At 74.0% G+C, this 55,888-nt stretch carries 54 protein-coding genes and 1 tRNA gene (1 of these 55 cut by a window edge); 30 read left to right on the top strand and 25 right to left on the bottom strand.

All coding sequences use genetic code 11. The annotated features are described in order from the left end of the window. The 4 genes in view from PKA89_RS04990 to PKA89_RS04975 are tightly spaced (at most 10 nt apart) and all read right to left on the bottom strand, a layout consistent with a single transcriptional unit that may run on beyond the window. On the bottom strand, positions 1–779 hold the 5' portion of the coding sequence (locus tag PKA89_RS04990; RefSeq protein WP_324417224.1) for an FtsW/RodA/SpoVE family cell cycle protein. Its footprint begins 604 nt before the window's first position; 779 of the gene's 1,383 nt are visible here — the first part of the coding sequence; its start codon is at positions 777–779; its stop codon lies off the left edge, out of view. Further along, positions 776–2,221, bottom strand: a complete 1,446-nt coding sequence (locus PKA89_RS04985) for a PP2C family serine/threonine-protein phosphatase (protein ID WP_324417175.1) — start codon at positions 2,219–2,221, stop codon at positions 776–778. The genes PKA89_RS04990 and PKA89_RS04985 overlap by 4 nt, the downstream gene beginning before the upstream one ends. Positions 2,222–2,224: 3 nt before the next feature. Beyond that, positions 2,225–2,719 carry an FHA domain-containing protein gene (locus tag PKA89_RS04980; RefSeq protein WP_324417173.1) on the bottom strand — a complete coding sequence of 165 codons (495 nt, stop codon included), beginning with the start codon at positions 2,717–2,719 and terminating at the stop codon, positions 2,225–2,227. A 10-nt stretch (positions 2,720–2,729) separates the two neighbouring features. Next, a complete protein-coding gene (locus PKA89_RS04975) occupies positions 2,730–3,563 on the bottom strand; it encodes a DUF3662 and FHA domain-containing protein (RefSeq protein WP_324417171.1) in 834 nt (277 codons plus the stop codon). A gap of 122 nt (positions 3,564–3,685) precedes the next feature. Here PKA89_RS04975 and PKA89_RS04970 point away from each other — a divergent pair, with 122 nt between their 5' ends. Further along, positions 3,686–4,675 carry a pirin family protein gene (locus PKA89_RS04970; RefSeq protein WP_324417169.1) on the top strand — a complete coding sequence of 330 codons (990 nt, stop codon included), beginning with the start codon at positions 3,686–3,688 and terminating at the stop codon, positions 4,673–4,675. A gap of 107 nt (positions 4,676–4,782) precedes the next feature. After that, positions 4,783–4,865 (top strand) — tRNA-Leu (locus tag PKA89_RS04965). Positions 4,866–5,001: 136 nt separating this feature from the next. On the opposite strand, the gene PKA89_RS04960 is transcribed toward PKA89_RS04965, so the two are convergent. From PKA89_RS04960 to PKA89_RS04950, 3 genes are all read right to left on the bottom strand, one after another. After that, positions 5,002–6,195, bottom strand: coding sequence for a sterol desaturase family protein (locus PKA89_RS04960; protein ID WP_324417167.1), 1,194 nt, complete (start codon positions 6,193–6,195; stop codon positions 5,002–5,004). A 67-nt stretch (positions 6,196–6,262) separates the two neighbouring features. Then, a complete protein-coding gene (locus PKA89_RS04955) occupies positions 6,263–8,008 on the bottom strand; it encodes a lipase family protein (RefSeq protein WP_324417165.1) in 1,746 nt (581 codons plus the stop codon). 9 nt (positions 8,009–8,017) lie between these two features. Then, positions 8,018–8,617 carry a hypothetical protein gene (locus PKA89_RS04950; RefSeq protein ID WP_324417163.1) on the bottom strand — a complete coding sequence of 200 codons (600 nt, stop codon included), beginning with the start codon at positions 8,615–8,617 and terminating at the stop codon, positions 8,018–8,020. Between the two features lie 784 nt (positions 8,618–9,401). On the opposite strand from PKA89_RS04950, the gene PKA89_RS04945 reads away from it, so the two are divergent. The 5 genes from PKA89_RS04945 (at position 9,402) to PKA89_RS04925 (ending at position 13,616) form a co-directional block, all read left to right on the top strand. Further along, complete coding sequence (locus PKA89_RS04945) at positions 9,402–9,665, top strand: hypothetical protein (protein WP_324417161.1); 264 nt, start codon at positions 9,402–9,404, stop codon at positions 9,663–9,665. A 2-nt stretch (positions 9,666–9,667) separates the two neighbouring features. After that, on the top strand, positions 9,668–10,624 hold the full coding sequence (locus PKA89_RS04940) for a hypothetical protein (RefSeq protein WP_324417159.1): 957 nt from the start codon (positions 9,668–9,670) through the stop codon (positions 10,622–10,624). Positions 10,625–10,627: 3 nt separating this feature from the next. Continuing rightward, positions 10,628–11,653, top strand: coding sequence for a hypothetical protein (locus PKA89_RS04935; protein ID WP_324417157.1), 1,026 nt, complete (start codon positions 10,628–10,630; stop codon positions 11,651–11,653). 21 nt (positions 11,654–11,674) lie between these two features. Then, on the top strand, positions 11,675–12,130 hold the full coding sequence (locus PKA89_RS04930) for a hypothetical protein (protein WP_324417155.1): 456 nt from the start codon (positions 11,675–11,677) through the stop codon (positions 12,128–12,130). 70 nt (positions 12,131–12,200) lie between these two features. Continuing rightward, entirely contained in the window at positions 12,201–13,616 is a 1,416-nt protein-coding gene (locus PKA89_RS04925) for a DNA polymerase IV (protein ID WP_324417154.1), read from the top strand. A gap of 8 nt (positions 13,617–13,624) precedes the next feature. Here the strand turns inward: PKA89_RS04925 and PKA89_RS04920 are convergent, their stop codons facing one another. Further along, the gene (locus tag PKA89_RS04920; protein ID WP_324417222.1) at positions 13,625–14,263 is read right to left on the bottom strand and encodes an N-acetyltransferase; all 639 of its coding nucleotides are present in this window, start codon (positions 14,261–14,263) and stop codon (positions 13,625–13,627) included. A 115-nt stretch (positions 14,264–14,378) separates the two neighbouring features. Between PKA89_RS04920 and PKA89_RS04915 the strand changes: the two genes are divergently transcribed. The 4 genes from PKA89_RS04915 (at position 14,379) to bfr (ending at position 16,857) form a co-directional block, all read left to right on the top strand. Then, entirely contained in the window at positions 14,379–14,897 is a 519-nt protein-coding gene (locus tag PKA89_RS04915) for a SigE family RNA polymerase sigma factor (RefSeq protein WP_324417152.1), read from the top strand. Further along, the gene (locus tag PKA89_RS04910; RefSeq protein ID WP_324417150.1) at positions 14,894–15,997 is read left to right on the top strand and encodes a hypothetical protein; all 1,104 of its coding nucleotides are present in this window, start codon (positions 14,894–14,896) and stop codon (positions 15,995–15,997) included. The genes PKA89_RS04915 and PKA89_RS04910 overlap by 4 nt, the downstream gene beginning before the upstream one ends. Before the next feature lie 154 nt (positions 15,998–16,151). Beyond that, positions 16,152–16,385: a (2Fe-2S)-binding protein gene (locus PKA89_RS04905; RefSeq protein ID WP_324417148.1), complete on the top strand. Its 234-nt coding sequence runs from the start codon at positions 16,152–16,154 to the stop codon at positions 16,383–16,385. Further along, the gene (bfr, locus tag PKA89_RS04900) at positions 16,372–16,857 is read left to right on the top strand and encodes a bacterioferritin (RefSeq protein ID WP_324417146.1); all 486 of its coding nucleotides are present in this window, start codon (positions 16,372–16,374) and stop codon (positions 16,855–16,857) included. The genes PKA89_RS04905 and bfr overlap by 14 nt, the downstream gene beginning before the upstream one ends. Positions 16,858–16,890: 33 nt before the next feature. On the opposite strand, the gene PKA89_RS04895 is transcribed toward bfr, so the two are convergent. Beyond that, a complete protein-coding gene (locus PKA89_RS04895) occupies positions 16,891–17,358 on the bottom strand; it encodes a MarR family transcriptional regulator (protein ID WP_324417144.1) in 468 nt (155 codons plus the stop codon). Between the two features lie 54 nt (positions 17,359–17,412). On the opposite strand from PKA89_RS04895, the gene PKA89_RS04890 reads away from it, so the two are divergent. Further along, on the top strand, positions 17,413–18,612 hold the full coding sequence (locus PKA89_RS04890) for an NAD(P)/FAD-dependent oxidoreductase (RefSeq protein ID WP_324417142.1): 1,200 nt from the start codon (positions 17,413–17,415) through the stop codon (positions 18,610–18,612). 61 nt (positions 18,613–18,673) lie between these two features. On the opposite strand, the gene egtD is transcribed toward PKA89_RS04890, so the two are convergent. From egtD to PKA89_RS04870, 4 genes are all read right to left on the bottom strand, one after another. Beyond that, positions 18,674–19,666 (bottom strand): L-histidine N(alpha)-methyltransferase, encoded by a 993-nt coding sequence (gene egtD, locus PKA89_RS04885; RefSeq protein WP_324417140.1) that lies wholly within the window; start codon positions 19,664–19,666, stop codon positions 18,674–18,676. Next, positions 19,663–20,988, bottom strand: coding sequence for an ergothioneine biosynthesis protein EgtB (egtB, locus tag PKA89_RS04880; RefSeq protein WP_324417138.1), 1,326 nt, complete (start codon positions 20,986–20,988; stop codon positions 19,663–19,665). Before egtB ends, egtD begins: the two co-directional genes overlap by 4 nt. A 99-nt stretch (positions 20,989–21,087) precedes the next feature. Next, the gene (gene map / locus PKA89_RS04875; RefSeq protein ID WP_324417136.1) at positions 21,088–21,870 is read right to left on the bottom strand and encodes a type I methionyl aminopeptidase; all 783 of its coding nucleotides are present in this window, start codon (positions 21,868–21,870) and stop codon (positions 21,088–21,090) included. Between the two features lie 93 nt (positions 21,871–21,963). After that, on the bottom strand, positions 21,964–24,744 hold the full coding sequence (locus tag PKA89_RS04870) for a DUF3516 domain-containing protein (protein ID WP_324417134.1): 2,781 nt from the start codon (positions 24,742–24,744) through the stop codon (positions 21,964–21,966). Between the two features lie 339 nt (positions 24,745–25,083). Between PKA89_RS04870 and PKA89_RS04865 the strand changes: the two genes are divergently transcribed. Together PKA89_RS04865 and PKA89_RS04860 are read left to right on the top strand one after the other, a co-directional pair. Next, complete coding sequence (locus PKA89_RS04865) at positions 25,084–25,500, top strand: DUF4440 domain-containing protein (protein WP_324417132.1); 417 nt, start codon at positions 25,084–25,086, stop codon at positions 25,498–25,500. Positions 25,501–25,601: 101 nt separating this feature from the next. Then, the gene (locus tag PKA89_RS04860) at positions 25,602–25,982 is read left to right on the top strand and encodes a nuclear transport factor 2 family protein (RefSeq protein WP_324417130.1); all 381 of its coding nucleotides are present in this window, start codon (positions 25,602–25,604) and stop codon (positions 25,980–25,982) included. Between the two features lie 6 nt (positions 25,983–25,988). Here the strand turns inward: PKA89_RS04860 and PKA89_RS04855 are convergent, their stop codons facing one another. Continuing rightward, entirely contained in the window at positions 25,989–27,647 is a 1,659-nt protein-coding gene (locus PKA89_RS04855) for an ABC-F family ATP-binding cassette domain-containing protein (protein WP_324417129.1), read from the bottom strand. A gap of 84 nt (positions 27,648–27,731) precedes the next feature. Between PKA89_RS04855 and PKA89_RS04850 the strand changes: the two genes are divergently transcribed. Then, the gene (locus PKA89_RS04850; RefSeq protein ID WP_324417127.1) at positions 27,732–28,781 is read left to right on the top strand and encodes an alcohol dehydrogenase catalytic domain-containing protein; all 1,050 of its coding nucleotides are present in this window, start codon (positions 27,732–27,734) and stop codon (positions 28,779–28,781) included. Positions 28,782–28,808: 27 nt separating this feature from the next. Here the strand turns inward: PKA89_RS04850 and PKA89_RS04845 are convergent, their stop codons facing one another. The 3 genes from PKA89_RS04845 to PKA89_RS04835 all read right to left on the bottom strand — a co-directional run bounded on the left by PKA89_RS04845 (position 28,809) and on the right by PKA89_RS04835 (position 31,185). Beyond that, on the bottom strand, positions 28,809–29,345 hold the full coding sequence (locus PKA89_RS04845; RefSeq protein ID WP_324417125.1) for a YdeI/OmpD-associated family protein: 537 nt from the start codon (positions 29,343–29,345) through the stop codon (positions 28,809–28,811). Between the two features lie 7 nt (positions 29,346–29,352). Further along, the gene (locus tag PKA89_RS04840) at positions 29,353–30,507 is read right to left on the bottom strand and encodes a sialidase family protein (protein WP_324417123.1); all 1,155 of its coding nucleotides are present in this window, start codon (positions 30,505–30,507) and stop codon (positions 29,353–29,355) included. A 183-nt stretch (positions 30,508–30,690) separates the two neighbouring features. Then, a complete protein-coding gene (locus PKA89_RS04835; protein ID WP_324417121.1) occupies positions 30,691–31,185 on the bottom strand; it encodes a pyridoxamine 5'-phosphate oxidase family protein in 495 nt (164 codons plus the stop codon). A 146-nt stretch (positions 31,186–31,331) separates the two neighbouring features. Here PKA89_RS04835 and PKA89_RS04830 point away from each other — a divergent pair, with 146 nt between their 5' ends. After that, complete coding sequence (locus PKA89_RS04830) at positions 31,332–32,567, top strand: acyl-CoA dehydrogenase family protein (RefSeq protein ID WP_324417119.1); 1,236 nt, start codon at positions 31,332–31,334, stop codon at positions 32,565–32,567. Positions 32,568–32,692: 125 nt separating this feature from the next. Here the strand turns inward: PKA89_RS04830 and PKA89_RS04825 are convergent, their stop codons facing one another. The 4 genes from PKA89_RS04825 to PKA89_RS04810 form a co-directional block, all read right to left on the bottom strand. Beyond that, positions 32,693–33,553, bottom strand: coding sequence for an aldo/keto reductase (locus PKA89_RS04825; RefSeq protein ID WP_324417117.1), 861 nt, complete (start codon positions 33,551–33,553; stop codon positions 32,693–32,695). A 253-nt stretch (positions 33,554–33,806) separates the two neighbouring features. Next, positions 33,807–34,631 (bottom strand): class II fructose-bisphosphate aldolase, encoded by an 825-nt coding sequence (locus PKA89_RS04820; protein WP_324417115.1) that lies wholly within the window; start codon positions 34,629–34,631, stop codon positions 33,807–33,809. Then, positions 34,628–35,506, bottom strand: coding sequence for a sugar isomerase (locus PKA89_RS04815; protein WP_324417113.1), 879 nt, complete (start codon positions 35,504–35,506; stop codon positions 34,628–34,630). The genes PKA89_RS04820 and PKA89_RS04815 overlap by 4 nt, the downstream gene beginning before the upstream one ends. Positions 35,507–35,605: 99 nt before the next feature. After that, positions 35,606–35,812, bottom strand: a complete 207-nt coding sequence (locus PKA89_RS04810; protein WP_324417111.1) for a DUF2945 domain-containing protein — start codon at positions 35,810–35,812, stop codon at positions 35,606–35,608. A 275-nt stretch (positions 35,813–36,087) separates the two neighbouring features. Between PKA89_RS04810 and PKA89_RS04805 the strand changes: the two genes are divergently transcribed. Next, positions 36,088–39,393 carry an ExeM/NucH family extracellular endonuclease gene (locus tag PKA89_RS04805; RefSeq protein ID WP_324417109.1) on the top strand — a complete coding sequence of 1,102 codons (3,306 nt, stop codon included), beginning with the start codon at positions 36,088–36,090 and terminating at the stop codon, positions 39,391–39,393. A 90-nt stretch (positions 39,394–39,483) separates the two neighbouring features. Here PKA89_RS04805 and PKA89_RS04800 read toward each other — a convergent pair whose 3' ends face one another. Both PKA89_RS04800 and PKA89_RS04795 read right to left on the bottom strand, forming a co-directional pair. Then, positions 39,484–41,082, bottom strand: a complete 1,599-nt coding sequence (locus tag PKA89_RS04800; protein WP_324417107.1) for a DEAD/DEAH box helicase — start codon at positions 41,080–41,082, stop codon at positions 39,484–39,486. 340 nt (positions 41,083–41,422) lie between these two features. After that, complete coding sequence (locus PKA89_RS04795; protein ID WP_324417105.1) at positions 41,423–42,370, bottom strand: ROK family protein; 948 nt, start codon at positions 42,368–42,370, stop codon at positions 41,423–41,425. A gap of 89 nt (positions 42,371–42,459) precedes the next feature. On the opposite strand from PKA89_RS04795, the gene PKA89_RS04790 reads away from it, so the two are divergent. The 4 genes from PKA89_RS04790 (at position 42,460) to PKA89_RS04775 (ending at position 46,554) form a co-directional block, all read left to right on the top strand. Further along, complete coding sequence (locus tag PKA89_RS04790) at positions 42,460–43,266, top strand: DeoR/GlpR family DNA-binding transcription regulator (protein WP_324417103.1); 807 nt, start codon at positions 42,460–42,462, stop codon at positions 43,264–43,266. A gap of 236 nt (positions 43,267–43,502) precedes the next feature. Continuing rightward, positions 43,503–44,759: an extracellular solute-binding protein gene (locus PKA89_RS04785; RefSeq protein WP_324417101.1), complete on the top strand. Its 1,257-nt coding sequence runs from the start codon at positions 43,503–43,505 to the stop codon at positions 44,757–44,759. 5 nt (positions 44,760–44,764) lie between these two features. Next, the gene (locus PKA89_RS04780; protein ID WP_324417099.1) at positions 44,765–45,733 is read left to right on the top strand and encodes a sugar ABC transporter permease; all 969 of its coding nucleotides are present in this window, start codon (positions 44,765–44,767) and stop codon (positions 45,731–45,733) included. Continuing rightward, positions 45,730–46,554, top strand: a complete 825-nt coding sequence (locus tag PKA89_RS04775; protein WP_324417097.1) for a carbohydrate ABC transporter permease — start codon at positions 45,730–45,732, stop codon at positions 46,552–46,554. Before PKA89_RS04780 ends, PKA89_RS04775 begins: the two co-directional genes overlap by 4 nt. Positions 46,555–46,655: 101 nt before the next feature. Here the strand turns inward: PKA89_RS04775 and PKA89_RS04770 are convergent, their stop codons facing one another. Beyond that, entirely contained in the window at positions 46,656–47,357 is a 702-nt protein-coding gene (locus tag PKA89_RS04770) for a M50 family metallopeptidase (protein ID WP_324417095.1), read from the bottom strand. Between the two features lie 136 nt (positions 47,358–47,493). Here PKA89_RS04770 and PKA89_RS04765 point away from each other — a divergent pair, with 136 nt between their 5' ends. From PKA89_RS04765 to PKA89_RS04735, 7 genes are read left to right on the top strand one after another with little or no spacing between them, the layout of a single operon-like run. Beyond that, positions 47,494–48,171 carry a hypothetical protein gene (locus tag PKA89_RS04765; RefSeq protein ID WP_324417093.1) on the top strand — a complete coding sequence of 226 codons (678 nt, stop codon included), beginning with the start codon at positions 47,494–47,496 and terminating at the stop codon, positions 48,169–48,171. After that, positions 48,168–49,091 (top strand): N-acetylglucosamine-6-phosphate deacetylase, encoded by a 924-nt coding sequence (locus PKA89_RS04760; RefSeq protein ID WP_324417091.1) that lies wholly within the window; start codon positions 48,168–48,170, stop codon positions 49,089–49,091. The genes PKA89_RS04765 and PKA89_RS04760 overlap by 4 nt, the downstream gene beginning before the upstream one ends. Positions 49,092–49,119: 28 nt before the next feature. Beyond that, complete coding sequence (locus PKA89_RS04755) at positions 49,120–49,671, top strand: CBS domain-containing protein (RefSeq protein ID WP_324417089.1); 552 nt, start codon at positions 49,120–49,122, stop codon at positions 49,669–49,671. Further along, positions 49,668–50,969, top strand: a complete 1,302-nt coding sequence (locus PKA89_RS04750) for an ArsB/NhaD family transporter (RefSeq protein WP_324417087.1) — start codon at positions 49,668–49,670, stop codon at positions 50,967–50,969. The genes PKA89_RS04755 and PKA89_RS04750 overlap by 4 nt, the downstream gene beginning before the upstream one ends. 6 nt (positions 50,970–50,975) lie before the next feature. Further along, positions 50,976–52,262 (top strand): sodium:proton antiporter, encoded by a 1,287-nt coding sequence (locus PKA89_RS04745; RefSeq protein ID WP_324417085.1) that lies wholly within the window; start codon positions 50,976–50,978, stop codon positions 52,260–52,262. 47 nt (positions 52,263–52,309) lie between these two features. Then, entirely contained in the window at positions 52,310–52,978 is a 669-nt protein-coding gene (locus PKA89_RS04740) for an LON peptidase substrate-binding domain-containing protein (protein ID WP_324417083.1), read from the top strand. Between the two features lie 27 nt (positions 52,979–53,005). Further along, positions 53,006–53,287, top strand: a complete 282-nt coding sequence (locus PKA89_RS04735) for a MazG nucleotide pyrophosphohydrolase domain-containing protein (RefSeq protein ID WP_324417081.1) — start codon at positions 53,006–53,008, stop codon at positions 53,285–53,287. 1 nt (position 53,288) lies between these two features. Here the strand turns inward: PKA89_RS04735 and PKA89_RS04730 are convergent, their stop codons facing one another. Then, on the bottom strand, positions 53,289–53,993 hold the full coding sequence (locus PKA89_RS04730; protein ID WP_324417080.1) for a dienelactone hydrolase family protein: 705 nt from the start codon (positions 53,991–53,993) through the stop codon (positions 53,289–53,291). Between the two features lie 554 nt (positions 53,994–54,547). Here PKA89_RS04730 and PKA89_RS04725 point away from each other — a divergent pair. Continuing rightward, complete coding sequence (locus PKA89_RS04725; protein WP_324417078.1) at positions 54,548–55,597, top strand: hypothetical protein; 1,050 nt, start codon at positions 54,548–54,550, stop codon at positions 55,595–55,597. Positions 55,598–55,694: 97 nt separating this feature from the next. Then, positions 55,695–55,888, top strand: a 194-nt coding sequence (locus PKA89_RS04720; protein WP_324417076.1) for a chaplin family protein, incomplete at its 3' end; no start/stop codon positions are given.

Below are 55,888 nucleotides of genomic sequence, written 5' to 3'. Positions count from 1 at the left end.
CACGAGACCCGCTCGGTGGCGACGTAGAGCATCGCGACGAAGAGGCCGAAGAAGAGCAGCGAGGAGCCGAGGTCGCGCTCGAAGACGAGGACGGCGAGGCTGGCCAGCCAGGCGATGAGGATCGGCCCGAGGTCGCGGGCGCGCGGCAGCGTCATCCCGAGGATCTTGCGGCCGGCGACCGAGAGGGCGTCACGGGTCTGCACGAGGTAGCCGGCGAAGAACACCGCGAGCGCGAGCTTGGCGACCTCACCGGGCTGGAACGAGAACGGGCCGATCCGGATCCAGATGCGCGAGCCGAACTCGGAGTTGCCGATGATCGGCAGCAGCGGCAGGAGCAGCAGCGAGAAGCCGATCGCGCCGGCGAGGAAGGTGTAGCGGCGCAGCAGCCGGTGGTCGCGCAGCACGACGAGGACGCCGGCGGCGATGGCGACCGCGAGCGCGCTCCACATCAGCTGCCGCAGGGCGACGCCGTCGGCGATGTCGCGGCCTCGGGCGATGTCGATGCGGTGGATCATCACGAGGCCGAGGCCGTTGAGCAGCGTGACGATCGGCAGGATCAGCGGGTCGGCGTACGAGGCCCGCCAGCGCAGCACGAGGTGGAAGGCGAGGGAGACCCCGAGGTAGCCAAGGCCGAGCGCGGCGAGCCCCGGGGGCACGGTGCCCGTCGTCGCGAGGCCGAGGTTGACGTACGCGAGCCCGACGATGCCGACCGCCCCGAGGGTCAGGACGAGCTCGGTGGTGCGGCCGGAGCGCGGGGCGACCGACGAGACGACGCTCATACCGGCGGGGGCACGGTCGGGGTGGACGTGGGGACGCCCACCGAGGGCAGCGACGGCGTCGAGGGCAGCGTCGGGAGGGAGGTCCCGGTCGTGCTCGGGGTGGCGCCGGGCGAGGGGCTCGCGGTCGAGGACCCGGACGGGGTCGGGCTCGGCGCCGTCCACGTGGGCGGGACGGTGCGGCACGCGTCGCCCTGGCTGCGCGCGTAGCGGCACGCCTCGGCCTGGACCCGCAGCTCGCTGACCCGGGAGTCGGCGTCGGCCCGGTTCGCGACCTCGATGCCGCGCTCGAGGCTCTGCTGGTAGGAGGCGGGCAGGTCGTCGACCGGGATGGTCGTCGAGTACTCGGGGCTGTGCAGCGAGATCGGGCCGAGGTCCTGGTCGACGCCGCGGAAGACGGTGACGATGCCGTCCTGCTCGCCGAGGTAGTACTGCCGCTGCGACCACGCGTACGCCGCGTAGGAGCCGCCGGCGAGGACGACCACGGCGACGACGAGGGCCGCGGCGAGCCGCAGGGCGACGCCGCGGCGGGTGCGCGGGCCCTCCTCGGCGAGGGTGACGCCCTCCTCGTCGTCCTCGTCGTCGTCTCCGGAGCGGGCCGCGGACTTGCTCAGCGCGGCGGCCTTCTCGGCGGGCGTGACCGGGATGGGGCGGGTGCCCCGCCGGCGCGCGGCGGCGGCGCCGACGACCTGCGGCTGGGTCGGCGGGGCATCGACCTTGGCGATGTCGACGAGGTCGCCGACGACGACGGTGACGTTGTCCGGGGCGCCGGCCCGCAGCGCGAGGGCGACGAGCCGGTCGGCGCACTCGCCGGGGTCCTTGGTGTCGCGCAGCACCTCGTCGACGGTCTCGCGGGCGACGTAGTCGGTCAGCCCGTCCGAGGCGATGACGTAGCGGTCGCCCGCCCGGCCCTGGCGCACGACGAGGTCGGGCTCGTCGCCGTCGGCGCCGGTGAGGACGCGGGTGACGAGCGAGCGCTGCGGGTGGGTCTTGGCCTCGTCGGCGGTGATCCGGCCCTCGTCGACGAGGTTCTGCACGAACGAGTGGTCCTTGGTCACCTGGGTGACCTCGCCGTCGCGGACCAGGAAGGCGCGCGAGTCCCCGATGTGCGCCAGGGCGATGCGGTCGCCGGTGCGGAGCATCGCGATGAGGGTCGTGCCCATCCCGTCGAGGCGGGGGTTCTCGTCGACGGCGCTGCCGATCTCGTGGTTCGCGGCGCGGATGCGGTCGAGGAGGGCCTGGCTGGCCTCGCGGCCGGACAGCGACTCGCCGTCGAGCTCGACCAGCGCGGCGACGACGGTGGAGCTGGCGACGTCGCCGCCCGCGTGCCCGCCCATCCCGTCGGCCATCGCGAGGAGGTGGGGACCGGCGTACCCGGAGTCCTCGTTGTTGGACCGGACCATGCCGACGTCGGAGCGGGCCGCGTAGTGGAAGGCGAACGGCATCGGCTACCTCTGCAGCTCGAGCGTCGTCTGCCCGATCCGCAGCACGCTCCCGGCCACGACCTCGCGCGGCTCGGTGAGCCGGGTCGACCCGAGGTAGGTGCCGTTCGTCGAGCGGAGGTCCTCGACCATCCACGTGCCGCGCTCGTCCTCGTAGATGCGGGCGTGCCGGCCCGAGGCGTAGTCGTCGTCGAGGACGAGGGCGCACTCGGGGCTGCGGCCGATGAGGGTGCCCGACGCGCGCAGCGGCAGGGCGGTGCCGGAGAGGGGGCCGGCGGTGACGACGAGCCGGGTCGGGCCCTTCTTCGACGGCTTCGGGGTGCGGGACGGGCGGGGGCGACCGGCGGCGGGAGCACCCTGGCGGGCCGGTGTGGCGGCCGCGCGCTTGTTGACGCGGGTGCCGTAGAGGTCGCCGCGGAGCACGCCGACGACGGCGAACACGAACGCCCAGAGCGCGACGAGCAGCCCGAGCCGGAGCACGGTGAGGGTGAGCTCGCTCATCATCGCCGGGTCACCGCCGCCCGGCGCGGAAGGTGATGGAGGTGCGGCCGACGGTGATCCGGTCGCCGTCCTCGAGGTGGGTGCTCGTGATGCGCTCGCCGTTGACGAAGGTGCCGTTGGTCGAGCCGAGGTCGCGGACGCTCGTCACGAAGTGCGGGCCGTCGGTGGTGACCCGCAGCTCGCTGTGCCGGCGCGAGATGCCCGGGTCGTCGAGGATGATGTCGGCGCTGTCGTCGCGGCCGAGGATGGTCATCGCGCCCATCAGCGGGTAGCGCTCGCCGTCGACGTCGAGCCACGGCCGGTCGGCGGGGTTGACGCGCCGCGGCCGGGCCGGCGGGGCCTGCTGCGCGTTGGGGCGGGTCGGCTGGTCGTCGTCCTCGTCGGGGGTCCCCGCGACGGGCGGGGCCTCGACCGGGACGGGTGCCGGGGCCGGGCGGGCGGCCCGCTGCTGGCCGGTCATCCCGGTGGCGCGCGGGCGCGAGGCCTTGCTCGGGCGGAGCCGGAAGACGCCGGTCTCGAGGTCGTCGTGCTCCTCGAAGACGATGTCGATGGGGCCGGCCGGCTGGTAGTGCTGGCCGTCGCAGTGCTCCTCCGCGGCGGCGACGAGGTCGTCCTCGACGCTGCGCAGGTCGGGCTGGAGACGGTCGAAGTCGCTGGGGCTCAGCTCGATGACGAAGACGTTCGGGACGATGGCCCGGCCGGAGGAGGTGACCGCGCGGTCGTCCATCGCGCGCCGGATGTTGCTCGCGATCTCGACGGGGTGCACGGCGGAGCGCAGGTGCCGGGCGAAGGTGCCCTGGACGGCGCGTTCGATCCCCGCCTCGAGGCGGTCGAGCAGACCCACGGTGCACCTCCTGGTCAGGTCTCGGGCCGGCAGACGTCGGTCCAGCGTATCCGCCGCGGCTGCATGCACCCTGAAGGGCGTGCGGGGGCGTCGTGCCGAGTCGGTGTGCGTACCGTGGAGGGATGGTGGAGTCGGTCCAGGTGCTCCGGCCGCGCGAGGTGCCGCTCGGTGGCCCACGGGCGATGACCGTGCGGCGCACGCTGCCCTCTCGCGAGCGGTCCTTCGTCGGGGCCTGGTGCTTCGCCGACCACTACGGCCCGGACGACGTCTCGGTCAGCGGGGGGATGGACGTCGCGCCGCACCCGCACTGCGGCCTGGCCACCGTGTCGTGGCTGTTCAGCGGGGAGGTCGAGCACCGCGACTCGCTGGGCACCGTGGCCGCGGTGCGTCCCGGCGAGGTCAACCTCATGACCGCCGGGCGGGGCATCTCCCACTCCGAGGTCTCGACCGACTCGACGACGGTGCTCCACGGGGCGCAGCTGTGGGTCGTCCTGCCGTCGGGGTCGGCCGGGGTGGAGCCGCGGTTCGAGCACCACGTCCCGTCGGCCCTGTCGCCGGCGCCCGGGGTGGAGGCGCGGGTGTTCGTCGGGTCGCTGTGGGGGTCGACGTCGCCGGTGCGCGTGGAGACGGCGCTGCTCGGGGCGGAGGTCGTGCTGGCGCCCGGGGCGACCGTCGAGGTGCCGGTGCCCGAGGGGTTCGAGCTGGGCGTGCTCGTCGACACGGGCGAGGTGACGGTCGAGGGGGTGGCCGTGTCGTCGGCGTCGCTGGCCGGGCTGGAGCGCCGCTCGGGTGCGGACGGTGGCGTGGCGCTCCCGGCCGGTGCGGGGGGGGCGCGGGTGCTGCTGCTCGGCGGCGAGCCGTTCCGCGAGGAGGTCGTCATGTGGTGGAACTTCGTCGGGCGCTCGCACGACGAGGTGGCCGCCGCCCGTGAGGAGTGGGAGTCGGGTGCGGCCGGTGGGCCGGCGGGCGCGTTCGGCCGGGTCGAGGGCTACGAGGGTGCCGTGGCGCGCATCCCGGCGCCGGCGCTGCCCGGCGTCCGGCTCAGGCCTCGGGGCAACCGGCCGTCTGCTCCCGATGCCGGGCCGGTAGTCGAGGCCCCGCCGCTGTCCTGAGCCCCGGAGCCGAGCCGGGCCTCGAAGCCTCTCCGGGTGGCGCCGGGGGACCACTTTGGCCGATCCGGGGGTCATCGGGCACACTGGGACGGCTCATCGAGCACCACGCGCAAGTGGCGGAACGGCAGACGCGCTGTCTTCAGGTGGCAGTGTCCTTACGGGCGTGGGGGTTCAAATCCCCCCTTGCGCACTGAACGAGAACGCCCCGACACGCTTTTCGTCGGGGCGTTCTCGGCTCCGCGCGAACGTGTGTGAGGTCGGCGCGCAGAAACCGACGTTCTTCACACACGTTCGCGGGAGGGGCGGGGGGCCGGGGGTCGACGGGGTCAGGCGGCGACGGGGGCGGTCGGCGCCGGCTCCATCGCGGGGTCGCCGGCGGCGGCGAGCATCCGGTGCCGGTCGTAGGCCCAGCCCGGCCCGCGCAGCAGGAAGGACCACCGGTCGCGCCAGGTCGAGGACCCGGCGACGTCCCGCGCGATGTCGAGCCACTCGTGCGTCGCGATGACCGCGGGGTTGTACGTCTCGATGTTCTTCGTCAGCCCGTAGACGACCGGCTCCTCCTCCTGCTCGAAGGTGCCGAACAGCTTGTCCCAGACGATGAGGATGCTGCCGTGGTTGCGGTCGAGGTAGCGCGAGTTCGATCCGTGGTGCACCCGGTGGTGCGACGGCGTGTTGAGCACCTTCTCGAGCCACCCGATCGAGCGGATCGCCTCGGTGTGGATCCAGAACTGGTAGATGAGGTTGAGCGCGCGGGCGTTCTCGATGACGCTGGGCCGCACCCCGACCAGCGCGAGCAGCCCGTACGGGACGCTCATCGTCAGGCCCTCGGCGACCGGTTGGCGCAGCGCCGTCGAGAGGTTGTAGCGCTCGCTGCTGTGGTGCACGACGTGCATCGCCCACAGCCAGCGGCTCTCGTGGTTGAAGCGGTGGTTCCAGTAGTAGATGGCGTCCCAGCCGAGGATCGCCACCGCGTTGGCGAGCAGGCCGGTGCCGAGGTCGCGGCGGCTGCGGGCGAAGAGGCGCTGTCCGCTCGTCTGCGCCGACCAGGTGGTGGCCACGGTGAGCGCGGTCGAGGCGACGGCCGCCACCGCCAGCCCGCCGGTGACCCGCCGCACGACCGGCGGCTCCGACCCGGGGCTCGCCGACGCCGTCGCGTCGCGCCGCACCGGACGGGCCTCCTCGGGGATGGATCTCGCGGCCGGGAGCCCGCCCTCGGCGCGGTGCCGGCGGACGACGTCGAGGACGGTCGTCGCCGCCGAGGCCGCGACCGCCGTCCCCATCAGCCAGCGCGCGCGCCTCCCGACGCCGGGCGTCACGGGGTCCAGCAGCTTCTTCGCGACGAAGGGTGCGAGCAGGCTGCCGACGCCCATCGTCAGGCTGGCCATCGTGTCGGCGAGCTCGTAGTCGCCGGCGCGGGTCGTCTCGGCCGGGGCCGGGTGCCGCTTCTGCCACCGGTACTCCGCCGCCATCGCACCGACGAAGGCCGGGATGGCGAGGACGGTGAGGTCGGGCCGCTTCATCCCGTCACGGTACCCACGGGTAACCACGGACGTCACCCGCTGTGACCGGTCCCGCACCGGCAGATGGTCAGCAGGTGTTCTTCGGCGGGTCGCCGGCCAGCCGGGCCTTCGTCCACGCGAGGAGCTCGGGGACCGCGGGCGAGTCCGGCTCGACGAGCGGGACGTGGTCGCGGCCGGGGTAGACGCGGTAGTCGACCTGCTGGCCTGCGGCACAGCGGTCCCGGACGTAGGCGTCCTGGGCCCTCGGGTCGACGAGCGAGTCGTCCGCGCCCTGGCCGATGAGCAGCGGTGCCTCGATGCGGCCGGTCGGGACGTTCTCGCGCAACCGCGCGGCGAGGGGGCCGCGGTTCGGGTCACCCCGCCAGACCGGGCTGTCGAGGGAGAGGACGGTGGCGACCGAGACGAGGGTGCTCGGCTCGGCGAGGCAGCGCTTGGCCATCTCGCGGACGACGGGCTCGGCCTGCGGCCGGACGTACTCGCGGTAGGTCACGTCCGGGTACCGCCGGGTGTAGGCGTCGACGACGTAGGACGCGAACAGCTCGCCGCCGGTGACCTCGGGGAGGTGGTCGACGAGCGCCGGGAGGTTGCTCGCCGGAGCCAGGGCGGCGACCCCGACGAGGTCGACGTCCGGCGCGTAGGTCGGGGCCAGGATGCCGGTCCACAGCGCCGCGTGGCCGCCCTGGCTGTGGCCCCAGACGACGGTCTGCTCGCCGAGCCCGGCCTCGCTCAGCTGGTGCGCGGCCCGCACCGCGTCGAGCACGGAGCGACCCTCGCCCTGCCCGATGAGGTACGGGTGCGGGCCGGCGGTGCCGAGCCCGACGTAGTCGGTGCCGACGAAGCCCCAGCCGTTGGACAGGACCCGGTCGAGGAGGAAGAAGGCGCCCGCCTCGAAGGGGTCGATGACGGTCGGGGCGCACCCCGGTGCGGCGCCCGTGGTGCCGTGCGCCCAGGCGATGACCGGCAGCGGACCCGAGCGCTGCTCCGGCACGACGACGAGGGCGCTCGCGACCGCGGGGACCCCCTCGTCGCGCGTGGTGGTGTAGAGGATGCGCCACGCCTGCGCGCCGGCCGGGATCTTCGTCGTGTACGCCTCGCTCCGCAGCAGCTGCCCCGGTTGCGCGGGCACGGACGAGGGCGCGGTGTAGAACGAGTCGGGCTGCGGGGCAGCCCGGTTCAGCGACAGGCTGACGAGCGCCAGCAGCCCCGCGACGAGCACCGCGGCGACGTTGCCGACCAGCCGCAACCAGGGCCGCCACCGCCCCGAGCCCGTGGCCGCGGGCCGGACCGCCCGCCAGAGCAGCCGTGCGCCGAGGACGACCAGCCGCACCCCCGTGAGCACGCCGACGGCGATGACGCTGATGTCCGGCCAGGCGAGGGCGAGCAGGCCGAACAGCGCCGACGAGGCCCCCCCGAGGACGGCGTTCCACCGCTCGACCCCCTGCTCGCGGCGGGCTCCGACGACCTCGAGCACGCCGCCGACGAGCAGGGTGACCCCGATGACGACGATCGCCACGCGCACGCCGAGACCGGTCCACAGGACGAGGGCCACCGCGCCGAGCACGTAGACACCTGCCCGGGCCAGGGCCAGGCGGCGCAGCAGCGGTGGTCCCGGCAGGTCGACGAGCTCGGACGCCGCGGCGACGAGCAGGCCGAGCAGCAGCAGGAGGAGCAGCAGGGCGAGGGACGCGAAGGGCAGCAGGGCGAGCCAGCCGCCGACGAGGACGGCGACCGCCCCCACGACGGCGACCAGCACCCGGCCTCCGCGGTGACGGGACGGCTGCCGCGAGGCCGAGGAGCGGGGCTCCGTGGTCATGGCCGGAGGCTAGGGTTCCGCGGCGTCGGGGGCGAGCGTTGTCGAAGGAGCGCCCACGGGGACGATCGGACCGGGCGTGCGGGGCATCTGGGCGAGGGCGTCGACGACGGCGAGCACGGCCCAGGCCCCACCCGCCCACGCGACGAGCTGCGGGTGCGCGAACCACCAGTGGTCGAGGCCGCCCGTCGTGGTGAGCCGGGTGGCGTAGTCGCTCGTGAACGGCTGCCAGAACACCGCGGCCGTCACGAGCGCGCGCCACGGCACCCACCAGCGCCGGCTCCCGAGGTCGGCGACGAGCGCGACGAGCACCGCTCCGGCCGCGTGGTAGCCGAGGTGCTGCGGGTCGACGAGGAACCGCAGGGCCAGCCCGGCGAGCAGTGCGCCGGCCCACCGGCCGCGCAGCACCGCGAGGAGCGCGAGCGCCGGGGCCCCGACGAGCTGGACCGGGCGCACCCAGGCGGGGACCACTCCGCCGTCGTGCAGCCCCAGCCACCACAGGACCGAGGTGTCGGACACCCGGACCGGAGGGGCGAGGGCGCCGGTCGTCCCGCGGGCGGCGAGCAGGAACGGCAGCCACACCGCCGCGACCCCGACGACGGCGAGCACCACGGCCCGCCACCGCGCGCGCGCGGCAGCGCGACAAGCAGCGGCACCCCGGCGACGGCCCACGGCTTGGCCGCGACGGCGAGGACGACGGCGAGCGCCGCCACCTCCACCGACCACCGACCCGGCCGGGCGACGGCGGCGACGAGCACGGCGAGGAGGGTGAGCGCGAGGACGTCGTCCGGATGCACCCAGCGGACGGCGAGCACCGCCCACGCCGGCGCCAGCACCAGCCATCCGGCGAGGGCGCCGGCGACGCGCGGTGCGGACGGCGCCGGCCCGAGCAGCCGCAGCAACGCCCATCCCACGACCGCGAGGCACACCGTCGAGAGGACCTGGAGCAGCCCGAGCGCGTGCGCGCCCGCGACCGCGCGCGCCCCGGCGACGACGAGCAGGGCGAGCGGCCCGACCTGGAGGTCCGAGTGTTGGGCGTACACGCTCGTGCCCTCCGCGAGCAGCTGCCGCGAGCCCTCCGCGAACCAGTGCCACGAGACCCCGCTCGGCGTCGCCGCGGCCCGCGCGCACCACAGCGCCCATCCGGCGGCGAGCGCGACGAGGGGGCCCCACCGGAGGGTGGTGGTCAGCGGACGGAGCAGTGAAGGGACGGCACGGACCGCCCGCCCGCCGGTGGGGGCGGCGCGTCCGTCGGTCGTGGCCCCCGTCGAGCCGGTCACGGGCCGAGGGTACCGATGCTCCCCCGACCGGGCCATGGACGTATCGGCGGGGGCGCGGGACGCTCCTCCCAGTGTCCGGTCCGCCCGGGCCGGACCCGGCCACCCTGGAGGTCCCCATGCCCGCGCCCACCACCGCCCCCCCCGCCCGCCGCGACCGCCGCCGGGCCGTCGCCCGCACGGTCCTCACCGTCCTCTTCGCCGTCCTCACCGTCGCGGCCCTCGTCGAGCCGGCCTGGGTCGAGTCGACGACCGGCGCCGACCCGGACGGCGGCAGCGGCGCCCTCGAGTGGGCGCTGGCCCTCACGGCCGGGCTGGCCACGGTCGTCGCGGGCTGGAGCGCCACGCTCGCCTGGCGACGCGTCGCCGCCTCCGGTGCCTGACGATGCGCCCGCTGCTCGACCTGGGGCGGGCGCTGCTCGCCGTCCCGGGGGCGTTCGTCGAGCTGTTCCGCCGGCTCCTGCGCCTCCTCGGGCGGCTGTTCCGTCGTGACGACCACCCGCTCGGTCGCCGGCACAAGGCGGCCCGCACCCGGTGCGTCCCGATCGAGGACCCCGCGATGCGCGTCCCCGACCCGCTCGTCTACTCCCAGCGCGACCTCATGGCCCGTGGGCTCCCGGTCACCTGGGACAACCCCGACTTCACCGTCCTCGACGGCGGTGTGCCCGTGCCGGCGCACGCCCTCCTGCCCGACCACGACTACACCGTCGACGTCCGGGTGTGGAACGCGGCGCCGGACTGCCCGGTCGTCATGATGCCCGTGCACCTGTCCTACCTCGACTTCGGGATGGGGACGGTCAACGTCCCGGTCGCGACGACGCTCGTCGACGTCGGCGTGCTGGGCGGCCCGAACAACCCGACCCACGCGACCTTCGCGTGGCACACGCCGCCGACGCCCGGGCACTACTGCCTCCAGGCCCTCCTCGACCCCGCGAGCGACCGGAACGTCCTCAACAACCTCGGCCAGCACAACACCGATGTCGTGCAGGCCCACTCGCCCGCCGTCGTGGGGTTCACCCTGCGCAACGACACCCAGCGCGAGCACCGCTACGAGTTCCTCGTCGACTCCTACGTGCTGCAGACCCCGGACTGCGAGGACCTGCCGACGTACCGGGAGGACCTGGCCCGGCACCTCGTCGCGACGCCACTGCCTCCCGGGTGGTCGGTCGACATCGCTCCCGACCACCCGGTGCTCGCCCCCGGCGCCCTGACCGCGGTCACGGCGACCGTCACCCCGCCGGCCGGCTTCACCGGGAGCCAGCGGGTCAACATCCACGCCCTGACCACCGACGCGGAGCGCCTGCTCACCGGTGGCATCAGCGTCGACGTCGAGAAGGTGTGAGCGATGGCCGGGTTCAAGCAGTACACGGCGTGCAGCCAGCCGTCGCAATGGATGTCGCCCGCCGCCTACGTGGCCACGGCGACCGCCGCCATCGCCGCCGTCTTCGCGGTGATGGGGATCGGCACCTTCCCCTGCGGCCTGCTGCTCATCGAGGCCTTCGCCATCGCCGGGACGATCGCGTTCTGCGACTGGTGGCTCAACGTCCGGCTGGTGTGCCTCGGCGGTGACGAGAGCGTCATCGGGATGGTGGTCAGCGTCGAACCGTCGACCGGCAAGTCGGGTTTCGGTGCGCTGGACACCGACTGGTCGATGAACCTGCTCGTCTACCCGACGATGCCGGGAGTGACCCAGCCCGAGCTCGAGGTCAGCGTCCCGTACGGGTTCCTCGCCGCGGAGACCGACGGCGTGCGCGACCACGTGAAGTTCTTCCGCGGCGAGTTCGCCGAGGGCAAGGACGGCAAGCCCGCCCGCAGCGCGATCCTCCACGCCGAGTTCGAGGGCGCCGGGATGCACGACTTCCGGATCGGGCTGCTCGTCGCCTACGGGCTCGCCCTCGCCGCCTGGTTCGTCTGCGCCGCCGTGCCGGTCATCGGCTGGATCGTCGGCATCGTCCTGGCCATCCTCGCGTTCCTCGCCGCCCTCATCGGCGGGCTCGTCGGGCTCGGCGACACCGCCGACCCCTCGGACGTCGAGGGCGCACCGACCGAGATCCACCAGCCCGACGACCAGGGGCTCGGCGCCGACCTCCTCTACGTGCGGGGGCGCTGGGTCTTCGACTCCCTCCACGAGGGCTGGAACGAGCTGCACCCCATCAAGGCCTGCACCCGGGTCGGCTCGTGGACCGGGGCCTGGCCCGCGGACACGGTCGCCGTCAAGGACCGGCTGGACGAGGCATTCGACGCCGCGGAACGGGACGACGTCGTCGGGCGCCAGCAGCAGCCGGAGCACCGGTGGACCGTCCACCCGGCGGTCGACGGCTGCCCGAGGAGCATGGAGCCACCGCCCGAGGAGGGGCCGGTCATCCACTGAGCCACCGGGCAGACTGGGGACATGACCCCGAACGACGACGACACCACGACCGGGCGCGGGCGGCGGGGCCGGCGGCTGCGCGCCCTGAGCAAGGTGGCCCTCGGCGCCGCCCTGGTCGCGGCCGGGACGGCCCACCTCACCGTGTCCCGCGAGGAGTTCCGCGCGCAGGTGCCGGAGTGGGTGCCCTTCGACGTCGACGACGTCGTCGTCTGGTCGGGGTGGGCCGAGATCGCGCTCGGGGCCACCACGCTCGTCACCTGGCGCCGGCCGACCCGCGCCCGGGTCGGCCGGCTCGGCGCCCTCTTCTTCCTCGGCGTGTTCCCGGGCAACGTCGCGCAGTGGCTCGAGCGCAAGGACGCCTTCGGTCTCGACACCGACGAGAAGCGGATGGCGCGGCTCGTCGCCCAACCGGTGCTCATGGCCTGGGCCCTCCACGCCGGCGACACCCGCCGGCAGAAGGCGCTCGCCCGCGGCTGACCGGCGGCGACGCGTCCCGGGGGTCCGGGGCGTCCGGGGCGGCGTCGGCGCCGCGGGGGAGACTGGGGGCGTGCGCTCGCGGCCGGTGATCCTCCACCTCGACCTCGACGCGTTCTTCACCGCCGTCGAGCAGCTGCACAAGCCGTCGCTGCGCGGCAAGCCGGTCGTCGTCGGCGGCGTCCGCGGCCGAGGCGTCGTCTCGACCGCGTCGTACGAGGCGCGCGCGTTCGGCATCCGGTCGGCGATGCCGACCGCCGAGGCCCGCCGGCGCTGCCCGAACGCCGCCTTCCTCAGCCCCCGGTTCGAGGCCTACCGGGACGCCTCGCACGCCGTGATGGCCCTCGTCCGCGAGCTGACGCCGCTCGTCGAGCAGGTGTCCATCGACGAGGCCTACCTCGACCTCACCCCCGAGCACCCGCAGGCCGACGTCGAGGCGGTCACCGCGCTCGCCGAGGGCCTGCGAGCGCGCATCCGGGACACCACCGGGCTCACCGCGTCCGTGGGCGCCGGCACGAGCAAGCTCGTCGCGAAGATCCACTCCGACCTCGCCAAGCCGGACGGGCTGCTCGTCGTGGCCCCCGGCACCGAGGCCGAGGTGCTCGCCCCGCTGTCGGTGCGGGCCATCCCGGGCGTCGGTCCGGCGACCGCGGCGCGGCTCGCCGCGCACGGCGTGGGCACGGTCGGCCGGCTCGCCGACCTCGGCCTCGACGACGTCGTCGCGCTGCTCGGCAAGGCGCACGGCACCCAGCTGCACGCGTTCGCCCACGGCGTCGACGACCGCGAGGTGGTCACCGAGCGCGCCGCGAAGTCGGTCTCCGCGGAGACCACCTTCGACACCGACGTCACCGACCGGGTACGCCTCGGGGAGCACGTCCGACGGCTCACCGAGCGGGTCGGCGAGCGGCTGCGGGCCGACGGCCTCTCCGGGCGCACGGTGGTCCTCAAGGCGCGCCGGCACGACTTCAGCACCCTGACCCGCTCCGTCACCCTCGACCAGCCGACCGACGACGACGCCGTCGTCGTCCGGCACGCCGAGCGGCTGCTCGCCGGGCTCGACGTGGCCGACGGGCTGCGGCTGCTCGGCGTCGGGGTGTCCGGCCTCTCGCTCTACACCCAGCCCGACCTCCTCGACGGCCTGCTCGACGACGCCCTCCCCCCGGTGCGCAGCTCGACGACCGACGACGACGAGGAGTTCGTCCGGCCGGATGCCGGGGGCGGCGACGCCTCGCCCGAGGCGGCCGAGGTCGTCGTGGCGCCGACGCCGGACCCGGGGGGTGTCGCGCGCACTTGGCGACCCGGGCAGGACGTCGAGCACACGGAGCACGGCCGGGGCTGGGTGCAGGGCAGCGGGGTCGGCCGGGTCACCGTGCGGTTCGAGGGTCCGAACACGCCGGTCGGGCGGATCCGCACCTTCGCCGAGGACGACCCGGAGCTGTCCCCTGCCGACCCGCCGGTCTGGGAGCCGGAAGCGGGCGACGAGCCCTGAGTCGCGCGTCAGCTCTCCGGGTTCTCGGTGCCCGGGGCGGGCGCACCACCCGGGTGGTCGGGGCGGAGCCGGAGGCCGAGGACCGGACCGCCACCGGTGTCGGGACGCAGCGTGGTGAACCCGAGCCGCTCGTAGAAGGCGACCGCGCCGGTGTTGTCCGGGTGCACCCCGAGGTGCAGGCCGGTGACGCCGGCGGCGGCCAGCTCGTCGACGACGGACGCGAGGAGGCGCCGCCCCCAGCCCTGGCCCTGCAGGCGGGGCAGCAGGTCGACGTGGAGGTGGGCCGGATGGTCGGCGAGGAGCTCCGGCGCGGTGCGCGGCGGGTCGTCGGCGAGGCGGTGCAGGGCGCGGTCGGCCGGGGTGGCGTCCGGCGGCGGACGGCGCTCGCGCAGCCGCGGCCACCACGACGCCTCGAGCCACTCCTCGAAGGCGGCGGTGTCCGGGACGGCGACGCAGTACCCCGCGACGCCGTCGTCGTCCTCGACGACCCGGGCCACGGCGCCCGGCGCGTGGAGGTACGGGACGGCCCACACCTCGCCGAGCAGGTCGGGGTCGGCGTGCAGCGCGGTCGCGTCGCCACCGGCCGCGCCCGTCCGGAGGCAGACGACGCGCATCGCGGCGGCGTCCGCGGGCCCCGCCCGTCGCATCCTCGCCACGGCGTCACCCTAGGCCCGCCGAGAACTCGCGCGAGCGCCGTGGCAACCTCCGGGGGGTGCTGCGCGACCTAGCAGTGTGATGACAGCAGCTCTGGGAGGGGTGGGCATGAGGACCGAGACCGAGGTGGACCGCGACGGCGCGGTCGACGTCGAGGCGCTGTACGAGGCCCACTGGACGTCGATGCTGCGGCTGGCCGTCCTCTTGGTCGACGACGTGGGGAGCGCGGAGGACGTCGTGCAGGAGGCGTTCATCGGCCTGCACCGCAACGCGTCCCGCATCCGCGACCCCCAGGCAGCTCTCGGCTACGTCCGCGCCGCGGTGGTCAACCGTGCCCGCTCGGCCCTCCGGCACCGGGGGGTGGTCCGGCGACACCTCAGGGCGGCCGAGCCCGATGTCGGACCGCCGTCCTCGGACGCGGTGCTCCTGGCCGAGGAGCACCGCGAGGTGCTGGCCGCCCTCCACGGACTGCCGCGCCGCCAGCGCGAGGTCCTCGTCCTGCGCTACTGGTCGGACCGGTCCGAGGCCGAGATCGCCGACCTGCTGTCCATCTCACGTGGCTCGGTCAAGTCGGCCGCCAGCCGCGGGATCGCGTCGCTTCGACTGCACCTGGGAGGTGCGCTGTGAACCGCTTCGACCACCGTCCCGAGGGTCTCCCGTCGACCGAGGAGGTCGAGGAGCGCCTCCGCGCGGCCCTCAGGGCCTCGGCGACCGCCCACGCGCCCACCGACCGCGTGCCGCCGCCCCTCGAGCTGCCCCGCCGCCCCCGTGGGGGCGCGCGGCCGATGCTTCTCGTCGCGGCAGCCGCGGCGGCCGTCCTCGTCGTCTCGGTGGGGACCGCCCTCGCCCTCGGCCGGCCGGACCCCCGGACCGCACCGGCGACGCACCACCCGACGGCCACGAGGACCCCCGAGCCGAGCACCAGCCCGAGTCCGACACCGACGCCGACCCAGACCCCCACGCCGTCGAGCACCCCCACGCCGAGCTCGACCCCGTCGGCTCCGCTGCGCACCGCCATCGGGCCGGCCAGCCTCGTCGTCCCCGACGGCTGGACCGTGCGTGAGCACCTCGGATCGGCCGACGGCAGCGGACCCATCGGCCGGGTGTGGTGCCTCGCCGAGGAAGGGGCGTCGGACGCGTGTGCGATCTCGGTGCGGCTCATGGCGCCGAGCGTCAACCCCCTCGACAGCGACACGGAGGGTGGGTATGCGGCCGACCCGATGTACTGCGACCCCGAAACCAAGTACACGAGGACGGTGGAGGACTACCGCGACGTCGGGGTCGGTGGACGGGAGGGTGAGTACCGACGGTGGCACTGGGCCTGCGCGGACGGGACCAGCAGGGACGTCGCGCAGTACACGGTCGTCACGCCGTCCGCCTGGACCGTCTTCAGCGACACGGCGACCGAGGACACGCGCGCGGTGATGGACCGCGTCGTCGCATCGCTGCAGTTGCCCCCCGCGACGTCCTCGGTGCGCCTCTACGACCACGGGCTGGTCCGGTCGGTCGGCTGCACACCGACCGTGTGCACCCTCGAGCTCGACCGCACGGTGCCGGGGATGCCGAACGCCAGCACGAGGACCTACGAGTACCACGGCGACCCCGACATGACGTTCGGCGGAGGGTTCGTGAGCCCGGACCCGGTGGGCTGGCCTGTCGTCGGGCCGTCGGTGACGATCTACACGGACGGCAAGCGCATCACGAGCGGGTTCCTCACCACCGACTGAGCCCGTGTGGGCGCGTCGGAGGAGCGAGCGGCGCCCGTCGGAGGGGGACGGGCGCCGCTCGCCCTGTGGACGTTCTTAGGCAAGCCTCACCTATCTGTGGTTAGGTATCCCTGACCGCGGACCCGCCGCGGGTGGAGCCGGAGGAGGCGCACGCGTGATCATCTGCCAGTGCCGCGTCGTCAGCGACGCCGCCGTGGTCGCCGCCGTCGAGGCCGGGGCGGGGTCCCTCGCCGCCGTCTGCCGCGAGACCGGGGCGGGCACCGACTGCGGCGGCTGCGTCTTCACGGTCAAGGCGATCGTCTGCGAGCATGACGTGCAGCGGGCCCGGACGATGGACGACCTGTGGGCCCTCCCCCACGACGAGGAGACCACGCGTGCAGCCAGTTGACCGCCGGGTCGTCGAGCTCTTCAACGAGGCGCTGACCTTCGAGCTCACGGTGACCAACACCTACTTCCTCCACGCCCGGATGCTCGACAACTGGGGCTTCACCCGGCTCGGCAAGGTCTTCTACGACCTGTCGATCGACGAGATGCGCGACGCCGACGCGCTGATCAACCGGATCCTCTTCTTCGAGGGCCACCCCAATGTGCAGAAGCTCGGCGCCATCACCGTCGGCGAGACCGCCGAGGAGATGCTGCGGCTCGCGCACCGCAGCGAGCTCGCTGCCGTCGCGCAGTTCAACGCCGCCGCGGCCGAGTGCCACGACCTCGGCGACCACGGCTCGGCCGCCGTCTTCGAGGAGATGGTCCGCGACGAGGAGAAGCACGCCGACTGGTTCGAGTCGCAGCTCGACGCCATCGAGCGGATCAGCGTGCAGCAGTACCTCGCCCAGCAGATGGACGCCGGCACCGCGCCCTGAGGCGCCGGCCCCTCGACTCTCGGTCCCCGCGCCTCAGTCCGGGGAGCCGGATCGCCGGAGGTGCTCGGCGTGCCGGTCGGTCATCTCGCGCATCCGCTCGAGCAGCTCGGTCATCGCCCGCAGCCGGGCCTCGTCGACGCCGCTGAACAGCTCCTGACCCTCGTCGACGAGCGGGGCGTACATCGCGTAGGTCGAGCGCGCCCCCTCCTCGGTCATCCGGACCAGCACCCGGCGGCGGTCCGCCGCGTCGCGGACGCGCTCGACGAGCCCACGCGCCTCGAGCCGGTCGATGAGGGCCGTCGTCGCAGCCGGCCGCAGCCCGGTGGCGGTGGCCAGGGTGCCCGCGGTCTTCGGTCCGTCGACCAGCCAGTCGAGGCAGCGCAGGTCGGCCGGGCCGAGGTCGAGCGCGCGGCCGACGGCGTCGTCGTAGGCCTGGACGCTGCGCTGGTAGCGCTGCATCGCGTCGCCGAGGGACGCGACGAGTTGACGGCGGTCGGACATCCACCCTATCTTTCGATTATCGAAATGTTTGATCGTCGTACGGAGGAGACGGACATGAGGGTACTCGTCGTCGGGGGTGGGGTCGCCGGCTCGGCGACCGCGCTGGCGGCGCGCCGGGCCGGGTTCGGGGCCACGGTGCTCGAGCGGCGTGAGCGCGTCGACCTCACCGAGGGCTCGTGGATCACCCTCGCGCCCAACGGTGTCGACGTCCTCGAGCACCTGGGTCTGCTCGACGCGGCCCGAGCCGTCGGCTGGGCCGGGAGGACGAACCGGTTGTTCGACACCCACGGCCGGCTGCTCGGCGAGGTGCCGCTCGGCACGCCGCTGGCGGACGGGACCGTGGCCCTGACGATGCGGCGCTCGGCCCTCGCCGCACTGATCGCCGAGGCGGCGACCGCCGCGGGTGCCGAGCTCGTGCTCGGGGCCCGCGTCGACATGGTCGCCAGCGGACCCGCGCCGGGGTCGGAGGAGGTGTGGGCCGACCTCGCCGACGGCTCGCGCGTGGGCGGCCAGGTGCTCGTCGGGGCCGACGGCGTGTGGTCGCGGGTGCGCCGTGCCCTCGACCCCGGTGCGCCGGCCCCCCGCTACGTCGGGCAGGTCAACTTCGGGGGCATCACCGACGACACCGCGTGGAGCGAGCGACTCGCCCCCGAGGCCTGGCACTTCGTCTTCGGCCGGCGCTGCTTCACCGGCTGCTTCCCGCTGACCGACGGGCGGGTCGTCTGGTTCGTCAACGTCCCCCGCCCGGCCGTGGGGGCCGACGAGCGGGCCCGGACGACCGAGGAGCAGTGGCGGGCGGAGCTGGTCGACCTGGCCTCCGCCGACGTGGGACCCGCGGCCGAGCTCATCGCCGCGGGTCGGCTGGAGCTGTCGGCCGACAGCACCCACGACCTCGGCCACGTGCCGCGCTGGCGCGGTCCGGCAAGCGTGCTGGTCGGCGACGCGGTGCACGCGCCGTCCCCGAGCTCGGGACAGGGTGCCGCGATGGCCCTCGAGGACGCCGCGGTCCTCGTCCGCGCACTGAGGGCCCACGGCCTCCCGGGTCTCGCGGAGTACGAGCAGGCCCGCCGCCGCCGCGTCGAGGGCATCGTCCGCTCCGGGGCCCGGACGACGAGCGCGAAGGCCCCCGGTGCGGTCGGTCGCGGGGTGCGCGACGCGATGATGCGCGCACTCGCGGGGACCGGGGTGCTCGAGCGCGACGTGTTGCGGACCACCGCGCATCGGCTCGAGCCGGCGCCCCTCGCGAGCACCTGACCGGCGACCTGATCGGTGACCAGATCGGCGACCTGACCGCCGACGAGAGCGCCGAGCGGTGTCAGGTGCGCCGGGCGAGGGTCAGGGCGAAGTCGTCGTCGGCGTCGGTCCAGGTGCGCTCGACGGCGAACCCGGCCTCGGCCAGCTCCGCGGCGATGCCCTCGGGCCGGAACTTCGTCGAGATCTCGACGCAGATCTCCTCGCCGGTGCCGAGCTCGACGACGATCTCCGCCCCGGGCACGGTGACCACCTGCGGCTCCTCGGCCCGCAGCCGCATGTCCACCCGCTCCATCCGGGGGTCCCAGAACGGGACGTAGCTGAACGCCCCCGGGTCGAAGTCGGCCCCGAGCTCGCGGTTGACCACGGTGAGGCAGTTGCGGATGAAGCGCTCGGTGACGCCGGCGGAGTCGTCGTACGCGGCGACGAGGCGGTCGAGGGGCTTGACGAGGTCGGTGCCGAGCAGGAGCCACTCGCCCGGCTCGAGGGAGTCGGCGAGCGCCCCGAGGAAGGCGTGCCGCTCCTCGAGGTAGAAGTTGCCGATCGTGCTGCCGAGGAAGGCGACCATCCGGCGGTCACCGCGCGGGAGGTGCGCGAGGTGCAGGGTGAAGTCGCCGACGACGGCTTCGACCGCCATCCCCGGGTAGCGCTCGCTGAGCATCGTGGCCGCCTGCCGGAGGGTGGCGTCGGAGACGTCGACCGGCACGAAACGCCGGACCGGGCCGTGGCTGCGCCCGGGGTCGCGGAAGGCGTCGAGGAGGGTGCGGGTCTTGTCGCTGGTGCCGCTGCCGAGCTCGACGACGGTGCTCGCGTCGCAGGCCTCGGCGACCTCGGCCGCGTGGGCGGCGAGGATGGCCCGCTCGGCCTCGGTGGGGTAGTACTCGGGCAGCCGGGTGATCTCGTCGAACAGGCCGGCACCGACGTCGTCGTAGAGCCACTTGGGCGGCAGCCGGCGCGGCCGGCCGCCCAGCCCGCGGCGGACGTCGTCGACGAGCGACCCCGAGGCCCAGTCGGGGTCGAGGAGCACCTGGACGCGGGGCTCGACCACCCCGCTCATCCGGCCTCCCCCCGCTGCTCGTCGGCGGCCGGTGGGGCGCCGCCGTCGGCGAGCCGCACCCCGGAGAGCGCCCAGCGTGCCGCGTGCGGGAAGAAGTTGCGGTAGGTGAGCCGGGCATGGGCCGGCGGGGTGAGCGCACAGCCGCCGCGCAGGACCATCTGGTTCGACATGAACTTCCCGTTGTACTCCCCGATGGCCCCCGCGGGCGGGTGGAAGCCGGGGTAGGCGTGGTAGGCCGAGGAGGTCCACTCCCAGCAGTCGCCGTAGACCTGGCGCAGCCGGTGCTCACCGTCCGGTGCCGGCGCGGCCGTCGGGTGGAAGTGCTCGAGGTCGGCCAGGTTGCCGCCGGAGTGCGCCGCGTCGGCCTGCCCGTCGGCGACGACGGCGTGCTCCCACTCGCCCTCGCTCGGCAGCCGCTTGCCGGCCCAGGTGGCGTACGCCTCGGCCTCGTAGAAGCTGACGTGGCTCACCGGGAGGCCGGGGTTGACCGGCCACGTGCCGTGGAGGGTGTGCTCGAGCCAGACGCCGTCGTGCTCGACCCAGTACAGGGGCGCCCGCCAGCCGTCGGCGCGGACGCGGGCCAGGCCGTCGGAGAGCCACAGCTCGGGCCGCTCGTAGCCGCCGTCTGCCATGAACTCGAGCCACTCGCCGTTGGTCACGAGCCGGTCGGCGAGGCGGTACGGCTCGAGCCACTGCCGGTGCCGGGGCAGCTCGTTGTCGAAGGAGAAGCCGTCTCCCTCGTGGCCGATCTCGACGAGCCCGCCCTCGACGTCGACCCAGCCCATCCGGTCGGGGTCGGAGGCCGGCGGGCGGGTGCCGCCGTAGACCGGCTCGAGGGGGTTGCGGGAGAGGACGTGCTTGATGTCCATGAGCAGCAGCTCCTGGTGCTGCTGCTCGTGGTGGAAGCCGAGCTCGATCGTGGGCGTCAGCTTCTCGAGGCTGCCCTCGTCGAGGCCGGCGACGAGGTCGCGCATCCGGGCGTCGACGTTGCCGCGGTAGACCCCGACGTCGTGGGCACCGGGCCGGGTGACGAGGCCGCGGTCGGGGCGGGCGTAGCGCGGGCCGAGGCTCTCGTAGTAGCTGTTGAAGAGGAACCAGTACCTCTCCTGGAACGGTGCGAAGCCGGGTTCGTGGCCGCTGAGCACGAAGGTCTCGAAGAACCACGTCACGTGCGCCCGGTGCCACTTGGTCGGCGACACGTCGGGCATCGACTGGACGGTCTGGTCCTCCGGGGAGAGCGGCGCGGAGAGGTGCTCGGTGTGTGCACGCACCTCGTCGAAACGGGTGGTCAGGCTCGTGGCGTCCCACGTCGTCGTGGTCATGGCCGGGGTCCTCTCGTCGGGGTAGCCGGTCAGGACCTCCATCCTCACCCGGAGCACCGACAGGCACACCTCGGGGGCCGGGACGTCACGGGATGTTCATCAGCCGCCGGGGCGTGGGGTGGGGCGGGTGAGGACCTCGTGGCCGTCGTCGGTGACCGCCACGGTGTGCTCGCTGTGCGCGGTGCGGCATCCGGTCGCGCTGCGCAGGGTCCAGCCGTCGGCGTCGGTGACGAGCCGGTCGGTGTCGGCCATGACCCACGGCTCGATGGCGAGGAGCAGTCCCGGCCGCAGGGTGTAGCCGCGGCCCGGGCGGCCGGTGTTCGCGACGTGCGGGTCCTGGTGCATCGTCGAGCCGATGCCGTGGCCACCGAACTGGGTGTTGACGGAGTACCCGGCACCCTCGAGGACCGACCCGATCGCGTGCGACACGTCGCCGAGGCGCACGCCGGGGGCGACCGTGTCGACGGCCGCGGCGAGGGCGCGCTCGGTCGTGGCGATGAGGGCCTCGTCCTGCGGGGTCCCGGTGCCGACGACGAAGCTGACGGCGGAGTCGGCGGCGACCCCGTGGAGCAGGACGGCGAGGTCGAGGGTGAGCAGGTCGCCGTCGGCGAGCACCCGGTCGTGCGGGAGGCCGTGGAGGACGGCGTCGTTGACCGACGTGCAGATGTAGTGGCCGAACGGGCCTCTGCCGAAGGACGGTTCGTAGTCGACGTAGCAGGACTGCGCGCCGGCGTCCTCGATCATCCGGCGGGTCCACGCGTCGATCTCGAGGAGGTTGGTGCCGACGGTCGCGCGCTCGCGGACGGTGGCGAGGATGTCACCGACCAGCCGGCCCGTCGCGCGGGCGCGCTCGAGCTGGCGCGCGTCGAGGATCTCGATCACGCCGCACCTCCTCCTCGTCCTCTTCGCGAACGTGTGTGACGAACGTCGGCCCTCCGACGATCTTCACACACGTTCGCGAAGGCCGACGCCGGGTCAGGTGAGGGGTGCCAGGCCGGTGACGACCAGGGCGGGCTCGCCGGCCTCGTCGGTGGCGGCCAGGTCGAGCTCGGCGGTGATCCGCCAGTCGTGGTCGCCGTCCTCGTCGTCGAGGACCTGCTCGACCCGCCAGGCGCCCTCCCCCTCCTCGACGCGGAACAGCGCCGGACCGCGGGCCGCCGGCCCGGTCGACACCTCGCCGTACTCGGCCCGGTACTCCGCCGCCGCGTCCTCCCACTGCTCGGCGGCGAGGCCGCCGTCCATCGCCGCCAGCGCCTCGTAACGGCCGAGTGCCAGCAGCTCGACGCGTCGGAACATGCTCTGCCGCACCATGACCCGCAGCGCCCGAGGGTTGGCGGACAGGGCGCGTCCTTCCGTCGACGGGCGGACCTCCTGGCCCGCCACGTCGTGGTCGGGGTGCGCCAGCGCCTCCCACTCGTCGAGGAGGCTGGAGTCGGTGTGCCGGACCACCTCGCCGAGCCACTCGACGAGGTCGTCGAGCTCCTCCGTGCGCGCCGAGTGCGGCACGGTGGAGCGCAGCGCGCGGTAGGCGTCGGTGAGGTAGCGCAGGACGATGCCCTCGGCGCGGGCCAGCTTGTGGTGGGCGACGAACTCCCCGAACGACATCGCCCGCTCGAACATCTCGCGGACGACGGACTTCGGCGAGAGGTCGCGCGGGTCGACCCACGGATGGGTCTGCCGGTAGGTGCGCAGCGACAGCTCGAGCATCTCGGCGAGCGGCTTGGGCCAGGTGACGTCGTCGAGGGCGTCCATCCGCTCCTCGTACTCCATCCCGTCGGCCTTCATCGCGGCGACGGCCTCGCCGCGGGCCTCGAACTGCTGGGCCTGCAGCACCTGCCGGGGGTCGTCCAGGGTGGCCTCGATGACACTGACGACGTCGAGCGCGTAGTCGGGCGACGCGGGGTCGAGGAGCTCGAGGGCGGCCAGCGCGAACGCGGAGAGGGCCTGGTTGAGGGCGAAGCCGTCGTGCAGGTCGAGGGCGACCTGGAAGGGTCCCTCGGCGTACCGGCGGCCCTCACGGCGCAGGAACCTCTCGAGCGGCGGCGCCTCGACCGGTTCGTCGTCGACCGGCACGGGCTCGTCGGTGGCGGGCGTCGGCTCGGGTGGTTCGGTCGGGGCGAGGCCGGCGGCGGCGAGCGCCTCGCCGAGCGTGCCGAGGGCGCCGGCGTCCACGGGTCGGGGGGCGGGGTCGGCCGGCCGCTCGGGGACGGCGTCCGGTGCTGCGGGAGCCGGATCGGGCTCCGGGGGAAGCCAGTCCGACACGGACGAGCCGTCGTCCGGTTCGACGACGCCGGCGCGCACGAGCGACCCGAGGACCTGTACCGCGCGCTCCACGAGCCGTTCTCGCCGCTCCGGCCCCTCGTGGTTGTCGAGGACGAGGGTGTGCAGTGCGTCCTGCTGGCCCTCCCACTGGTCGAGCACGTTGAGGACCATGGCGTGCGTGATCCGCATCCTCGGCTGCAGCGGCTCCGGCACCGCCGTGACCAGCTTGTCGTACGTGGCCTCGGTCCAGGTGAGCACGCCCTCCGGCGGCTTCTTCCGGACGATGCGGCGCTCCTTCTTCGGGTCGCCGCCGGCCTTGGCCAGCGCCTTGCTGTTCTCGATGACGTGCTCCGGCGCCTGGACGACGACGTAGCCGACGGTGTCGAAGCCGGCGCGGCCCGCCCGGCCGGCGATCTGGTGGAACTCGCGGGCCCGCAGGACCCGCTGCTTGCGGCCGTCGTACTTGGTCAGCGAGGTGAGCAGGACCGTGCGGATCGGCACGTTGATGCCCACCCCGAGCGTGTCGGTACCGCAGATGACGGCGAGCAGCCCGGCCTGCGCCAGGGTCTCGACGAGGCGCCGGTACTTCGGGAGCATCCCCGCGTGGTGGACGCCGATGCCGTGCAGCACGAGCCGGCGCAGCGTCTGCCCGAAGCCCTTGCCGAACCGGAAGCCGCCGACCGCCTCCTTGAGAGCGGCCTTGCGCTCGCCCGAGACGACGTCGACCGACGCGAGGGCCTGCGCCTGCTCGACCGCACCGGCCTGGGTGAAGGAGACGACGTAGACGGGCGCGCGCTCGTCGCGCAGGAGGAGCTCGAGGGTGTCGTGCACGGGCGTGAGCACCCACTCGTACTCGAGCGGGACCGGCCGCTGCGCCCCGGTGACCGCGACGACCTCGCGGCCGGTGCGGCGGTGCAGGTCACGCTCGAGGTCGTGGGTGTCACCGAGAGTGGCCGACATGAGGAGCATCTGCGTGTCGGGCAGGAGGAGCAGCGGCACCTGCCACGCCCAGCCGCGGTCGGGCTCGCCGTAGAAGTGGAACTCGTCCATGACGACGAGGCCGACGTCGGACGCGTCGCGCTCGCGCAGGGCGTGGTTGGCGAGGACCTCGGCGGTCGCGCAGATGATCGGCGCACCGGGGTTGACCGCCGCGTCGCCGGTGAGCATCCCGACGTGCTCGGCGCCGAAGGTCTCGACGAGGGCGAAGAACTTCTCCGAGACGAGGGCCTTGATGGGGGCGGTGTACCAGGAGCGGCGACCGGTGGCGAGGGCGAGGGCGTGCGCGGCGACCGCGACGAGCGACTTGCCGGAGCCGGTGGGCGTGGCGAGGACGACGTGGGCGTCCTGGGCGAGGGCGAGGACGGCCTCCTCCTGCGCCGGGTAGAGGGCGAAGCCACGCTCGCCGGCCCACTCGACGAACACGTCGAGGGCGGCGTCGGCGCCCCCGGCCGGGGTCCCGGCGGCGGCGCCGGTGAGGCGGTCGGTGAGCGTCATCGCGCTCGATTCTCCCCCACGGCGCGACGGGCGGTGCCGCCCGCCCGGGTGTCGGCCCGCAGGCCGGACCTGAGGGCGGGGCCGGGACCTGTCGTCTCCCCACCTCCGTGCCTCCCGCAAGGGATCCCTTGCGGGAGGCAAGCGATCCCTTGCGGGAGGCAAGCGATCCCTTGCGGCGCGCAGTCGATCCGTTGCGTTGGGCACGGGATCGATTGCGGCGAGCACGGGATCGCGTGCGTGGAGCACGGAGTTCCGGAGGACCACCCATGCCGCCGCTGCCGGGCCTGCGCCCGGGACGTGCTCGCTGTCGGTCGGCGCGGCTACCGTGCACGGCATCCGATGGGAGCACCGATGGCCGACGAGACCTTTGCCGACTACCTGAGCCGCCGCAGGGCGGCATCCGACGCCTTCGTCACCGGCGACGTCGCGCCCCTGCACGCCGTGTCGGCCACCAGCGACCCCGCGACGATCTTCGGTCCGCCCGGCACCGTCGTCCAGGGGGCCGACGCCGTCAACACGGTGAACGCCGGCGGCGCGGCGCGCTTCACCGGTGCCGAGCGCAACGACCTCGAGACGCTGCACTCCGGGGAGGACGGCGACCTCGCGTGGTGGGTCGGCGTGCAGCGCTCCGTGGTCTCGATGGACGACGGCGGCGAGCCCGTCCCGATGGACCTGCGCGTCACCGAGCTCTACCGCCGCGAGGGGGGCCGCTGGGCGCTGTTCCACCGGCACGCCGACCCCCTGCACGAGGGGTGAGCCGCGGTCGTGTGCCCGGACGGTCGCCCGCGCGACCACCTGGGCACACGACCCGACGCGACGGGGGTGACCGCGCGGCGGTGCGGTGGGACGATGCGGGGATGGCCACCGCCGACGGCCCCGACGTCCTGCACCGGCTCCTCGCGGCCTTCAACGACCACGACCTCGACCGCATCATGGGGTTCTTCGCCGACGGCTGCGTCCTCGAGACGCCGGCCGGGCAGCATCCGTGGGGCACACGGTTCGTCGGCCGCGACGAGGTGCGGGCCGGCCTGGCCCAGCGCTTCACCGGCCTGCCGGACGTCCACTACGGCGACGACGAGCACTGGCTCACCGACGGTCACGGCGTCTCGCGCTGGTTGCTCACCGGCACCACGCCCGCCGGGGACCGCGTCGAGGTGCGCGGCTGCGACCTGTTCGACCTCGACGTCGACGGGAGGATCACCCGCAAGGACTCCTACTGGAAGATCGTCTCGACCTGAGCGGCCTCAGCGGATGCCGACGTGCGTCATGGTCACCCGGCCCGCCTCGACCTCCCAGCGCTGGTCCAGCCGCACGGTGTCGAGCAGCCGCCGGTCGTGCGTCACGAGGAGCAGCGTGCCGTCGTAGGCCTCGAGCGCCGACTCCAGCTGCTCGATGGCCGGCAGGTCGAGGTGGTTGGTCGGCTCGTCGAGGACGAGGAGGTTGACCCCGCGGGCCTGGAGCAGCGCCATCGCCGCCCGCGTCCGTTCCCCCGGCGACAGCCGACCGACGAGGCTGGTCACCTGGTCGGCCCGCAGCCCGAACTTCGCGAGCAGGGTGCGCACCTCGGCGGTGGTCATGGCGGGCACGGCGGCCTCGAACGCGACCGCGAGCGGCAGGTCGTCGGCGAGACCGGTGCGGGCCTGGTCGATCTCGCCCAGCGCCACCGACGCCCCGAGGCTCGCCCGCCCGGACCCCGGCTCCAGCCGACCGGTGAGCAGCCGGAGCAGGGTCGTCTTGCCGGCGCCGTTGGGGCCGGTGACACCGATCCGGTCGCGGACGCCGACCTGCAGGGACACCGGTCCGAAGACGAACTCCCCGAACCGGACCGCCGCCTCGTCGAGCGTCGCCACGACCGAGCTCGACCGGGGCGCCCCGGCGATCGCGAACCGCAGCTCCCACTCCTTGCGGGGCTCCTCGACCTCCTCGAGCCGGGCGATGCGCGACTCCATCTGGCGCACCTTGCGGGCCTGCTTCTCCGCGGACTCGGACTGGGCCCGGCGCCGGATCTTGTCGTTGTCCGGACTCTTGCGCATCGCGTTCCGGACGCCCTGCGAGCTCCACTCGCGCTGCGTGCGGGCGCGCCCCTCGAGGTCGGCCCGGCGCTCGGCGTACTCCTCGTACGCCTCGCGCGCGTGCCGGCGGGCGACCGCGCGCTCCTCGAGGTAGGCGTCGTACCCGCCGTAGTACACCGCGACCGCGTGCTGGGCGAGGTCGAGCTCGACGACGCGGGTCACGACGCGCGAGAGGAACTCCCGGTCGTGCGAGACGAGGACCACCCCCGAGCGCAGGCTGCCGACGAAGTCCTCCAACCGCGACAGCCCGGCGAGGTCGAGGTCGTTCGTCGGCTCGTCGAGGAGGACGACGTCGAACCGGCTGAGGAGCAGGGCGGCGAGCGCGGCCCGGGCGGCCTGACCCCCGGACAGCGCCGTCATCGGGGTGTCCGCGGCGACGTCGAGACCGAGGTCGGCGAGCACGGGGGCCAGCCGCTCGTCGAGGTCGGGGGCACCCGTCGCCTGCCAGTGGTCGAGCGCGTGGGCGAACGCGTCGCCCGCTGCCGTCCCGGCGTCCTCGGCGGACATCGCCGCGGCGGCGGTCTCCATCGCCGTCGTCGCGGCGGCGGCCCCGGTGCGGCGGGCGACGTACCCGCGGATGGACTCCCCGGCGACCCGCTCGTGCTCCTGCGGCAGCCAGCCGACGAACGCGTCGGCCGGCGCCGTCGAGACCGTGCCGGCGAGGGGCGCGAGGTCACCGGCGAGGACGCGCAGCAGCGTCGTCTTGCCGGCGCCGTTCGCCCCGACGACGCCCACGACGTCGCCGGGGGCGACGGTGAGGTCGAGGGACTCGAACAGGGTGCGGTGCGCGTACCCGCCGGCCAGGCCCTGGGCGACGAGGTCCGCACTCATCCTCCGATCGTAGGGTCGCGGTTCCGCCCGGACCGCCGGGACCCCGGTGGCCCACCCGACCGCCCGGGGGTGTGGACTGGGTGGATGCGAGCCATCCACCTCTTCGGAGCCGGGGACGTCCGCGTCGTCGACGCCCCGGACCCCGCCCTCCGCCTGCCCACCGACGCCCTCGTGCGAGTCACCCGCTCCTGCATCTGCGGCAGCGACCTGCACCCCTTCCACAATGCCGAGCGGGACGAGGCCGGTCACCCCATCGGCCACGAGTTCGTCGGCGTCGTCGAGGAGGTCGGCGCCGAGGTCACGACCGTGCGACCCGGCGGCTTCGTCATCGCGCCGTTCCTCATCTCGTGCGGCGAGTGCGAGTACTGCCGGGCCAGGCTGCAGACCTCCTGCGTCCGTGGTGGTGGTTGGGGCGACACGAACGGCATCGGGTCGGACGGTGGCCAGGGCGAGGCCGTGCGCGTCCCGCTCGCCGACGGCACGCTCGTCCCGGTCCCGGGCATCACGGAGGACACCGACGAGCGGATGCTCGCCTCGCTCCTCACCCTCTCCGACGTCTACGGCACCGGATGGCACGCCGCCCTGAGCGCCGGTGTGTCGCAGGGCAGCACGGTCACCGTCATCGGCGACGGGGCGGTGGGGCTGCTCGCGGTCCTGGCCGCCCGCCAGCAGGGTGCCGAGCGCGTCGTCCTCATGGGGCGGCACGCGTCGCGCACCGACCTCGGCCGCGAGTTCGGTGCCACGGACGTCGTCGCCGAGCGCGGTGAGGAGGGCGTCGAGGCCGTCCGCGACCTCACCGACGGGGGCAGCCCGGTCGTCCTCGAGTGCGTCGGGATGATGCCCGCGTACGAGCAGGCGCTCGGGGTGGTCCGTCCGGGAGGGACGATCAGCCGCGTCGGCGTGCCCCAGTACACGGACGGTCCGGTCGGCCGGGTCCTGTTCGGCCGCAACGTGACCCTGACCGGCGGTGTCGCACCGGTCCGGGCGTACGTCGAGCAGCTGCTCCCGGGCGTCCTCGACGGAACCGTCGAGCCCGGCCGCGTGTTCGACACCGTGCTGCCCCTCGAGGAGGGCCCGGCCGGCTACCGCGCGATGGACGAGCGGACCGCCCTCAAGGTCATGCTCCGCCCCTGAGCGAGTCGCGCCCGTGGCCCGCCGGCGTCAGGACGGCTCGGGCAGCTTCCCGCCGCGCGCGACGTCCGGGTCGGTGCACGAGGAGAGGTCGAAGCAGCAGGGTCGGCGTTTGCCGTGGTCGATCTTGTCGATGCTCACCCCGACCCGCTTGGCCCGCGTCTCCGGGCTACGGGTGGCGCCGACCCAGCGCACCCACTCCCAGCGGGCCATCGGGGTGATGTCGTCCCAGACCTCGCGGATGTGCTCGGGCGCCGCCGCGAGCGCCTCGGCGAGGTCCTCGGGCACGTCCGGCTCGGGCCACTCCTCGGCGACGACCAGCTCGAGCTCGACGGTGTCGCCCGGTGCGGCGGAACCGGGGTCGAGCCGCACCCAGTGACCCCGCCGACCATCGGGCTCGACGACGGTCGCGAACGGCTCACCGTCGAGGGAGCCGGTGACGGCGACCTGCCCGCGCGACGGCAGCGCCCGGCTGGCGTCCGCCGGCAGCCGGACGAGCCGGGTGTCGCCGACCGTCTCGGCCGGGGTCGTGAAGCGGACGGTCACCGTGTCGGTGGAGGCGCTCATGCCTCCATCATCGCGGTTCGAGGACGTCGACGGACAGCACCGTCGGCAGGTGCCGCACGATCTCCTCCCAGGTCTCCCCCTCGTCGCGGCTGGCGAACACCGAGCCGCTGTTCGTCCCGAAGTACACGCCGGCTGGGTCCTGCTCGTCGCCGGTCATCGCCTGCCGGAGCACCGTGAAGAAGCACGCCTCCTGGGGCAGCCCGTCGCGCCGGGCCTCCCACGTGGCCCCGCCGTCGCGCGAACGCCACACGGCCGCAGCCGCATCCGGCGGGTAGCGGCCGGCCATGTCACCGTTGAGCGGCAGCGTCCACACGGTGTCGGGGTCGCGCGGGTGGGCCCAGAGCGGGAACCCGAACGTCGACGGCAGGTTGGCCGTGACGTCCTGCCAGGTCTGCCCGCCGTCCGCGGAGCGCCAGACCCCGTAGTGGTTCTGCTGGTAGAGGACGTCCCCTCCCGCGTGCTCGACGTGGTGCACGCAGAAGCCGGTCTTCCCGTCCGCCGGGCCCGCGGGGTGCCGTGCGTCGGCCCCGGCCTCGGGGTCGGCGAGGTCGTTGGCCCGCTCCCAGGTGACTCCGCCGTCGTGCGTGACGAAGACACCGGCCGCCGAGATCCCCACCCACAACCGCTCGGGGTCCGCCGGGTCCGCGACGATCGTGTGGAGGACCAGGCCTGCGCCGCCGGGGTTCCACTCGCCGCGCGACGGGTGGTCGCTCAGGCCCTTGACCTCCGACCAGGTGCGGCCGTCGTCGTCGCTGACGAGCAGGGTCGCCGGCTTGGTGCCCGCGTAGAGGCGCTCGCCGGCGCGGCGCAGCGACCAGACTTGGGAGAACGCCTCGCCGAAGGGCGCGGGCTCCTCGCTCCAGCCGACCATCGCGGCGAAGTCCCGGTCGTTGGCGGCCCACCGGTCCATCTCCCCGGTGGTCAGCTTGGTCAGCTCCCAGGTGTGGCCGCCGTCGTCCGAGCGCCACACGCCGGCGCCCGACCAGTCGCCCCCGCCGCCGGCCCACATCGTGCCGGTCCGCGGGTCGCCGACGGCGTGGTTGATCGGCCACCCGTCGCAGTAGGGCCCGCGCACCGTCCATCCGGAGCGGTCGGCGTCGCCGTCGACGACGAACGCCCCCTTGCTGGTGCCCACGAGCAGGTGGATGGCCGGGTCAGCCATGGTCGGCTCCTTCCGCCGGGTCGCCCGCGGTGGTCGGCGGGCGGTGTCGTCCAGTGTCCCGAGGCCCCGCCGGGGCGGCAAGGGGTCGGGCGTTCGGGCAGGGTCCATCGCTCATGGGAGGGTCGACCGGGACCGGCCGCGGAACTCATCGGTCCCGTCCGGCATCCGAGCGCCGGGACGAGGTCAGGCGCCGGACCGCTCGGCGAGCTCGCGGAGGAAGGTGGGCACCCGGCCCGTGCCGTAGTCGTGGAAGCGGGCCCAGGTCGGCCGGATGCCGATGCGGACCATCTGCGGGTAGAAGCCGCGGACCGCCTCCTCGAACCCGGCGTAGGCGTCCGGGTCCATCGACCGCCGCGCCGCGGCCAGGTACTCGGGGACGACGCCGTCGACGACGGTCAGCTCGGCCCGGCCGCGCAGCGAGAGCGAGCGCGCCGAGTCGGGGGTGCCGCCCGCGTCGAGCGCCACGGCGACGTCCGGGTTCGCCCGCAGCGCGGCAGCCTTCGGGGCGGTCGTCGCGGTCGAGACGACGAGCTCGGTCCCGGTCCACCACGAGCCGACGGGGACGACGCGCGGCGTGCCGTCGGACGCGAGGTAGGAGAGGTGGGCGAGCGAGGTGCCGCACAGCAGCTCCTGCGCACCCTCGAGGGCGAGCTCGGCGTCGATCTGGTGCTGGTCCATGGTGGTCCTCCGGCGGGTCGGGCGACGGCCGCGGGTCGGTCGTCACCCGGGGGACGGAGCCGGCGGCCGGTTCTCGACATCGCCGGCGGCCGGGTGCGAGCGCACCCGGTGGCCGCACAGCCGGCCTCGGGGGCGATGATCGGAGGGTGCCCCGGGCCACCGACGTCCCGGGGCGCGCCGGAGCGACGGGAGCGCAGCGCATGGACCTCGACCTGACCGACGACGAGCGGGACATCCGCCAGTGGGTGCGGACCTTCGTCGAGAAGGAGGTCGTGCCGCTCGAGCAGGATGTCCTGGCCCGCGAGCGCCGGCACGAGCGCGGGTTGCCCGCCGAGGAGCTGGAACGCTTGCAGGACACCGCACGTGAAGCCGGCTTCTTCGGGGTCCTCACCCCGGAGGAGTACGGCGGGATGGGGCTGTCGGCGGTGATGGCCGCCCTCGTCGAGATCGAGCTCGGGCGCTCGTTCGTGCCGTTCCGGTTCGCCGGCGAGGCCGACAACATCCTCTTCCACGCGACCGACGCGCAGCAGGAGGAGTACCTGCGGCCGACCATCGAGGGCACCCGGCGCAGCTGCTTCGCCATCACCGAGCCGGGAGCCGGGTCGGACGCGCGGGCCATCCGCACCAAGGCGATCCGCGACGGCGACGACTGGGTGGTCACCGGCGAGAAGACGTTCATCACCGGCGGGCACGAGGCCGACTACGTCATGGTCTTCGCCGTCACCGACCCCGAGGCGCACGCCGCGGGCCGCACCGGCGAGTCGGTCACGTGCTTCCTCGTCGACCGCGACCGCGGCTGGACCTCGCACCCCATCGACACGATGGGCGAGTGGGGTCCGGCGGCGCTGACCTTCGACGGCGTGCGGGTACCGGGGTCGGCGGTGCTCGGCGAGGTCGGGAAGGGCTTCGCGCTCGCGATGCAGTGGATCGGCAAGGGGCGCTACCTGCTGCCCGCGCGCGCCCTCGGCGGCTGCGAGCGGATGGTCGAGATGGCGATGGAGCACGCGCGCTCGAGGGTGACCTTCGGCAAGCCCATCGCCGAGCGGCAGGCCATCCAGTGGATGATCGCCGACTCGGCCGTCGACATCGAGGCGCTGCGCTGGCTCGTCCTCTCCGCCGCGTGGCAGGTCGACCGGGGACGGGACTCGCGCCAGGCGCAGTCGATGGCCAAGCTGTACGGCGGCGTGCACGCCAACGAGATCGTCGACCGGATGCTCCAGGTGCACGGCGGGATGGGCTACACCCGCGAGCTGCCGCTCGAGCGGTGGTACCGCGAGCTGCGGCTGCTGCGCATCTACGAGGGCACCGACGAGATCCAGCGGCGGACCATCGCCCGCAACCTGCTCAAGGGACACGCGTCGGTCCGCGGCCACCTCGGCTGACCGCCCCTCCCGCCCGTCCCACGCGTATCGGGTCACCCGATACGACCGCGCCTCACCCCGGAACCGTTCCGGGGTGAGGCGCAGGAGTATCGGGTCACCCGATACGCGTGAGGTGCACGAGCGGGTCAGGCGGCGGAGAGGCGCTCGACCTCGTCGGCCGTCAGCTCGAGGTCGGCGGCCTGCACCGAGTCGGTGATCGACTCCGGCCGGGACGCCCCCGGGATCGGCAGGACGACGTCGGCGAGCGCGAGCTCCCAGGCCAGCGCGACCCGGTGCGGCGAGACGTCGTGGGCGCGGGCCACCTCGGCGAAGACGGAGTGCTCGTCGCCGAGTCCGGACGCCTTCCTGATGCCGCCGAGCGGGCTCCACGGCAGGAAGGCGATGCCGAGCTCCGCGCAGTGCCGCAGCTCGTCGAGGGAGGAGCGGAACGCCGGCGAGAACTGGTTCTGGACCGAGACCAGCCGGCCGCCGAGGACCTCGTTCGCCTCCTCGATCTGCGCGACCGAGGCGTTGGAGATGCCGGCCATCCGGATGACGCCCTCGTCGAGGAGGTCGCGCAGCGCTCCGACGGACTCGGCGTACGGCACGTCCGGGTCGGGGCGGTGGAACTGGTAGAGGCCGATCGCGTCCACCCCGAGCCGCTTCGCCGACGCCTTCGCCGCCTCCTTCAGGTACTCCGGCCGCCCGTTCAGCGTCCACGAGCCGTCGCCGGGTCGCAGGTGGCCGCCCTTGGTCGCGACGAGGACCGAGGACGCGTCCCCGCCCCAGCTGCGCAGCGCGGCGGCGATGAGCTCCTCATTGTGACCGACCTCGCCGGCGTCGCGGTGGTAGGCGTCGGCGGTGTCGACGAGGGTGACTCCGGCGTCGAGTGCCGCGTGGATGGTGCGGACCGAGCGCTCCTGCTCCGGACGACCCTCGATGGACATCGGCATCCCGCCGAGGCCGATCGCGCCGACCTGGACGTCTCCGAGTGCTCGCTGCTGCATGTCATCAGCTCCTGTGTGGCGGAAGGGTGGACGCGCCCGCAGCCGACGTGCGCGTCGTGTCGGGGTACGTCAGGGCCAAGGAGTCGAGCGGCCCGGATGTTCCCCGTGGTCCGGCCCGGGCCGGTTGGATCGGCCGGCCGGCCGGCACGTCAGGCGACCCCGCGCTCGCGTGCCGTGCTACCCCGCAGTAAGTGCCGCCACAGCGACAGTTACTGCGGGGTAGCCCGGCATTGGCCGCGGTCTGCTGCGGAGGTCAGCCGTGGAGGAGCCGGAGGAGCCGCTCGACCTCGGCCGCGAGGGCCTCGCGCCCGGGGCCGACGTACCGGCGCGGGTCGACGAGGTCGGGGTCGGTGGCGAGCACGTCGCGCACCGCCGCCGTGAACACCGCGTTGAGGTGCGTGGAGATGTTGACCTTGGTCATCCCGGCGCCGACGACCTCGGTGAGCCCCTCGTCGTCGAGCCCCGAGGAGCCGTGCAGGACGAGCGGCACCGGCACTGCGGCCGCGAGCCGCCCGACGAGGGCCGTGTCCACGACCGCGTCGCGGGTGGTCATCGCGTGCGAGGTGCCGACGGCCACGGCCAGCGAGTCGACCCCGGTGGCGGCGACGAAGGCCGCGGCCTCGGCCGGGTCGGTGCGCACGCCGGGCGCGTGGACGCCGTCCTTGCCACCGACCTCGCCGAGCTCCGCCTCGACCCGCACCCCGTGGGCGTGGCAGTGCTCGACGACCGCGCGGGTCGTGGCGACGTTGTCCTCCCACGGCAGCCGCGAGCCGTCGTACATCACGCTGTCCGCGCCCAGGGCCACGGCCTCGTGGACGAGGTCGACGTCCTCGGCGTGGTCGAGGTGGACGACGACGGGGACGCTCGCCCCGCGGGCCAGGGCGAGGCTCGCCCGCAGCACCGGCTCGAGGCCGCCGTGGAACGTGGCGGTGTTCTGGCTCACCTGGAGGACGACCGGCAGGGCGGCCGCCTCCGCCCCCCGGACGATGCCCTCCGCGTGCTCGAGGAGGACGACGTTGAACGCGCCGATGCCGTGCCCGGCGGCGCGGGCGTCGGCGACCGGGTCGCGGCCGGTCATCCGAGGACGACCGAGCGGGTGAGCGAGCGCGGGTGGTCCGGATCGAGGCCACGGACCTCGGCGAGCGCGACGGCGAACCGCTGGGCGACGACGAGGGCGGCCATCGGGTCGAGCTGGTGGTGGACGAAACGGGCTCCGGTGGAAGCGACCTCGTCGGCGAGGCCGTCGGGCACCGCACCGAACGCCCACACCAGCCGGCCGGGCTGGGCGATGGCCACCGGGCCGTGCCGGTAGTCCATCGCCGGGTAGGCCTCGGCCCAGAACTGGGCGGCCTCGCGGGTCTTCAGGGCCGCCTCGGACGCGAGCCCCACGGTCCAGCCGCGCCCGAGGAAGGTGCACTGGTCGACGTCGAGGAGGTCCTCCACCGGCAGCTCGAGCGCGGCGCGGCAGTCGGCGACCAGTGGCTCGACGTCCTCGCCGAGGTGGGCGCGCAGCAGGGCCAGGGTGGTCGTCGCGAAGCGGGTCTGGACGACCGACTGCTCGTCGGCGAAGGGGAGCCCGACGACGGTCGAGGCGGCCGCGGCGGCCGGCGAGTCCTCGACCGCGGTGACGAGCGTGGAGGGGGTGCCGTCGAGCGCGGCCAGGAGGTCGACGACCTCCGTCGTCGTGCCGGAGCGCGAGATCGCGAGCACCCGGTCGTAGCGGCGGCCGGCCGGGAACTCGCTGCCGGCGAAGGCGTCGGTCTCCCCGGCACCGGAGGCCTCGCGCAGCGCGGCGTAGGCCATCGCCACGAACCAGCTGGTGCCGCAGCCGACGACGGCCACGCGCTCCCCCGGGCGCGGGAGCCGGTGGGCGACGGCCGGCGCGAGGGCGGCCGCCTCCCGCCACGTGTCCGGCTGGGAGGCGATCTCGGCGGCGACGTGCGTGGCGGGCATCGGGGGTCCTTGTCGTGACGCGGCGTGGGCGAGCGGTTGTGCGCGAACCTCAGCGTATTCGATCAGACTCGCGCAACGCGCGGGCAGTCGAGACCCGGCCTACGAGCGCTTGCGGAGGGCCGACTCCTTGTGTGCCGCGGTCGCTCCGGTCTTCTCCGACTCGACGAGGTAGTAGGGGTCGTCGTCGGTGGGTCGGAAGGTCTGCCCGTCGTGCTGGAACTCGCGGGTGCGCTTGGACGTGACCGTCCCGTGCGTCGCGCCCTGCGAGGTGTTCCAGCTCACCGAGTCGCCCGTGCGGTAGGCCATCTCGTCGTCTCCGTCCGTGGTCCGCGGGTCGTGCGTCCCCCGACCGTAGCGAGCCGTCGGCGCCCACCGACCGCCGATGACCTGCGACGTCGCACCTTCGACAGGACCTGTCGAGCGCCCCGGCCTGGGGTGCGCACCGAGGCTTCGCCGACCGTTCACCGATGGGTCGGTCGCTCCGGTGGCCGGGGCCACGGGCCGGTGTTAGGTTCGCCGCGCCACGGGCCGAGGCGTCGCTGACAGGCCGGCTCCCCCCGTGTCCTGACCCAGGAGGATGCATGTTCCGAGTGCCGTTGCGACGGCTCGTCACGGGAGTCGCCGCCGGCGCTCTCGTGGCGGCCGTGCCCGTCGTCCTGACGCCGTCCGCGGCGTCCGCCGACCCCGCCCCCGACCTCTTCTTCTCCGAGTACGTCGAGGGGTCGAGCAACAACAAGGCGGTCGAGGTCTACAACGGCACCGGTGCCGCGGTCGACCTCACCGCGGGCGGCTACGCCATCGACGTGTACGCGAACGGCGGGACCACGGCGCGGTCCATCCCCCTCACCGGGACGGTGGCCCCCGAGGACGTGACGGTCGTGGCCAACGGCTCGGCCGGCGCCGCCGTCCTCGCGGTGGCCGACATCACCTCCGGCAACGCGAGCTGGAACGGCAACGACGCCGTCGTCCTGCGCAAGGGCACGACGGTCCTCGACGTCATCGGTCAGGTCGGCAACGACCCCGGCACCGAGTGGGGCACCGGCCTCACCAGCACGGCCGACAACACCCTGCGCCGCAAGGACACGATCTGCGCGGGTGACCCGAACGGCGCCGATGCCTTCGACCCCTCGGCGCAGTGGACCGGCTTCGCCCAGGACACCTTCGACGGTCTCGGCTCGCACACCGCCGGCTGCGGCGGCACCCCGACCGACACCGCCCCGACGGTCACGGCGACCTCCCCGGCCGACGGCGGCACGGTGACCCCGCGCCAGCGGGTCGGGGTCACGTTCTCCGAGCCGGTCACCCTCGACGCCGGCGCGCTGAGCCTGTCCTGCAGCGAGTCCGGCGCCGTCGCGGTCACCACCGCCGGTGGGCCGACCTCCTTCACCGGGACCCCGGCCTCCGCGCTCGCGAACGGCGAGTCCTGCACGATGACCGTGGCCGCGGCCGCCGTCCACGACGTCGACCCGATCGACCCGCCGGACTCCCCGGCCGCCGACACCACCGTCCACTTCTCGGTCGCGAGCCAGTGCGGCCAGACCTTCACGCCGGCCTACGACATCCAGGGCAGCGGCTCCTCGGCCGCCATCACCGGTGACGTCGCCACGCAGGGCGTCGTCGTCGCCGACTACGAGGGCCCGCAGCCGGCGCTGCGCGGCTTCTACCTCCAGGACCCGACCGGTGACGGCGACCCGGCCACCTCGGACGCCCTCTTCGTCTTCGACGGCGGCGCGGACGACGTCTCCGTCGGTGACCTCGTGCGGGTCACCGGCACCGCCGGCGACTACCAGGACCAGACCCAGGTCACGGCGACGAGCACCGAGGTGTGCGGCACCGGCTCGGTGACGCCGACGCCGGTCGCCCTGCCGATGGCCAGCCCGGACGCCTTCGAGCGCTACGAGGGGATGCTCGTGACGTTCCCGCAGCAGCTGACCGTCACCGAGCACTACCTCCTCGGCCGCTTCGGCCAGGTCACCCTCTCGTCCGGCGGCCGCCTCCAGCAGCCGACGAACGTCGTCGAGCCCGGTGCCGCGGCCAACGCCCTCCAGGCGCAGAACGACCTCAACCAGATCCTCCTCGACGACACCTCGCAGGCGCAGAACCCCGACCCCATCATCTGGGGCCGCGGTGGGCACCCGCTGACCGCCGAGAACACCCTCCGCGGAGGCGACACGACGACCGGCGCGACCGGCGTCCTGACGTACACCTGGGGCGGAAACTCGGCCAGCCCCAACGCCTACCGGCTGCGTCCGGTGACCGCCGACGGCGCCGGCATCGAGTTCACCGCCGCCAACCCGCGCCCCACCGGGCCGCCGGACGTCGGTGGTGACGTCCAGGTGGTCGGGATGAACCTGCTCAACTACTTCAACACCCTCGACACCGCACCGAACGCGTGCCGTGGTGGCGTCTCCGGCCCGGCCGTCGACTGCCGCGGCGCCGAGACCCAGGCCGAGCTCGACCGGCAGACGGCCAAGACCGTCGCGGCGATGAAGCTCATGGATGCGGACGTCTACGGCGTGAACGAGATCGAGAACGACGGCTACGGCCCGGACAGCGCCATCTCGACGCTCGTCGACGCCCTCAACGCCGCGGTCGGCGCGGGCACCTACGCCTTCGTCGACGTCGACGCGAACACCGGTCAGACCGACGCCATGGGCGACGACGCCATCAAGGTGGGCCTCGTCTACAAGCCCTCGGTGGTCACCCCGGTCGGGGCGACGGCGGCGCTGAACACCCCGGAGTTCGTCACCGGCGGCGACCCCGCGCCGCGCAACCGGCCCTCCCTCGCCCAGGCGTGGAAGGTCAACGCGACCGGCGGTGTCTTCGTCACCGACGTCAACCACCTGAAGTCGAAGGGCTCGGCCTGCTCGGCTCCGGACACCGGTGACGGACAGGGCAACTGCGCCGTCGTCCGCACCAACGCGGTGAAGACGCTGATGTCGTGGCTCGACTCCGACCCGACCGGCACCGGCGACACCGACGTCCTGCTCATCGGCGACTACAACTCCTACGCCAAGGAGACGCCGATCCGGACGCTCGAGGAGGGCGGCTTCACCAACCTCGTCGAGAAGTACCAGGGCGAGGACGCCTACTCCTACGTCTTCGACGGCCAGTGGGGCTACCTCGACCAGGCGCTCGGCTCGGCGTCGCTCGTCGGTCAGGTCACCGGGGTCGGTGACGTCCACATCAACTCCGACGAGCCGTCGGTGCTGGACTACAACACCAACTTCAAGTCGCCGGCCCAGGTGTCGTCGCTCTACGCGCCGGACGCCTACCGGGTCTCCGACCACGATCCGGTGATGGTGGGGCTGAGCCCCCGCGGCCCGCTCGGCGTCTCGGCCTCGTTCGCCGACGGTTCGGTCTCCTGTGGCCGCGACAACGCGTCGCTGAAGGTCTCGGTGGCCAACCCCGACGCCGCGACCACCGTGACGGTCGACTGGGGCGACGGCACGACGACGACCCGCGAGAACGTCTCCGGTGACGTGACGCTCGGCCACACCTACCGCACGGCCGGTCGGCACACGGCGACGGTGACCGTCACCGACTCGAGCGGTGCCACGGCGAGCTCGACCGCCGAGGTGGTGGTCGAGTACCGGCTCGACGTCGTCCCCTCGGGGTCGCGGACGCTCACCCTGCGGCGCGGCATCACCATCCCCGTCGTCGCCCTCGTGCGCGACTGCGACGGATGGCCGCCGCACGGCGTCACCGCCCCCGTGGTCACCCTGACCGGCCCGGGCGGCGAGGCCTACCGCGGCACGCTCCGTGCGGTCGGACCGCTGTGGCTCGGGGCCGTCCCGACCCGCGGGCTGGCCCGCGGGGAGTACACGCTGACGGTGACCCTGCCCTCGACCGGGCAGTCCGAGCAGGGGACCATCCGCCTGCGCTGAGCCTGACCCGCTCGGTCCCGGACGACCGACGAGAACATGCCGTGCAGCCCTCGGGCTGCACGGCATGTTCTCGTCTCTCGACTGCTGGGGTCAGCGCGAGCGTCGGCCGCCCGAGCGCTCCGAGAACGCCGCGGCACCGCCGCCCGACCCGCCGTGTCCGGAGCCCGAGCCGCTCCGTCCGGAGCCCGAACTGCCGCGTCCGGAGCCCGAGCCACTGCGGGAACCTCCCGGCGAGCCGGCGGAGCGGCTGCGCCCGCCGCGCGGGCCACCGCCGCTGCCGCGCGTCCCGCCCGACCGCCCGGTGTCGGACGAGCGCGAACCGCCGGCCGACGAGCGAGAGCCCCCACCGGACGAGCGACCGCCACCGGACGAGCGCCCCCCGGAGGAGCGAGAGCCCTCACCGGAGGAGCGACCGCCACCGGAGGAGGACCGGCCCCCGCCGCGGCCGCGTCGCCCGGAGCCGTCGCCGGCCCGGGCCGGGCCGCCCGCCGGGGCGGCCGCCACGAGACCGCCGTCGAAGGACCGCTCCCCGGGGGCGAGCTCAGCGAGGACGGGATGGCTCGAGTGGGCGCGGGTGGTCGTCGGCCGCACCCCGGCCCGGCGCGTCAGCTCGCGGACGTCACGCACCTGCTCGTCGGTCATCAGCGTGATGACGACGCCGGACGCGCCGGCGCGCGCGGTGCGCCCCGAGCGGTGGAGGTAGGCCTTGTGCTCGACCGGGGGGTCGGCGTGCACGACGAGCCCGACGTCGTCGACGTGGATGCCGCGCGCGGCGATGTCGGTGGCGACGAGCGTGGTCGCCGTCCCGTCGTGGAACGCCGCCATGGTGCGGGTCCGCTGGCCCTGGCTGAGGTTGCCGTGCAGCTCGACCGCGGAGACCCCCGCGGCGTTGAGCTGCCGGGTCAGGCGCTTGGCCCGGTGCTTGGTCCGGGTGAAGACGACCGTCCGGCCCGGCGCGGCGGCGAGGTCGACGAGCACGGGCAGGTGCTCGGAGGCGTCGACGTGCAGCACGTGGTGCGCCATGTCCGCGACCGGCGACTGTGCCGAGTCGGCCTCGTGGGTCACCGGGTCGTGGAGGTAGCGGGTCGCGAGCACCCCGATGCCGGCGTCGAGCGTCGCCGAGAAGAGCATCCGCTGTCCCCGGCGCGGGGTGGCGTCGAGGAGCCGGCGCACCTGCGGGAGGAAGCCGAGCTCGGCCATGTGGTCCGCCTCGTCGACGACGGTCACCTCGACGGCGTCGAGCGAGACGTGCCCCTGGCCGATGAGGTCCTCGAGGCGGCCCGGGCACGCGACGACGACGTCGACGCCGCGCCGGAGGGCGGAGACCTGGGGGCCCTGGCCGACTCCGCCGAACACCGTGCGGGAGGTCAGCCCGAGCGCGGCCGCGAGCGGGGCCATCGCGGTGTCGATCTGGGTCGCGAGCTCACGGGTCGGGGCGAGGACGAGCGCGCGGGGGCGCCGGGGCGTCCGCGGCCGCCCGGCCTCGGACAGCCGGGTCAGCAGCGGCAGGAGGAAGGCGATCGTCTTGCCGGAGCCGGTGCGCCCGCGGCCGAGCACGTCGCGGCCGGCGAGGGAGTCGGGGAGGGTGACGGCCTGGATGGGGGTCGGGGTCGAGATCCCGCCGGCGGCGAGGACGTCGACGAGCGACCCCGGCAGGGCGAGGTCGCGGAAGGTGGGGGTGGTGGACACGTGAGGGCTCCCGTGGTGGGGTCGTCGCGCGACCGACCGGCTGGGCGGCAGCAGCGACGAGGCTGGATGTTCTGCCGGGTCGGGCTCTGGGCCGCGGCTCGGGTGACCAGGGGTCGGTCACCGGCATCGACATCGGAGGGAGGAGCAGGGGCCCGAGGCAGAACTGGGCGGGCCCGCAGCGACCAGTCTACGGGCCCGGGCCCGGTGCTCGTGACCACGGCCTTCCCGCCGGGTGCCGGGAACCCCGGGGTCGCACCCACACCGTTTCCGGACGACCCCGGTGCTTCCCGGATGGGGCGCGATGCCCGTACCGCTCGGTTCGTCCCCCGACCGGATGGGGTCAGGTGGCGGCCGGCAGGAGGTGCGCGGCGCCGATGGCCCCGGCCCACTCGCCGAGCTCGGCCGGCACGACCTCGAGCCCGGGGTCGGGGACGCCCGCGAGCAGGGCCGCGGTCAGGGGGTCGAACAGGACGGCGCCCGCCTCGGCCATCCCGCCACCGACGACGACCCGACGGCTGCCCGCGGCCGTGACGACCGGCGCGAGGCCGCCGGCCAGCGCCTCGACCGCGTCCCGCCAGATCCGTTGCGCCACAGGGTCACCCGCAGCGACGGCCTCGGCGACCGAGCGGGCGTCCCCGTCCCGTCCGCTCTCCCGCCAGCGTCGGCCGACCGCACCGGCGCCGGCCACGGTCTCGAGGCACCCCCGGCGGCCGCATCCGCACACCGGACCGTCGGCGGCGACCTGCACGTGCCCGAGCTCGCCGGACCAGGTCGTGCCCCGCGCCACCCGCCCCCCGGTCATCAGCGCGACGGCCACGCCGGTGCCGAGGGGGACGAAGAGGACGTCGTCGACCCCACGGGCGGCCCCGAGGAGGTGCTCGCCGAGCAGTCCCGCCCGCACGTCGTGACCGACGACGACGTCGGCATCGACCGGTCCGGCGAGGGCGGCGCGGATGTCCAGCCCCCGCCAGCCGAGGTTCGCGGACCACTCGGCGACCCCGCCCCGTTCGTCGACGAGGCCGGGGACCACGACGCCCACGCTCGTCGGGGCCGGTCGCCCGGGACCCGCGGACACCACCCGGTCGAGGACGGCGGTCACCACCTCGCCGAACCGGTGGGCGAGGTCCGGCGGGGTCGGTCCGACGTACCGGTTGACGATCGAGGAGCCGTGCCGCAGAACGGCCTTGATGCGGGTGCCGCCGACGTCGATCCCGGCCGCGACGACGCCACGGTGCTCGTCGCCGCTCGTGGGGGACGCCCCGGAGGGGTCGACGTCGAGCTCGGTCACCGGTGCTCCTCGTGCGCGAATGCGATGGAATGGACGGCCGATCGAGCATAGTCGCACCCCGCGGCGACCCTCCGCCTACGATGACGAGCGTGAGCGAGGAGGCCAACGGCACGCGGACGCCGACGTCGCGCTGGGCCGCCGTCCTCGACCTCCTGGCCACCCGCGCCCGGCTCTCGGTCACCGAGACCGCCCGCGAGCTCGCGGTCTCGGAGGCGACGGTCCGCCGCGACTTCGCCGAGCTGGCGCGGCGCCAGCTGGTCACCCGGCACCACGGCGGTGTCGTCGCGACCTCGGTGGCCTACGAGCTGCCGTACCGGTACCGCTCCAGCCAGGCCGACGGCGCGCTCGGGCGGATCGCCACCGCCGCCGCCGCGCTCGTCGCCCCCGGGGACGTCGTCGCCCTCAACGGCGGCACGACGACGACCGCGACCGCGCGTGCCATCACCGCCCGCGAGGACCTCGTCGGTGATGACGGCACGCCGCTCACCCTCGTGACCAACGCCCTCAACATCGCGGCCGAGGCGGTCCTGCGCACCCACGTCCAGTGCGTGTCGCTCGGCGGGGTGGCCCGGCCCGAGTCCTACGAGGTGACCGGACCGCTCGCCGCCCAGGTCATCGCCGGGCTGTGGTTCGACGTCGCGGTCGTCGGGGTCAACGCGTTCTCCGCCGCCGAGGGGGCCACCTGCCGGCACGACGACGAGGCGGCGGTCGTCCGGGCGATGGTCGAGCGGTCGCAGCGGGTCGTCGTCGTCGCTGGCGCCGAGAAGCTCGGCCGGCGCACCTTCGCCGCGATCTGCCCGGCGGAGCGGGTCGGCACCCTCGTGACGACCGCCGCCGAGGACGACCCCGAGGTCGAGGGGCTGCGTGCGCGGGGCGTCGAGGTGGTCTGCGTCTGACCCCGTCCCGGGTGGCCGGGAGGACGGGGGTCGGGTTCACTCGTCGGCGGCGCCGCCCACCCCGCCGGGGCGGCTCCCGATGACCTGTGGCTGCGCGTTCGTGATCACTTGACTCTCGGATCGCTCACATTCATGCGTAGGTGTAGCGTGGCTGGCGCCCGGCCGGCGGGCGTCCAGGACGTCCGCCCGGGGTAGGTGCAGCACGCCGGACCTCCGGCTTCTCGACGAGGAGAACGATGAGCACGACGCGACGACACACGATGCTGGCCGCGACCGCGGCGACGGGGGCCCTCGTGCTCTCCGCCTGCGGTGGGGGGACCGGCGCCAACCAGGCCGACGGGGGGAGCAGCGGGGGCGACAAGGCGACGACCATCACCCTCATGGCGGCCGAGTACTCCAAGGACAACACCAAGGCGTTCTGGGACTCCTTCGCCAAGGAGTACAAGAGCAAGTACGGGTACACGCTGAACGTCAACGTCGTCAGCTGGGACAACATCGACCAGCAGTCCTCGACGATGATCCAGAACAACCAGCCGCCGGACATCCTCAACCTCAACGCGTACGCGAGCTACGCCAAGGACGGGCTGCTCTACAGCGCCGACGACGTCCTGCCCTCGGAGGCCAAGTCCGACATCCTGCCGACGTTCGTCAAGTACGGCACGTACGACGGCAAGTTCTACGGCTTCCCCGACCTCAGCAGCGCCCGCGCGCTGTTCTACAACACCGACCTCTTCGGCAAGGCCGGCATCAGCGCCCCGCCGAAGACCTGGGCCGAGCTCGAGGCGGACGCCCAGAAGATCAAGGCCACCGGCAACGTCGGCTACGCCATGCCGCTCGGCCCCGAGGAGGCGCAGGGCGAGTTCTCCATGTGGCTGTTCAACAACGGCGGCGACTGGAAGACCGACGGCACGTGGGCCATCAACTCGGACAAGAACGTCGAGACGCTCACGTTCATGAAGAAGCTGGCGAGTGAGGGTGTGACGCAGGGCAACCCGGCACGCACCAACCGCGCTGACGCCTTCGACCTGTTCAAGTCGGGCAAGGCCGGGATGGTCGTCGGGTTCTCGCCGCTCGCCGGTGACCTCGACAAGGACGGCACCGTCAAGTACGCCGTCGCGCCGTTCCCGAGCAACGACGGCTCGGAGAGCAAGACCTTCGGCGTCACCGACTACCTCATGGCCTTCAAGAAGAAGGGCAACCAGGACGCCGTCAAGGCGTTCTACGAGCTCTACTACTCGAAGGACCAGATCAACACGTTCATCGAGAAGGAAGGCTTCCTCCCGGTGACGACCTCGGGCCTGGAGTACTTCCAGAAGGACGACAAGCTCAAGGTCTACCTCGACACCCTCCCGAACGCCCGCCTCACGCCGACCGACGACCCGACCTGGGACAAGATCAAGCTGGCCGTCCAGCAGAACCTCGGCGCTGCCATCACCGGTGACCCCAAGGCCGTGCTCGACAAGCTGCAGCAGACCGCGGAGTCGGAGGGCTGACGCCCGTGACGACGACCGGCGACGTCCGGGCGCCGTCGGCCCGCAGCACCCCCGGTGGACCCCGCCCGCGGCGGCGGTCCACCGGGGTCGGCCGGGTCAGGGGCGCCGTCGCGCTGCTCTGGCTCGCGCCGGCCATCGCGCTCATCGTCGGGGTGGTCCTCTTCCCGGCGGTCATGCTCTTCCGCGCCTCGCGCTCGGAGTACTCGATCACCGGGCTCTACAAGGGCGGCGCCGGCTGGGACAACTACGCGAAGGTGCTCAGCTACCCCGACCTCCCGGGGGTCCTGAAGAACACCGTCGTCTGGGTCGTCGCCGTCGTCGCGATCACCATCGTGCTCTCGCTGGCCCTCGCCCAGCTGCTCGTCAAGGACTTCCCCGGGCGCCGCTTCGTGCGCTGGGCCGTCATCGTGCCGTGGGCCGCGTCGCTCGTCATCACCAGCCAGCTGTTCGTGCTGCTCTACGACAGCAACTACGGCCTGGTCAACCACGTGCTCCAGGGCCTGCACCTCATCGACCAGCCGATCAGCTTCCTCGGCGACGACCGGTTCACGATGGCCTCGATGGTCGTCGTCGGCGTCTTCGTGTCCCTGCCGTTCACGATCTTCGTCTTCATCGCGGGACTCAACGCGATCCCCGACGACGTGATGGAGGCGGCCGAGGTCGACGGCGCCTCCCCATGGCAGCGCTGGCGGCAGATCACCTTCCCGCTGCTGCGCCCGGCGATGCTCATCGCGACGGTGCTCAACACGATCTACGTGTTCAACAGCTTCCCGATCATCTACACGCTCAACGACCGCAACCCCGGCTTCACCCACGACACCCTCATCACCTTCATGTACAAGCTCGCGTTCAAGAGCCAGGAGAAGGACGTCGGGATGTCGGCCGCGACGGGGATCATCAACGTCGTCATCATCCTGCTCGTCGTCCTCGTCTACCTCAAGGTCGTCAACTGGCGCGAGGAGACCTCCCGATGACCCGCGTGCGCCGCCCCCGGCTCGTCGCGTTCACCGCTGCCGCCGTGGCACTCGTCTTCCTCGCGCCCTACCTCGTCATGGTGCTCGACAGCTTCCGGACGAGCACCGACGTCAAGACCACGCCGCCGTCGTTCCTGCCGCGGGTGTGGCAGTTCGACACCTACGCGACCGTGCTCACCGACGGCCGCTTCCCGCACTGGCTGCTCACCTCGCTCATCGTCTCGCTCGGCGCGACGGCGGTCGTCATCCTCGTCGCCATCCCGGCGGCGTTCATGACGGCTCGGCACCGCTTCCCCGGTCGCGGCCTGTTCCTCCTCGTCGTGCTGATCACGCAGATGTTCGCGCCGACCTCGCTCGTCGTCGGGCTGTACCGGCAGTTCTTCGAGCTGAACATGATCAACACCTACGGGGCGCTGATCATCACCAACGCGGCGTTCAACCTCGCCTTCGCGATCTGGATCCTCCACGGGTTCTTCTCCTCGATCCCGCTCGAGGTCGAGGAGGCCGCGGCGCTCGACGGCGTCGGCCGGGTCGGGATGCTCCGCCGGATCATGCTGCCGCTGACGCTGCCCGGGCTGGTCACGGCCGTCATCTTCACGTTCATCGCGGCGTGGAACGAGTACGTCGTCGCGCTCACCCTGATGATCGACGACGACAAGAAGCCGCTGACCGTCGGCTTCCGGTCCTACGTCACCGGCTACGAGCAGAACTGGGACCAGCTGTTCGCGGCCTCGGTCATCGCCGTCGTGCCGGTCGTCATCCTCTTCGCGCTCATCGAGAAGCACCTCGTCGGCGGTCTGACCGCCGGCTCCGTCAAGTAGCCCCCGCTTCCTCCCCCGCCGTTCCCGACTTATTGCGAATCACCCACTCGCGGAGCCCCGAAATGGCTGCTCAGGGGTGGCCTATTCGCAATAAGTCGGGGTCAGAGGGCGGCGAGGACGGTGGTTGCGACGAGCCAGGCCGCGGCCGCGAAGACGACGCCGAAGCTCGCGCCCAAGAGCGGCCGGGCCACGCCGGTCAGCTGCCCGAGGACCGCGGCGTGGCTCGCCGACCGGTCCTGCGAGCCGGCGACGGCGCCGAGGTGCCGCCACGCCCCGACGACGAGGACGAGCCCGGTGCCGACGAGGACCTGCGCCTGGAGCCGGTCCGGGCCCGACCACCACAGCCAGGCGGTGGCCGCGCCGACGGCGAGCACGACGAGGACGGTGAGCGCCGATCGCGACCGCACGAGCGCCACGAGGAGCACGACGACGACGGCGGCCAGGACGACGGGCGCCCAGCCGCGGCCGGCCAACCAGACGAGCGCGGCCCCGACGACCGCCGGCGCCGGGTAGCCGGCCCACGTGGTCGCGACCCGGCCGGCACCCCGCGCGGGGCCGACGGTCACCGCGTGCCCGGACATGTCGCCGCGCAGCACGAAGCCGGTGAACCGACGGCCGCAGAGCATCCCGACCCCGGCATGACCGAGCTCGTGGACCAGCGTGACGCCGAGCCGCAGCACCGACCAGACCGGACCGACCCCGACGGCGACGAGCGCCGCGCCGAGCACGACGAGCAGCGGCCGCCCGTCGAGGGCCACCGTCCCGACCGGTTGCAGCCGCGCCCACACCGCACCGACGTCCATGCGCACCGGACGGTAGCCGCTCACCCTGCACGGAGCCGAAAAGAGAGCAGTGCTCTTGACACGGCCGGCTCCGGCATGTCATCGTCTCCGCAACGAGAGCAGTGCTCTCCAAAATCCGAACCCGTGAGGAGCCACCATGACCGTCCCCCCGACCGCCCGGGCCGCCGCGGCCCTCGCCACGGCCGCCGTCGCCTTCGCCGCCTACCCCGCCCTGCGCGGCTACGGCGACGAGACCGGTCTCGCCGGCGCCGCCCTCTACGCCCGTCCCACGTGGGTGCTCGCCCACCTGCTGGGGATGCTCGGGTTCGTCCTCGTCGCCACCGGCCTCGGCGCGGTCGACGCCACCGCCGCCCGCTGGGCCCGGTGGGGTGCCTTCGGCGTCCTGCCCTACTACGGCGCCGAGGCCTACGGCCTGCACGCGCTCGGGCTCGCCGTGGGCCGCACGGGGCACGCGGACATGACCTCGGCCGCCGACCTGTTCCGGTACCAGCCCGTCGCGCTCACCACCTTCACCCTCGGCTGGGTGGCGTTCGCCGTCGCCGGGGTCCGGCTGGCGCGCCTCGCCCGACGAGCCACCGCGGCCGCCCGGATGGGCCTGCTCGCCACCGCCACCGCCCTGGTCACCTACCTGCCGCAGTTCTTCCTGCCGCCGGCCGGACGGGTCGTGCACGGTCTGCTGCTGGCGGCAGGACTGCTGCTGCTCGCCGTGACGCTCGCCCGGCACGAGGCCGCCCCGGTCGTCGAACCGGTCCCGGGACCGGCCGCCTCCCCCGCCCGGACCGCCGTCGAGGACGCGATAGCGTCGGGGGCGTGACCGGCCTCGTCGACATCCACTGCCACGGCGCCGCCGGGGCCGAGCTCGGCGACACGACCGAGGGCAGCCTCGCGGCGGCCGGCCACCACGCGGCGCACGGCACCGAGCGGCTCGTCGCGAGCCTCGTCAGCGCCCCGACCGACGACCTCGTCGCCCGGGTGATGACGCTGGCCCCGCTCGTCGCCGACGGCACGCTCGCCGGCATCCACCTCGAGGGCCCGTTCCTGGCCCTCGGCCGGCGCGGCGCCCACGACCCCGCAGCGCTGGCCGACCCCGACCCGGCCCTCGTCGAGCGGCTCGTCGAGGCGGTTGCCCTGGCCGGTGCACCGGATGCCCTGCGGCACATGACCTTCGCCCCCGAGCTGCCCGGGGCCGATGACCTCGTCCGCGTCCTCGTCGAGCACGGCATCCGACCCTCGGTCGGGCACACCGAGGCCGACGCCGCCCGCACCGCGCGCACCCTCGCGACGGTCGCAGACCTCCAGGGCGCGCCGGCCCTCGTCACCCACCTCTTCAACGGGATGCCCCCGATGCACCACCGGGCCGGCGGACCGGTGGCCGCGGCCCTGGCGGCCGCGGCCCGGGGCGACGCCGTCGTCGAGCTCCTCGCCGACGGCGTGCACGTGGCGTCGGAGGTGGTGCGGATGGTCTTCGAGACCGTCGGACCACACGCCCTCGTCCTCGTCTCCGACGCGATGGCCGCCACCGGGCTCGGCGACGGCCGCTACCGGCTCGGTGGGCTCGAGGTCGAGGTGACCGACGGCACCGCCCGCACGACCGACACCGGTTCCATCGCCGGCGGCACCTCGACCCTCGCCGACTGCGTCCGCTGGTGCGTCGAGGTCGTCGGCCTGCCCGAGGACGACGTCCTCGCCGCCGCCACCACGACCCCGCTGCGCGCCCTCGGCCTCACCGCCTGACCGACCCGACCACGAGAGAAGGAACCCCGTGCGAGCCCAGGACCTCGTCGAACAGGTGCCCACCGTCACGCGCGAGACCACGGGAGCCGAGGCCGCCCGGGTGATCGCCGAGTACCGGCTCTCCGGCCTCGTCGTCGCCGACGACGCCGGTGTGCCCATCGCGGTCATCCCGGGCAGCCAGCTGTTCGGCCTCGTCCTGCCGCGCTGGGTCCGAGACGACCGCAAGCTCGTCCACGCCTACGACGAGAAGGGCGCCGACGACCTGTGCCGGCGGCTCAACGAGTCGACGATCGGCGACCTCCTCGACGACGAGAAGCTGACGGCCAGCAAGCCGCCGGCGGTGCTCCCCGAGGACACCCTGCTCGAGATCGCCTCGGCCATGGACGACGCGCACTCGCCGGTCATCCTCGTCAAGGAGGAGGACGGCACCTACCGCGGAGTGCTGACGATGTCGCGGGTCCTCGCCGCCATCGCCACGGCCGCCGGCCAGGACAGCGACCTCGTGCGCCGCCGGCTCGAGAGGGACATCATCCTGCGCGGCACGCCCCACGAGTCCGGCCCGACCCGCGAGGCACCGTGACCCTCAGCGCCGTCGCCGCGGTCGTCGTCTTCGCGGCGGCCTATGTTCTCATCGCCTCCGAGAAGGTCAACCGCACCGCCGTCGCGCTCGGTGGCGCGGCGGCGATGGTCGTCATCGGCGTGGTCCGGGGCGGCGACGTCTTCTTCTCGGAGGAGACCGGCATCGACTGGAACGTCATCTTCCTGCTCCTCGGGATGATGATCATCGTCGGCGTGCTCCGGCAGACCGGCATCTTCGAGTTCGTCGCGATCTGGGCGGCGCAGAAGGCCAGGGCCCGGCCGTTCCGGATGATGGCGCTCCTCATCGTCATCACCGCCGTCGCGTCGGCGCTCCTCGACAACGTGACGACGGTGCTGCTCGTCGCGCCGGTCACCCTGCTGCTCTGCGAGCGCCTGGCCCTCGCACCGGTGCCGTTCCTCCTCGCCGAGGCGATGGCGAGCAACATCGGCGGCGCCGCGACGCTCATCGGCGACCCGCCGAACATCATCATCGCCAGCCGGGCCGGCCTCACCTTCAACGACTTCCTCGTCAACCTCGCACCGGTCGTCGTGGTCCTGATCGCCGTGTTCGTCGGCCTGGCCTGGCTCCTCTGGGGCCGCCGCCTGCGCTACGACCCCGAGCGGGCCGAGGCGGTCATGGCGCTGACCCCGCGCGAGACGATCACCGACCAGCGCCTGCTACGCCGGATGCTCGTCGTCCTCGGACTCGTGCTCCTCGGCTTCCTCACCCACAACCTGACCCACCTCGAGCCGTCGCTCGTCGCGTTGCTCGGCGCGGGGGCCGCGGTCGTCCTCTCCCGGCTGCCGTCGGACGACTACCTCGAGGACGTCGAGTGGGAGACCCTGCTCTTCTTCGCCGGCCTCTTCGTCATGGTGGGCGCGCTCGTCAACGCCGGCGTCATCTCCGAGCTCGCCAAGACCCTCACCTCGACGATCGGCGACCACTACCTCCCCGCCGCCCAGGGCGTGCTCGTCGGCTCGGCGGTCCTCTCCGGGGTCGTCGACAACATCCCGTACGTCGCCACGATGGCGCCGCTCGTGCACGACCTCGTCGGGCCGGGCGGCGCGTTGCCGCCGGCTCAGCAGTCGCTCTGGTGGGCGCTCGCGCTCGGTGCGGACCTCGGCGGCAACGCGACGGCCATCGGGGCCAGCGCGAACGTCGTCATCACCGGCATCGCGAAGCGCAACGACCACCCGATCTCGTTCTGGACCTTCACCAAGTACGGGCTCGTCGTCACCGCCGTGACGATCGGGATCTGCGTGCCGTACGTCTGGCTGCGCTACTTCGTCTGGGGCTGAGGCACCGTGCTCTCCGCCTTCGCCGTGCTGCTCTGCTCGACCGCCCTGCTCGCGTGGCTCAACGAGCGCTTCCTGCGCATCCCGACGACGGTCGGGGTCACCCTGGCGGCCGCGCTCGCCTCGACCGCGCTCATCGTCCTCGACGCCCTCGGCCTCGGCGTCGGCCTGCGGGACGGGCTCGAGTCGGTGCTCCAACGGCTCGACTTCACCGACTTCGTGCTCAACGGCATCCTCTCGATCCTCCTCTTCGCCGGCGCGCTCGGGCTGGACGCCCGGCGGGTGCTCCGGCAGCGGGTCGGCATCCTCACCCTCGCGGTGGTCGGGACCCTCATCAGCACCGTGCTCCTCGGCCTCGGGTCGTGGGGGGTGTTCACCGCGCTCGGCGTCGGCATCCCGCTGCTCTGGGCGCTGCTCTTCGGCGCGCTGATCAGCCCGACCGACCCCGTTGCCATCCTCGACCTGCTCGGCCGGGCGCGGGTGCCCGAGCGGCTGCGCCACCTCATCGCCGGGGAGTCGTTGTTCAACGACGGCATCGGGGTCGTCGTGTTCGTCGTCCTCGGCGCGGCGCTGGGCCTCGGAGGTGAGCACGACGTCGAGCCCACGGTCGCCGGGGTCGCCGGCATCTTCCTGCGCGAGGCGGTCGGCGGGATGCTCTTCGGGCTCGCCCTCGGCGCCCTCGTCCAGTTCCTGTGCCGCACCATCGACGGGCACGTCGTCGAGGTCATCCTCACCCTGGCGATGGTCGTCGGTGGCTACTCGGCCGCGGTGTCGCTCGGCCTCTCCGGCCCGCTGACGATGGTCGTCGCGGGGCTCGTCATGTCGGCCGGCAAGGACACCGCGTTCCACGGGGAGACGCGCCACCACGTCGAGGGCTTCTGGGAGACCCTCGACCAGGTCCTCAACATCCTCCTCTTCGCGTTCATCGGGTTCGACGTGCTCCTCGCCGACTCGACGCCCACGCTGCTGCTCGCCGGGCTGCTCGTCGTCGCGGTCACCCTCGCCGCCCGGCTGGTGTCGGTCGGGGTGCCGATGGCGCTCGTGCGCCGGCGCGAGCACTACGGACCGTGGACGACCCGGCTGCTCACCTGGGGCGGGCTGCGCGGCGGCATCGCCATCTCGCTGGCCCTCGGCCTGCCGGACGTCCCCGAGCGGCGGGCCGTCGTCACCGCCACCTACGTCGTCGTCCTCTTCTCGATCGCCGTGCAGGGACTCACCGTCGGGCCGGTGATCCGCCGGGCGGTGGAGGCGGCCCCCGCCGCCGGTGCGCCGACGCTCGACGAGACCTCGCGCTGAGCCTCCGGACCGGCCGCGCGGCCGCTGTCCGGTGCCTACAGTGGGGCATGGACACGCTGCCCCTCTTCCCGCTCGGCGGCGTCCTCCTGCCCGGGGCGCGGATGCCCCTGCAGCTCTTCGAGCCGCGCTACCTCGAGCTCGCCGAGCGGCTCGCGACCGAGCCCGAGGACGAGCGCCGCTTCGGCATCGTCCGGATCCGGCACGGGCACGAGGTCGGGGAGGGCGCGGCGACCGACCTCCACGAGATCGGTTGCGAGGCAAGGGTCGACGCGATGGCCCTGGCTCGCGGTGCCGCCGGCACGGTCGTGCACCTCGTGGCCCGTGGCGCCCGCCGCTTCCGGCTCGAGCGGCTCGACGACGTCGGGACCAGCTACCTCACCGGTGCGGTGAGCTGGCTCGCGGAACCGGAGGTGGGCGACGCGGCGGATCCGGACCTCGAGGCGCTCACCGCCCGCGTCCTCGCGGCGCACGCCCGCTACCTCGAGTCGCTCGGCGCGACGAGCGAACCGGTGGAGACCGGCCCGCGCGACGTCGCCTACCGGGTCGTCGAGCGGATGGTCCTCGACCCGGGGGACCGCCAGCGCGTCCTCGAGGGGGCCGACGCCGCGACCCGGCTGCGCACGGTCCTGTCGCTGCTGGGCCGCGAGACGGCCATCGTCGACCGCTTCGCCGCCCTGCCCACGCCGCCCGACCTGGGCGGCGCCTCGCTCAACTGACCGGGCGGGACTCGTAGGCTGCCGGGCATGGACCTCGGCCACCTGCAGCGCGTCATCGAGGCGACCTACGGCGAGCGCGACCGCGAGCGCGGCGTCCCGAGCACCGTGGCCTGGTTGGCCGAGGAGGTCGGGGAGCTGGCCCAGGCGGTCCGCAAGGGGAGCCACGAGCAGCGCGAGCACGAGTTCGCCGACGTCGTCGCGTGGGTGGCCTCATTGGCCAACCAGACCGGGGTCGACCTCGACCGGGCGCTGGCGCGCTACGCCGACGGCTGCCCGAAGTGCGGTGGCGTGCCGTGCCGGTGCGCCTGAGTCAGGCTCCGCCGGTCGGCAGGGTGCGCGCGAGGTAGTCGGTGGCGCGGGCCCACGCGGCGGCGCTCGCGGCGGCGTCGTGGTTGACGAAGTCGTCGTTGTCGAAGGCGTGGTCGGCGCCGGGGTAGGTCTCGAACTCGACCGGCCCACCGCCCTCGGTGACGCTGGCCCGGATGCGCTCGACGGTCTCCATCGGGAGGTAGGAATCCGACTCGCCGAAGACGTGGAGCGAGGGCGTCGACACCGACGGAACGGCGTCGACGAGCTGCGGGAGCGCCGAGCCGTAGAACGAGACGAGGGCGTCGGCCGGCTCCTGCGCGACGACCGCGTAGCCCAGCCCACCGCCGAAGCAGAACCCGACGACTCCGATGCCGCCCTCGACCTCGGGCTGCTCGCGGAGGGCGCCGAGCGCGCGCACGGCGTCGGAGACCGCGGCGTCCCAGTCGAGGTCCCCGACGACGCCCATCGCCTGCTGGAGCATCTCCGGTCCGTTCGGCACCTCGGAGACACCGAGCCGCCAGAACACCTCGGGGGCGACCACGACGTAGCCGCGGGAGGCGAGGTCCTCGGCTCGCCGTCGGATGTAGGGGCTGACGCCGAAGATCTCCTGGAGCAGGAGGATGCCGGGACCGCGGCCGGTGGGCGGGAGCCAGCGGTGGGCCGGCATCGGGCCGTCGGGGGTGGGGACGTCGACGCGCTCGCTCATGTCGCCAGTATGTCCGGCGACCCGGCGCAGGCGGTCCGGTGGTGACGTCCGCATGGTCGGGTCGTCCGAGGTCGGTCGGGGTCGACCCCGGGCGAGGTGCCTCTCGGGAAAGGCGCGATGCCGCTCCCGGGACGACGCTCGGGAATGGCGCCGACGCCGGATGCACGGCGCGTCCGGAAATGTCGGCGGCCCGTGACCACCGGTGTCCGGAAATGGACATCGGGACGGTCGGCCGCCGGTCGGGGAGCGAGCCCGGCGGTCCCTCGGGCGGGTCGGTCGACGACCGGTGCCGGACACCGGAATCCTGCCTGGCACCACCGCTGACCTGCGAGTGTCCACTCGCGGCTCGACATCGTTGTCGGCGCTGTGCCCCGTCTTGACCCTCTGCTGACCATCCCGTGGAAGAGGCCGGACAATGGCCGCAGCGCATTCGCCGGACGGCTCACGACTTCGTCGGTGGGAATTCTCGCCATTCGCCACAATGGCCATCCGATGTGGTGTGGTGGTGCGAACGCCGTGCATTCCGACGGGGGAGGTGACCTTCGACGATGGCCGTGACGACGTGGCTGCGCACCCCGGTGCGACTGTGCCTCGCCGCTGCCTTCGTCGCCGTGTGCTGGCTGCTCCTCGCCCCGGGTGACGCCCACGCCGACGAGCCGTCGACCGGCGGGTCCGGCCTGCTCGGTTCGGTGGCGCGAGGCCTCGACGAGGAGGTCCTCGCCCCGGTGACGACGACGGCCACCGAGGCCGTCTCGCGCACGACGTCGACGCTCACGACGGTGGCCACGAAGGCCACCGACGACGCGTCCCGCGCGGTCGCCGCGTCCGGCGTCCCCGCCGCCCAGCCGGTCGCCACCGCCGTCCGCTCGACGGCCCACGAGGCCACCCGGTCGGTGACCACCACCGTGCACCGCGCGGGCCACGCGGCCACCAGCGCCGTCTCCACGACGACGACCACGGTGCGGCACACCGCCGCCGGCGTCGACGCCGTCGTCCGGACCGCCACCGCCGACCTCCCCCTGGTCCCGGACGCGCTCGCCACGACCACCGACGTCGTGGACGCGACCCTCGGCACCGTCGGTGACGGCGTCGCGGTCGTCACCGACACCGTCGACCACACCGTGGGCACGGTGATCGACGCGGTCGACGGCGCCACCCGGGTCGTCGGCGGAGCCGACGCCGAGCTGCCGCCGGTTGCCGTGCCGGGGGTCGGGTCCACCGACGGTCCGGGCGCCGTCCCGACGGCCGTCCCGGGCGCCACCGACGGCACCACCGCCCCGAGCGCCCGGGGCGCCATCGCGCGGGTCGTCGGCGCCGTGACGGCGACCGGTGGGTCGGTCGTCGCCGCCCTGGTCGCCCCGACCGCCGCCCCAGGCGGGCCGGGCCGCCTCCCCGCACCCCTGACGCCGCTCTCGGCGCTCTGTGCGCTGGCCGCCGCGGGCGCGCTGTCGTCCGCCGCGGGTCGCGGCGGTTCGCCCTCCGGCTCCTCCGCCGTGCTCCCCTCGATGCCCACCCCTCCTCGACCGACCACGGACGCGGTCCGTGCGTTCCTCCGCGGGCCGTCGCGCCCGCCGACCCTCTGCCCCGGCACCAGTCCTGACTGACGCTGCGCCGGCGCCCTGACGAGCCATCCGGCTCGGGCGCCCCGGCCCTCCCGCGACGCGCGGGACCATCAACCAGCTCAGGAAGGAACACCCAGTCATGCACGCATTCATGCGCCGAGGGCTCCAGGCAGCCCTCCTCGTCGGAGGCGGCGTCCTCTTCGCCGCCCCCGCCTGGGCCGATGACTCGACGTCCGGATCGGACGGCCTCCTCGGAGGCAACCAGGTCATCGCCCATGTCACGGCCCCGGTCACCGCCGCGGGCAACGCGGTCTCCGTCCTCGGGGACTCGCA

Origin of the sequence: Phycicoccus sp. (assembly GCF_035325325.1) — a bacterium.
Taxonomy (GTDB): domain Bacteria; phylum Actinomycetota; class Actinomycetes; order Actinomycetales; family Dermatophilaceae; genus Phycicoccus.
Note: the sequence above shows the minus strand (reverse complement) of the source record. Positions and strands in the feature narration are given on the sequence as shown.

Excerpts from the sequence above, each read along its gene's own strand:
- PKA89_RS04930 (WP_324417155.1), top strand. The coding sequence starts at position 11,675 with ATGACCCCGAACGACGACGACACCACGACCGGGCGCGGGCGGCGGGGC.
- PKA89_RS04935 (WP_324417157.1), top strand. The coding sequence starts at position 10,628 with ATGGCCGGGTTCAAGCAGTACACGGCGTGCAGCCAGCCGTCGCAATGG.
- PKA89_RS04810 (WP_324417111.1), bottom strand. The coding sequence starts at position 35,812 with ATGGCCTACCGCACGGGCGACTCGGTGAGCTGGAACACCTCGCAGGGC.
- PKA89_RS04740 (WP_324417083.1), top strand. The coding sequence starts at position 52,310 with ATGGACACGCTGCCCCTCTTCCCGCTCGGCGGCGTCCTCCTGCCCGGG.
- PKA89_RS04920 (WP_324417222.1), bottom strand. The coding sequence starts at position 14,263 with ATGCGACGGGCGGGGCCCGCGGACGCCGCCGCGATGCGCGTCGTCTGC.
- egtB (WP_324417138.1), bottom strand. The coding sequence starts at position 20,988 with ATGACCACGACGACGTGGGACGCCACGAGCCTGACCACCCGTTTCGAC.
- PKA89_RS04820 (WP_324417115.1), bottom strand. The coding sequence starts at position 34,631 with ATGACCGGCCGCGACCCGGTCGCCGACGCCCGCGCCGCCGGGCACGGC.
- PKA89_RS04735 (WP_324417081.1), top strand. The coding sequence starts at position 53,006 with ATGGACCTCGGCCACCTGCAGCGCGTCATCGAGGCGACCTACGGCGAG.
- PKA89_RS04855 (WP_324417129.1), bottom strand. The coding sequence starts at position 27,647 with ATGAGTGCGGACCTCGTCGCCCAGGGCCTGGCCGGCGGGTACGCGCAC.
- PKA89_RS04765 (WP_324417093.1), top strand. The coding sequence starts at position 47,494 with ATGACCGTCCCCCCGACCGCCCGGGCCGCCGCGGCCCTCGCCACGGCC.
- PKA89_RS04940 (WP_324417159.1), top strand. The coding sequence starts at position 9,668 with ATGCGCCCGCTGCTCGACCTGGGGCGGGCGCTGCTCGCCGTCCCGGGG.
- PKA89_RS04985 (WP_324417175.1), bottom strand. The coding sequence starts at position 2,221 with ATGCCGTTCGCCTTCCACTACGCGGCCCGCTCCGACGTCGGCATGGTC.
- PKA89_RS04815 (WP_324417113.1), bottom strand. The coding sequence starts at position 35,506 with ATGCCCGCCACGCACGTCGCCGCCGAGATCGCCTCCCAGCCGGACACG.
- PKA89_RS04775 (WP_324417097.1), top strand. The coding sequence starts at position 45,730 with ATGACCCGCGTGCGCCGCCCCCGGCTCGTCGCGTTCACCGCTGCCGCC.
- PKA89_RS04970 (WP_324417169.1), top strand. The coding sequence starts at position 3,686 with ATGGTGGAGTCGGTCCAGGTGCTCCGGCCGCGCGAGGTGCCGCTCGGT.
- PKA89_RS04825 (WP_324417117.1), bottom strand. The coding sequence starts at position 33,553 with ATGCAGCAGCGAGCACTCGGAGACGTCCAGGTCGGCGCGATCGGCCTC.
- PKA89_RS04730 (WP_324417080.1), bottom strand. The coding sequence starts at position 53,993 with ATGAGCGAGCGCGTCGACGTCCCCACCCCCGACGGCCCGATGCCGGCC.
- PKA89_RS04805 (WP_324417109.1), top strand. The coding sequence starts at position 36,088 with ATGTTCCGAGTGCCGTTGCGACGGCTCGTCACGGGAGTCGCCGCCGGC.
- PKA89_RS04955 (WP_324417165.1), bottom strand. The coding sequence starts at position 8,008 with ATGACCACGGAGCCCCGCTCCTCGGCCTCGCGGCAGCCGTCCCGTCAC.
- PKA89_RS04850 (WP_324417127.1), top strand. The coding sequence starts at position 27,732 with ATGCGAGCCATCCACCTCTTCGGAGCCGGGGACGTCCGCGTCGTCGAC.
- PKA89_RS04860 (WP_324417130.1), top strand. The coding sequence starts at position 25,602 with ATGGCCACCGCCGACGGCCCCGACGTCCTGCACCGGCTCCTCGCGGCC.
- PKA89_RS04785 (WP_324417101.1), top strand. The coding sequence starts at position 43,503 with ATGAGCACGACGCGACGACACACGATGCTGGCCGCGACCGCGGCGACG.
- PKA89_RS04960 (WP_324417167.1), bottom strand. The coding sequence starts at position 6,195 with ATGAAGCGGCCCGACCTCACCGTCCTCGCCATCCCGGCCTTCGTCGGT.
- PKA89_RS04840 (WP_324417123.1), bottom strand. The coding sequence starts at position 30,507 with ATGGCTGACCCGGCCATCCACCTGCTCGTGGGCACCAGCAAGGGGGCG.
- PKA89_RS04870 (WP_324417134.1), bottom strand. The coding sequence starts at position 24,744 with ATGACGCTCACCGACCGCCTCACCGGCGCCGCCGCCGGGACCCCGGCC.
- PKA89_RS04865 (WP_324417132.1), top strand. The coding sequence starts at position 25,084 with ATGGGAGCACCGATGGCCGACGAGACCTTTGCCGACTACCTGAGCCGC.
- PKA89_RS04770 (WP_324417095.1), bottom strand. The coding sequence starts at position 47,357 with ATGGACGTCGGTGCGGTGTGGGCGCGGCTGCAACCGGTCGGGACGGTG.
- PKA89_RS04980 (WP_324417173.1), bottom strand. The coding sequence starts at position 2,719 with ATGAGCGAGCTCACCCTCACCGTGCTCCGGCTCGGGCTGCTCGTCGCG.
- PKA89_RS04895 (WP_324417144.1), bottom strand. The coding sequence starts at position 17,358 with ATGTCCGACCGCCGTCAACTCGTCGCGTCCCTCGGCGACGCGATGCAG.
- PKA89_RS04835 (WP_324417121.1), bottom strand. The coding sequence starts at position 31,185 with ATGGACCAGCACCAGATCGACGCCGAGCTCGCCCTCGAGGGTGCGCAG.
- PKA89_RS04915 (WP_324417152.1), top strand. The coding sequence starts at position 14,379 with ATGAGGACCGAGACCGAGGTGGACCGCGACGGCGCGGTCGACGTCGAG.
- PKA89_RS04845 (WP_324417125.1), bottom strand. The coding sequence starts at position 29,345 with ATGAGCGCCTCCACCGACACGGTGACCGTCCGCTTCACGACCCCGGCC.
- PKA89_RS04890 (WP_324417142.1), top strand. The coding sequence starts at position 17,413 with ATGAGGGTACTCGTCGTCGGGGGTGGGGTCGCCGGCTCGGCGACCGCG.
- egtD (WP_324417140.1), bottom strand. The coding sequence starts at position 19,666 with ATGAGCGGGGTGGTCGAGCCCCGCGTCCAGGTGCTCCTCGACCCCGAC.
- PKA89_RS04945 (WP_324417161.1), top strand. The coding sequence starts at position 9,402 with ATGCCCGCGCCCACCACCGCCCCCCCCGCCCGCCGCGACCGCCGCCGG.